Raw genomic sequence first — 57,671 nt, forward strand, 5'->3', positions numbered from 1 at the left:
TTGATACACCATTAGAAATGATGGAAAAACTTTTGTTTAACTCAAAAGTTGCGTTTATTACTTGAATCTAGCATATATAAGGACAAATATTTAACATTTAATACATTCATCCGCTTTATAAGAAAGAGGTTTTACGCTGAAGAAGTAAAATTACATTTTTCTCTAATACTATTTTTATAAGGAGTTTTAGATAAAAAATGTGTGTGGGATGTGATTAGCAAATTGCGTATCTTGCTGCTTAATTGTTTTCTATAAACATAAGTCGCCTAGAATATACTACACGGTATTTTTAGTGTAGTTTTATAGTAAATAAGTAAAAAGATATTTAATCTATGATAGTGTTTTTTCAAACCTATAAGTCAGAGTTATTTTATGGCATAGCCATTATCGTTTCTGTGATACTATTAAGGTTTTTTACCAATCTATTACAACAATGGTTATTAAAACAGAAAAATAAAAAGTATCCAGGAGAGACCCCAAATGCGATTAACTGGGTGAAAAGAATCTTAAATGCCCTTTGGCTTGTTATAGGTTTTATATTATTGAGTTCTCTATTTGTAAGTGAAGAAAAATATGGAGTTCTTCAAAGAAATCTTAAGCTCATTCTTTACTTGGGTGTACTCGCTGTAATTACTATTGTTGCTGCCGCATCTACCAATATGTGGTTTAAGCGAAGTATTTCTAGGAAGGTTTTAAGCGCTGAAGACCCTACCAGTTACAAATTTTTACGCTATGTGGCGGTATTTGGTATTTATTTTACAGGAATTCTTTTTGGATTATTAGCATTTCCTTCTTTAAAAGGGGTTGCACAAACTGCACTAGGTGGTGCTGGAGTTATTGCCCTTATCGCTGGGGTGGCTTCCCAAGAGGCTCTTGCCAATTTGGTGGGAGGTGTTTTTATCATTTCTTTTAAGCCTTTTAGGGTGGGTGATATCATTAAAGTCACCGATACTATGGTTGGTACCGTAACAGATATTACCCTACGACATACCATTATTCGAAATTTTGAAAATAAAATGATTGTGATTCCTAATTCTATTATTAACAAAGAGAAATTGATTAATTATGATCTGGGAGAACTTAAGATATGTGAACGTATTGAATTTCAAATCTCTTATGAGAGCAATTTAGATTTAGCTAAAAAAATTATGCAAGAAGAATGCGAAAAACATCCTTTAATCATTGATAACCGCTCACCAGAAGATATTAAGGAAGGTAAACCCATGGTACGCACAGCCTTAATATCTATTAACGAATCTACCTTAACGGTTAGGGCTTGGACTTGGGCTCGCAATTTTAGCGACGCTTTTAATATGCGTTGCGATTTATTAGAAGCGGTAAAAAAGCGTTTTGATAAAGAAGGAATTGATTTAGCCTACCCTCACCGCACGTTGATTTTTAAAAATAAAGAAGAAGAAATAAAGAGCAGTAAGTACTGAGAGGTGAGAAAAAAAAGGCAATATTCAGTGTTCAGTAACGGAAAAAAAGTGGCTGTTGAGTGAATTCTGGTAAGATTTTGTATCGAAACTATAGCAAATTTTTAAGTAAAAGGCTAAAGGTGAAAATTCAGTGTTCAGTGTTCAGTGTTCAGTGTTCAGTAAGAAAAAAATAATTCTGAATGATAGCAGAAAGAAACAAAAGTTTATAGATTTTATTTAACACGTTCCAAAAGAGTTAAACTGAAATTAAATTAAAAACATACTTCAGCAATTCTTTCTACTTTTAATAGCAGAAGATATATTTCTCATTAAAAAGATAGAATTATGAAAAATTATAAAGTAGGTGACCACGTAAAATGGAATTCTGAAGCGGGCCAGGTTTCAGGTAAAATCATTAAAAAACATACTTCAGATTTTCAGTATAAAGGCTATACGCACCACGCGAGTGAAGATGACCCTCAATATGAAATAAAGAGCGATAAATCTGACCATATTGCATCTCATAAAGGTACAGCACTGTCTAAAGTGTAATTCATTTATTATCTATTTACTCTTTTTTTATTAAAATTTAGGTAGTCTATTTTTTCGACTGTATGTTTGAAATAGCATAAATTTGTAGCTATGAATGAATTTTGGATTTACTTTAAATTAGGACTTACCCACGTTTTAGATTATAATGCCTACGATCATGTATTGTTTTTAACTGTCTTGGTGGCGGCCTATACGTTTGCACAATGGAAAAATGTAATCGGCTTAGTAACCATATTCACTCTTGGGCATACCGTTTCATTGGTTTTGGCTGCTTATGATGTGGTTCATGCTAACAGTGTTACTGTAGAGTTTTTAATTCCTGTTACCATATTAATTACCGCACTTTACAATCTTTTCACCGCTGGTAAAAAAAATTCGAGCAGACTAACCATATTGTATATCGCAACTTTATTTTTTGGAATAATTCACGGTCTAGGTTTCTCATCTTTTTTCTTGAGTACAACCGGCAGTAAAGGCGTGGAGATATTGCGGCTTTTAGAGTTTGCATTAGGGATTGAAGCCGCTCAACTTATCGTTGTTTTAGTGGTTCTTATTCTAGCCTTTATCGTACAAACCATTTTCAAATTCTCTAAAAGAGATTGGATTCTGGTGGTTTCCTCTATCGTCGTAGGCTTAGTGATTCCTATGCTTATGGCCAATTGGATTTTTTAAAGACCTATTACAATTATAATACTCTTTCACTTTGCAAGTTTTAATTATGATCAACAAAAAACAACATAAATTTGATAAAGCATATCTTCGCATTGCTAAAGAATGGGGTAAACTATCGCATTGCAATCGCCGTCAAGTAGGCGCGGTAATTGTTAAAGACCGTATGATAATTTCTGATGGTTACAATGGTACGCCAACCGGTTTTGAAAATCCTTGTGAAGACGAAGAAGGATATACCAAATGGTATGTGCTCCACGCAGAAGCCAATGCGATTTTAAAAGTTGCTGGCTCTACACAATCTTGTAAAGATGCTACTTTATATATTACTATGAGTCCTTGTAAGGAATGCAGCAAACTTATACATCAATCTGGTATTAAACGCGTGGTATATCAGCAAGATTACAAAGACAATGCAGGTCTGCTATTTTTAGAAAAAGCAGGCGTTATTATTGATCACATTACTCAATTAAATGAATAATTATTGAAAACATACGCACAAAAATATTTACCTCTTATCATTGGATCTGCTCTCGCTATTGGCGTCATACTGGGAGGTATGCTCAACTTTGGAGGAGGCACTAAAAATCCTCTTTCGTCTAACGCTAAAAAAGAAAAACTTAACCGGCTTATAGATTATATAGACTATGAGTATGTAGATAGCGTAAATACAGACAGTATTGTAGACGTTACCGTGAATTCCATTTTAACCAATTTAGATCCACATTCAACCTACATTCCCAAAAGAAATTACGAAGATGTGGCGCAGAACATGAAAGGCGACTTTGTAGGAATCGGGATTAATTTTTATAAAATTAATGACACCATTGCCGTAATTAGGCCGTTGAGTGGAAGTCCGAGTGAAAAAGCGGGCATTGAAGCAGGAGACCGAATTTTATACGCAAACAATATCCCTTTATTCAATCAAGAATTAGATAATGATTCGCTTACCCATTTTCTTAAAGGAAAAGTGAACAGCGAGGTGACCTTAAAAGTCTTCCGTAAAGGAGAAAAAGACTTGCTAGAGTTTCAGGTAAAAAGAGACCATATCCCCATTAAAAGTGTGGATGCTGCTTATATGTTAAGCGAAAATCTAGGATATATTAAAGTTAATCGTTTTGCTGAAACTACCTTTGATGAATTTAACGCTTCCGCGGAAGCTTTACTAAGAGAAGGCGCAAAAAATTTGGTGTTAGATCTAAGAGATAATGGTGGAGGTTATGTAGAGCAAGCTACCCAGATCGCGAATGAATTTTTAAAAAAAGATCAACTCATTTTATTTACTAAGAATAAAAATAACTCTGTCAAAGAAACCTTTTCTACCAACGGCGGTAAATTTGAAAACAGCAAAGTCTATGTGCTGATAAACGAAAACACCGCTTCTGCTAGTGAAGTAATCGCAGGCGCTTTGCAAGACAATGATGTAGGAACCATTATTGGGAGACGATCTTTTGGAAAAGGCTTGGTGCAACGCGAGATGGAGCTTGGCGATGGTAGCGCAGTACGATTAACCGTGGCAAGATATTACACGCCTACGGGAAGATCTATACAACGTCCTTACACCAACGGAAGTCAGGATTATTTTAAAGATTATGAAAAACGCTATAGAAATGGAGAATTAGAACATAGAGATAGCATTCACGTAAACGACTCTCTAAAATTTAAAACTCCAAAAGGAAAAATCGTTTATGGTGGCGGCGGAATTATTCCTGACATCTTTGTGCCAAAAGACACCGATTTTAATAAGGAAAATCTTACATATATGCTAAGAAGCGGCGTGATGGATCGCTTTATCTTTTCGGAATTAGAAAAAGATAGATTGTATTACAAATCTTTAAATTTGGAAGAGTTTTCAGAAAATTTTAAAATCTCTGAAGAGATGGTGGAAGCTTATATAGAGTACCTAAGAAGCTTTAATTTTGATTACCATGTCAATAAATACAAAGATTTACTCCAACGCTATCTAAAAGCTACGATTGCACAACAATTATTTGGCTCTAATGCGATGGAAAAAATTATAAACCAAGAAGATCCTATGGTGAATAAAGTACTCGAAATAACTAAAGCGAACTAATTATTGGCTTTCGTATTTTTCTTTGATTGCTCTAGACATCAACAAAATAAGCATTAAGACAATTACACATAAACAAGCAAGTATTCCTGCTAAAGCTATACTGCTGTCTTTGGCAAATAAATCATCTACATTTATTAAAGTAGCGTTATAGCCTAATAAAATGAATGCAGATAAGATCAAAAAGTAAATAAAATATTTCATCTCTAAGAAAATAAATTTTGAATGTTGGTCGCAAAAAGTTTGACCGCGATTGCTAACAAAATTACACCAAAAATTTTACGCACAACGTTAATTCCTTGGGAACCTAGCACCTTTTCAATTTTAGCGGATGACTTTAATACCAAATATACAAAGATCATATTAATTCCTATCGCACAAATAATATTTATGGTTTCATATTCTGCTCGTAAAGAAAGCAAAGTCGTCATGGTTCCCGCACCAGCAATGAGAGGGAAAGCCAGGGGTACAATAGAAGCAGTCTCTGGCGCATCATCTTTATATAATTGAATTCCCAAAATCATTTCTAAGGCTAAAAAAAATAGAATAAAAGCACCTGCTACGGCAAAAGAGTTGACATCTATCCCAATGAGTCCTAAAATTTCTTCTCCTACAAAAAGAAATATGACCATTAAGATGGCAGCAACAATGGATGCCTTTTCACTTTGAATGTGCCCTACTTTTTTTCTCAAGTCAACTATAATGGGAATACTCCCTATAATATCTATCACCGCAAATAAAATTAAGCTTGCGGTAATCATTTGTCTAAAATCAAATTTCATAACAAAATTTCTCTAAATTTAAAAGTGCGCAAAATTATTTCAAAAAGCTTATTCCACAAGCTTTTAAACGTGAATCTTTTCTTAAAAGTTAAATCCTATATTTCGGCTTACTTCCTATAAAAATAAATCTAAATTTGTGTTATGTTTCAAATAGGAAAAACCATCGTTTCAGAAGATATCCTTACTAAGGATTTTGTGTGTAATCTTAGCGCTTGCAAAGGAGCTTGCTGTGTAGAAGGAGAAGCAGGAGCCCCTGTAGAACCCGAAGAAGTAGCTCTTTTAAAAGACGTCTACGCTAAAGTAAAACCTTATTTAAGAGAAGAGGGAATTGTGGCTATAGAAGAACAAGGCACGCATATTGAAAATGGTTTTGGAGAGTTAGAAACTCCTTTAGTAAACGGAGCTGAATGTGCCTATGTCACTTTTGATGATCGAGGAACTGCCCTTTGCGGAATTGAGGCTGCATATAGAGCAGGAGAAACTTCTTGGAAAAAACCTATTTCTTGTGAACTGTATCCCGTAAGAGTTCAACAATATTCCGAATTTTCTGCGGTAAATTACCATCGCTGGCCTATTTGTGATGATGCTTGTACTTTGGGGAAAGAATTGCAAACTCCAATTTATAAATTTGTAAAGGAAGCTCTTATTAAAAAATTTGGCGAAGATTGGTATGAGGAAATAGAAAAGATAGCGCTCAAAATTCAGTAGAAATTATTACTTTTTTTTAAATTTATAAATTAAAGTTCTTAAGAGCCGCTTTTTAAAAGATTGTGGTATCGTTTCTGCCCTTTGGTAAACGAAAATTCAATTTCTGTGCCTCTCGCTTTTCCATAGTTATCTTTTATATCATTGATTTTAAAAGAATAATTAAGGTCTCTTTTTTTATTGAAGTGATTGAGCCTCTCTTGATTAATCTTTAGTCCTACAGATTGTTTTTTAAATAGTTTTTTCCCTACATTTTGTCGTGATTTTTGCCGACCTATACCATTGTCATAAATTTTTAAAACTATTCTTTGTTGTGTTTCAGAAAGATTAAGTTCTATCTGTTTTTCTCCTGCTCTCAACATTAATCCATGCCAAATAGAATTCTCTATAAAAGGTTGCAAAATCATAGGCGGCACCTGTATATTTTTAAGATTAATCTCTTCAGGATTTTTTATCTGTAAATTGATTTTATTCTCAAAACGGATGTTTTCAATATTAACGTAAAGTTTTAAAACCGATAATTCTTCTTCCAAAGTAATACTTTCTACTTTCGTACTTTCCAAGATGACTCTAATAAGTTTTGAAAACTTATTTAAGTAATAAATGGCTTGTTCCTTGTCATTTTCAATCAAGAATACCTTGATAGAATTAAGTGCATTAAAAATAAAATGTGGATTCATCTGGCTTTGTAAAGAAACCAAGTGCAGGTGATGAATTTCATTTTCAAATTTAGATTTAAGTCTTGATATTCGCTCTTCTTCCGCCTTAGCGGTAATAGCTAAGATTTCACTTTCTTTTTCTTTCAACTTTTCTTCTAAAAACCGATTTTGCTTTTCTTTAATTTGCTGATTTTCCAATGACTTTTCTATTAAAGCTGTATTGATCTGTTTTACCTTATAAGCCAAACCATATGCAAACACAAACTGTTCAAAATATATGCCTATGTGAAAAAGTGCATAAGGTTGGATATAAAAAAAACGAAGTCCTAGAATAGGTAAAAAAAGTGCCATCATCGCGAAAACGATAAAGGTACCTCCTCCTAAAATAAAAAAGTATTTCAACTTACCAGGAAGCGCTACAGATTTGACTAAGGTATACACAGCAAAGCAAAAGATAATAGGCACAAAAAGATAAATATAAAAATTGGTGAAAAGAGGAGCATCTTTTGCAAGTATCGCATACACAAAAACCAGCGTTCCTGCGGTAAATAGAACACCCACAACCTTTATTATAAATTTGTAAAATCTATACAGATGAATCTTAAGGTCTAAAAAATAAAGGAAGAATATAAAATAAGCACAATTATATACTATCTGTGCATACCAACGAAGCGCTTTAAAAGATGTGGCATACAGTTTATTTAACCACTCAAAATCATAGGGAGAGGCAAGAATGAAATAAAACAATAAGAAAAAGGTATAAACGCCATAAAAAAAGAAACTTTTCTCCCGGGAGTGAAAACCAATAATAAGGCTTATCATACTAAGTATAGATAAAGCCGTTACCATTAATTGCCAAAAGAAAAAAGTAGAAAAAAACTGCATTGCGATTAGATTTTATCCAAAAAGGCGGACTTTTTATTGCGCGACACAGGTATTTCCTTTCGGTTATCAAGAACTACATAGCCGTCTGCTTTTAGATATTCACTTACTCTTTTAAGATTAATGATATAACTATTGTGTACTCTAAAAAAATCGTCTTCGGGCAAAATAGCTTGCACTTCTTTTAGTTTTTTGGAAATAAATAAAGGTTTTTTGTCACTTACATGTATTCTACAATAATTGCCGTCACTTTCACAATAGATAATGTTTTCTGTATTGATGAAGATCAGTTTTCCTTCCACAGGAATAGCGATGCGTTTATTTGTGTAAGAACGTAGGCGTTCTTCTAAAGCGTCATAGGTACGTCCATTCTTTTTATCGGCTTTAAGTTTCTCTATGGTAAGAATCAAATCATCAGAATCTATAGGTTTTAGCAGATAATCCATCGCGTTTTCCTTGATTGCCTCTATCGCGTATTGATTATATGCCGTCACAAAAACCACACAAAAATTTCTTTTTTTAAAATGGTTTAAAAGTTGAAATCCATCCATTTCTGGCATTTCTACATCTAGAAAGATGCAATCTGGATCATGGTGCTGTAAGTAATTAATGGCCTCCTTTGGCTTAGTAAAAGTGGCCATAATCTCTACTTCTTTGCAGAAATTAGTAATCTCCCATTCTAAACTTTTTATGGCTTTGGGCTCATCGTCTATAAGAACTATTTTGATCATAAATAAAGGTTTTACACGTGAGAGTTTCTTAAAAATACTAAAAATATAGGTCAACCAAATCAAAAATGTATAGCTGGTATAAAAAAGCGTGTATTTGGGTTGGTTACTATGATTATTGGTAAACCTTTATTACTCATAAACCAACAAATACCAATTATCTTCAAAATCCTACCTGTTATAAAGTCTTTAGCCCCAGTCATACATTCTCTCCTTGAATATCAGTTATTTATATAAACATTTGTATAAATAAAAATATTATGAACCCAAAAACAAATACATCAGAAATGCATTCGGAAGATGCTAGCGCACAACATACCAGACATGCAACCACAGCACTTGCAACAGAGGATAAAAACATTGCTATCATCGCTTACATTACTGTTATAGGTTTGATTATAGCCTTTATAATGAATAACGAAAAAAAAGCAGTCTTTCCTACATACCACATCAAACAATCTTTAGGGATAGCCTTAACAGGACTAGCCCTATTCGTGGTTGGGATGATCCCGGTCTTGGGTTGGATCGTTAGTTTCTTAGGATCATTAGGACTGCTTTATTTATGGATTACGGGCTTGATGAATGCTATTAATGGCAGACAAGTGCCCGTACCATGGCTCGGTGAAAAATTTGAAGAATGGTTTAAGAATATTTGAGAAGTTGAAACCTTAAACAATAAAATAGAAAATTAAACTAAAACAATATATTATGAAACTTAAAAATTACTTTACAAGTGAAAAACAAATTCTTAACGGGTTCTCTAAAACGGGTTCCTTTTTGATAGCCTTACTTTTTGCCAACTGCCTTATGGCACAAACTCCTGAACTAGTAAGTCCAGATGCCATAACTCCCACATATTTAACCGAATATAATGGAGAACTATTTTTTGCTGCAGATTTTCAACAAACAGGTAAAAATTGGCTTTGGAGTAGCGATGGTACTACAACTAGTGTACGTTCATACCAATCAACACCCAGTTTTCCAGGGACTCAACCTAAATATCTCACGGTCTTTAACAACCAACTAATTATGAATTCAGTTCTTAATGAAAGTAATACTTACAACAGAGAACTATTTGAATTTGATGGAACAGGACTAGTTCTGCTTAAAAATATACAAAATGGAGGAGAGAGTAATCCATATTCGTTCATAGAGTTTAACGGAAGCCTTTATTTTGCAGCAGACGGTGGCTCTGACGGAATAGAACCTTGGGTAACCGATGGGACAGAAAGTGGAACTACTCAAATAGCCGACATTAATTTTTCTTCTGATGGTAGCAACCCTTTTACCAATGGTGGTATTGCAGTATCTAACGGAAAAATCATCTTGAATGCAAAAGACAATCCGCATGGGACTGAACTATGGGGAATTGATGGAACAACAAACGGAACAAATTTGATTAAAGATATCAAAACAGGCTCTTCTTCTAGTTATCCCACCTCTTTTTATGCAGCTGGTAATAAAGTATATTTTTCAGCAAAAGATAACTCACATGGTAATGAGCCATGGATAACCGATGGTACAAATGCTGGTACATATATGTTAAAAGACATTAATACAAGTAGTTTTTCTAATAGTTTTCCTGGAGATTTTACAGCATATAACAACAAGGTTTATTTTAAAGCTGGCGATGGGAACAATGGAACCGAACTGTGGGTAACTGATGGAACAGAGACTGGAACAGTATTGTTTAAAGATATTAATCCTGGTTCAACTAATAGCGGCCATAGTAATCCTAAAAATTTTATAGAGTATAACGGTCAGCTTTATTTTGGAGCTTATGATGGTAATAGTTATGGATTATGGGTAACTGATGGGACAGCAACTAATACTATTAAAATCATCACGACATCAGATCAACTAAGCAATACATTTACTTATGATGATAGGCTATATTTTACAGCTGACGATGGCTCAAACGGGCGACAGCTTTGGGTAAGTGACGGTACCACATCAGGAACACAAGTCATCGCGCCTACTATTGCACCAAATAGCGATCCTATTCCTAATGCTACTTTTGAACATGCTGTAGTGGCTGGTACACTTTATTATACAGCAGATTATGACGGTAATGGTATTAAACTGTATAAACGAACTACCAATAACCTAAATGTCAATACACCTGGGGAGAGTGACTTTGTAGTCTATCCCAACCCAGTTCAAGATGTTTTACACCTAGAGACCACTGCTCATAACATTCAAAAAGTGGAGCTTCTTTCTATCACGGGACAGCACCTACAAACTTGGGAAGGAGAATCTGAAATTAATATCTCACAATTTACTGCTGGAAGTTATTTTGTAAAAATCACTACAGATAATCATCAAAGCTTGACCAAACAAATTCTAAAAAATTAATTAATTCTGAAAAAAATCCTCGTTGAGACTATAGAAGGAGAAAGCTTCTGTAGTCTTAGCACAGGGAGATCAATTTAAATCTAAACCCTAATTAAACCCAATCTATCATGAAAAAACAAAATTTAATTATCGTCAGTCTAAGCTTATTTCTAATAAGCCTTATTCCCTCAACTACACATGCTCAAGAAATAGAAACGAACATTGGAGGCATGTTGGCTTACGGTACCGAAATTGAAAATATTGGTATTGGAGCTAATGCAGAATTCGGCATTATGGACAAACTAAGTATTTCACCAAGTTTTATATTCTACCTCCCCAAAGAAACCGGTCCAGTTAAAGTGAACTGGTTTGAGGTAAACGCCAATGCCAATTACTACTTTATACAGGAGGAAAAATTTGATGTATATGGTCTTGGAGGACTTAATTATAGCAGTGTTAAAGTAAGCTATGATGGATCTACTTTATTTGGTAATGATTACTCAAGCTCTGATGGCCGTTTTGGTCTCAACCTTGGAGGGGGAGCAAAATTAAATTTAGACAGTAAAATCACACCGTTTGCAGAGCTCAAGTATGTTATTATTGATGGGGGTCAGCTTGTGCTCGCGGCCGGTGTGAAATTTAAAATATAATATTTGTAACCCCCTATTTTTTAAAAAAGTATAACCCAAAAAAACCTAATTATAATGAAAACTATTCAAATTAAATTTAACCCCTTATTCGCTTTGCTTTTAGTAGGCTCTATATTTACTAGCTGTAGCAGCGACGATGATACTTTAGATGATACTGGAACTAATCCTCCGCAAGAGAATAACCAAGCTATACTCTTAGATTGTGATTCTTTTCAGGCTAACAATGCAGATGCTATTCTTTTATTAGAAGACCTAAACGATGAGGTAGATTATATTATTAATTGTGTAACCGTTGTTCAAGTTGACTTAAAAATTGAACCTGGCGTAGTTATTCAGTTTACGGATGGAGCAGGGATGAAAATTAGAGAAAGCGGATCTCTAAATGCCGTAGGTACAGAAAATAAACCTATCGCTTTTAGTTCGGCTGCACAAGTTAAAGGTGCTTGGAAAGGAATTATTTCAGATAGTGAAAAAATAAAAAATCGATTTGATTATGTCACTATTGAATATGCTGGGGCTGGTAATTTGGGAGCAGCTACTCAACTAGGTAGTTTAATTTTTACACCTAATGCCTACTATAGACTAAATAATGTAACTATAAGAAATGGATTAAATTATGGTTTATTTTCTAATAACTATGATTATGATGCTGAGATAAATGACTGTATCATCACTAATTGTGATGTTCCCATGTTTGTAGATACCAATATTCTAAGCACTATTTCTGGAGGTGATTTTACAGGAAACACTACGGATGTGATTAGATTAAATGGTGGCTCAACGGGTACTGTTGATGCTTCTCATACTTGGAAAGATTTAGGGATACCTTATCGAGTAGCTGAAGATATAATTATTAAAGATGGAGCAAAGTTAACACTAGAACCTGGTGTTATTCTTGAATTTGAAGACACCAAAGGAATGACGATTGATAAACTTTTTGATGAAGGCAGCGCTTTAATCGCAGTAGGAACACCAACAAATCCAATTGTTTTTACTGGAGTAACCAAATCACCAGGTGCTTGGAAATCTATTTTCTGCTATAGATCTACTTCCGTTCAAAACAAAATGGAAAATGTTTTGATAGAGTATGCGGGCGGTGCAGGAGCTGATGGTGCTATTGAATTTTGGACAGAACCCGTATTAAATGTTTCTAGTTCAACTTTTAAAGATATTGCAGCTTGCGCAGTATTTAATCATGGTGATGAGGACAATCCAAACTTTTCAGAAAGTAATAATACGACAGATAACGTAAGCGGTGGTTATATATGCCACGATTAATGTATGAGATAATAACTAACACCTTCATCTTGTGAATTGGGTTAAGAGGTTAATTACATACATCTAATTTTCTAAAATAGTAACCACATAAAAGCATTCGGCCTTTTGTTTACTCTTCGCAAAGGAGCATAATACAAAAGGTCGTTTCTTTTTTTAAAACCAACGATGATGAAAAAAACTCATCTACTTACACTAACCACCTTTTTACTATTGCTTTTTGCGGTTCCCGTACAAGCACAACGCGGTTTTATTAGAAACCAAGTAAAGAAAAAAGTGAGAAAAGAAATGAAGGAGAAATATGCCGAACCTCAAAAAGAAAAAGGTCGTAAGGCGATTAGGGATAATGTCTACGAAAATGATACTCGCTATCCTGTTCCTGAAAACCCCGTAACAGCCACTATGGTCATGGAAACTAAGAACTTTAAAAAAAACGGAAAGTTAAAAGAAACCTCTACCATGAAAATGCTTTTTGGTAAAACAGGAGAGTGTATGATTATGAACGAGGGAGAGGAAGAAGAAAGCCGCATTCTCTTTGATTATAAAGGAGCCTCTACCTATATGATCAATACCAAAGAAAAAACGGCAACTAAAATGCCAATGATCAACTTTCAGAAATTAGGTAAAAAATTAGCAGGAGATCAAATGGATTTGGATGACGATAATGGAGAGTGGATACGTACCGAGGATCAAAAAGAAATCAATGGCTATACATGTCGCAAATACGTGTATACCAATATGAAAGAGAAAATGAAGATGTACGCTTGGGTTACGCAAGACATCAGCATTGATTTAACCGGAAATCATCTTTTTGGCGGACAGATTATAGATTTTTCTACCAATTCAGCTAATACTTCTTCCGTAAAGAGAAATAAAAATTATCCTAATGGAATGATGGTACGCAGCGTTTATTTTGAAAAGAATCGCGATACACCAAGCATGCAAATGGATATTACCTCATTTACAGAAAAATCAGATTCTAGATACTTTGACTTGAGCGATTATAAGGTGACTGATGTCTTAGGGGGATTGTAAAATGATGTAACGAAAATTAAAAAATCTTAAAAATGAGACATTCAATAAGAAGAATACTACTGTTCACAATACTAATTAGCATTGCTCTTACAGGTTGCGATAATAAAAAAGAGGCATCTGTTAACAATACAAAAGAGGAGTCAGCAATTGATGAAAAAGGAAAGACAGCAGATGGTAAAAAGATGACTAATGCCAACCACAGTTTTGAGATAACTTTGGTAAAAGAGTCCGAAACTATTGAATATTCAGATGCTGTTCCCAATAATCAAGGAGGTGCCATTTACAACGATCAAAAATCGTTCACCGATGGACAAGAAGATAGAAATCGAACTATTATGATGTTTATAGGAAAGAAATACAACCGTGGTAAAGCAGGTGTTTTTGGCATTATTAGAGTGAACGAAAACTGGAGTCCTTTTACTATTATTAAACGTGGAGATAAAACTGCATCTACATTATACGTAAGACCTAAGGAAAATGGCGATGAGTTTATTGGTATTTCAGGAACGCTAAATTTTTCAAATCTAAAATTTGCCTTGCCCGTGCCAATCACCGGTGCAGCCTCCTTTACACTCGATTTCGAAGGTGATTTCTTAAGAAATGGTAAAAAAGAAGATGTTTTCAAAGGTTCGGGAACTATTGTGATAAGCCCTAATAGGCAAATGGGGACTTATGAAAAAAAGTAGCAGTTTAAAATATTCAAGTCGAAGACTACAACACAAAAATAAATTCATTTAGTCTAAAATGGTTTGGACGCTACTAGTTCAAAAATCTTAATTTCTAAAAATAAATAAAATGAAAACTCTTCAACTTAAATTCAAGACTGTATTATTTATGCTTGTAATTAGCTTCGTTTTTATGAGTTGTGGCGATGACAAGAATGAAGACGAAAAAATCTCTGACGATGATGTAAATGTAGAGCAAATCAATTCGGCACCTATTTCAAATAACAAGAATGACGCAACAAATTTAAATAACTCACAAAATAGCGGAACTGCAATTGCAGAAGGTGATAGCGCTGCCACAAGTCCTAATTTTCCCGATGGCAACAGAGCACCCATATCTTTAGACTGCAACTATTTTAAGCAAAATCCTAATTCGATATTAAGGGATAATCCAGAGGCTCCCGTAGATTATAGTATTGATTGCTTTACACAAATAGATGGAAAATTAACGATTGAGCCGGGTGTTGTGATTAATTTTGAACAAAATGCTGGTATGGAATTTCGGGATAAATCTTCCTTTAATATGAAAGGTACTTCAGAAAAACCTATTATTTTAACTGGGAAAGAAAAGACTCCAGGGTTTTGGCGCGGTATCTATACGGAGAGTCCCAGCTCAAATAATGTCATGAGTTACGTAACGATAGATTATGCGGGTGGTGGTAATTCAAAGTCTGCTCTAGCAATTTATAAGGAAGCCAGCAGTTTATCCATGGAGCATTGCACTATTTCAAATAGTAAATTTACGGGAATGTTGGTTAAGGATGATGTAGCAAGCAATGTAGATAATATCAATATTAAAAACTGCACTTTCACCAAGAACAATATTCCGGTCGTAACCAATATCACCCGTTTAAGAATGTTTAACGGCACTAATAGTTTTTCTGGGAACAAAAACGATTATATCCACATAGATCGCGAGAACCTATATGGAGATGCCACTTGGCCCAAATTGGATGTTCCTTATTTTCTTCAAGGAAATTTTAGATTTCGAGATGGCGTACTTACTGTAGAACCTGGAGTAGAGATTATCATGTCTGCTCAAAACTGGATGCATATTTCCAATAAGTCTTCGTTGGTTATGGTAGGCACGGCACAAGATCCAATCATTATACGTGGCGAACATGATGTTGCTGGGTTTTGGCTACAGTTAAATATAGACTCCAGTAGTCCATTAAATGAAATTGGGCACGTAATTTTTAAAAATTCAGGTAATACCACCAAGAAACCAAATGGTGCTATATTTCTTGGACGTGAAAAATTCTTAAATATTCACGATGTAGTCTTTAGCAATTGTTTTGAGTATGGGCTAAGTATTCAAGATGCATCAAGGTCTCATCTAGAACAGGCTAATTTAAGTTTAGAAAATACCGAGAAATTGTTCTCAGATTATGTTGGAAAAGAGCTTGTCGAGCCAGAAAAACTATAGCGCCAATATGAAAATGGTGAAACCAAAAATGCCACAGCTATAGAAATGCAATCTAGAGAAATCTTATTTGCATCTTATCCATTTTGGTTTCTTGAGAATTTAGAAACTGAAAATCATAAGCGATGCTCACACGTAAGATAAGATGCATTTATATACCTAAACCTAGTCTATTAAGTCTCTTAAAAAGAGTATGAAAACAGGTAGTTAATTTTTTAACTAGCCTATTTTTTTTAAAAATACCGAAGAGCAAAATAATCATGAGTAACTCATAAACAACATTTTAAGGCAATTACCGAACTAAAAATAAATTCTTCGATTACCAATTATACACAAAACCTTACCAGTTACAAAATATCTCCTACCACAGGTAAAATGAGCTGAGGAACTTATACTATTTCTATCTAATTTCCCTCTATAAATCAAGCAATTATGGAGATATTATCAAAATTACATTTCAAAATTAATTACATCGGACTTATTATTTTATTTGGGTTTCTTCCTTTTTCTGTAGCAGCTCAATCTAATTTAAACGCTACAGGCGCAAGTCAGACTTTAGCTATTGGAACCTACGATTATTCTGTTGGGGAAATGATGGTGATTAGCACACAAAGCAATGCCGAAATCACCGTAACTCAAGGTTTGCTTCAAATAGAAGATACTTCTTTAGGAGTGTCAGAGACAACATTTTCTAACCAAAACCTTAAAATCTATCCCAACCCTGTAGATAATATACTAAACATAAAACCAGATATGCAGGGAGCCGGAGAACTTTCGGTACAGCTTTTTGATATTCATGGAAGACGTATTTTACAAAAGAAATTCTCCTTACAAACCGGTTTAGAAAAACAACAACTCGACCTTTCTTCTTTACAGCAAGCCACCTATATGCTTAACGTGCAGTTTAATCGCGGAAAACAAAGCTATAGACAATCCTATAAAATCATTAAATCTAGTAAACCATAATTCTTATAGAACACTCACTAGGAATTAAACCCTCCAGGAGGGACCTCACAACTTTTAAATCTAATATTATGAAAAACTTTATATTTCTATTTCTTAGCCTCTTATTTATAGGCTTCAGCGCTCAGGCGCAAACACCCGAAAAATTTAATTACCAAGGTATCGCTAGAAACACTCAAGGTGAGCCTATGGCGTCCCAAGATTTGGGCTTAAAAATTAGTATTATCAATGGCAGTACCGCAATTTATTCTGAAGTACATCAAGTAACCACCAATAATTTTGGCCTTTATACTTTAGCGATTGGAGACGGTACACCGGTTTCTGGTGCGATGGCAAGCGTAGGTTGGAGTACTACCAAACTACTAAAAGTAGAGATTGATCCCTATGGAGGAACCAATTATACAGACTTAGGCACTACAGAGCTTTTAAGTGTGCCATATGCCATGTATGCCGTAACCAGTGGAGGGATTGGAAGTCCTACCGGAGCTGCGGGTGGTGATTTAACAGGAACTTACCCTAACCCAAATATTGCAAACGATGTTGTAAATACAGCACAACTTTCAAACAATGCCGTGAAAACACTAAAAATTTTCGATGGCGCAATAACTGCTTCCAAATTGGATGACATGGGAGCCATTAGCGGACAGTTTCTAAAATTTGATGGAACCAACTGGGTTCCAGACAACGTGACTGGTGGTGGAACTGCCGACGATTGGGGAGCGCAAGTGATTGAAAACACAAACCGCCTTAGCGGAAACGGAACGGCTGCAAACCCATTAGATATTGCGCAACAAGGAGCTTCTAGTGGACAAGTTTTAAAATGGAATGGAACCAACTGGGTACCTGCCAATGATGAAACAGGAACAGGTAGCGGAAGTGGCGACGATTGGGGAGCTCAAGTTGCAGCAACTGACGCTACTATTGATGGAGAGGGAACTACTGCAGCGCCACTTGGTTTAGCTGATGCTTCCGTAACGGGCGAGAAAATAAACCAGATGAGCGCCACCAACGGACAAATTTTGAAATGGAATGGAACTACTTGGGAACCTGCAGATGATGAAACGGGAACGAGTGGCGGAAGCGGCGGCGACTGGGGAGCGCAAGTTGTTGAAGCCGACTCTACGCTTGATGGCGACGGAACAGCTGCCAATCCTTTAGGAATTGCTGATGGTGCAATAACCTCTGCGAAAATTAACGATATGAGTGCCACTAGTGGACAAGTTTTAAAGTTTGATGGGACTAACTGGGTACCGGGAACAGATGATGGAGGAACAGCTGGAGCCACCTATACCGCAGGGGATGGAATCGCTATCTCTGGAAGTAATGAAATTACAGCCGACTTAGGTACCGACATTGAAACCAGCGAATTACAAGATGCGGCCGTAACCACATTAAAAATTGAGGATGCAGCCGTAAATGGCGATAAAATAAACCAGATGAGTGCCGCCAACGGACAAGTTTTAAAATGGAACGGAACTACTTGGGAACCTGCCGATGATGAAACAGGAACTGGGGGAGGAACTGCTGACGACTGGGGAGCGCAAGTTGCAGAAACCAATGCCACTCTTGATGGCGACGGAACAGCTGCCAACCCTTTAGCAGTTGCAGACGATGCCATAACCTCCGCAAAAATTAACGATATGAGTGCAACCAGCGGGCAGGTGCTTACTTTTGATGGAACTAGCTGGGTGCCTGATAATGCAACGGCTGCTAATGCTGGCTGGGCATTAGACGGTAACGCAGCCACCCCTACTGATTTTATTGGGACGACTAATGATGAAGCATTGCGCTTTAAGATGAATGGCTTCAGAGCTGGATTCATCAAAGGTAATATTGCTTATGGGCTTAATTCTTTATCTGAAAGCAGTTCTGGGATAAGAAATACTGCAATAGGTAATTCATCTCTCAATACCAACACTACGGGAGAGCGAAATACAGCAGTTGGGTCTGGATCCCTTAGCGACAATACTACGGGTAGTAGTAATATTGCAGTTGGAGATGGAGCTCTTAGTAATAATGAGAATGGTAACAGGAATACTGCAATCGGCGGTAGTTCACTTCTATCAAATGTTTCAGGAACAAACAATACGGCGACTGGAGCATTCTCACTGAATAATAACACTAGCGGATTCGGAAATACTGCGATGGGACGAGGGGCGCTCTCACTGAACGATACAGGTAGATATAACACTGCAATCGGGTTAAGTGCTTTTAACTCAAATACGATAGGAGAATATAATAGTGGTTTCGGGTATAATACAGATGTTGCAGGAGATTTAACCAACGCCACGGCAATAGGGGCAAATGCATTAGTAGCACAAGACAATTCTCTTGTCTTAGGAAGTATTAATGGGGTAAATAATGCCACAGCAGATACCAAAGTGGGTATTGGAACTACTACTCCAGATGTGCAACTGGATATATCAGGCGGAAAGTGGGATCTAACAAATACGGAAGGAGATTTAAGAATAGGGAATGATACCCACAGACTTAAAATGAGTATTTCCACGGGTGGTGCTGGTGCCGGAAACGGAAGAATTCGCGCAGTTGGTGGCACAGATAAATTGTTGTTGGGTGCAGGAACTGAGGATGTACTATCTGTAGTTGGCAATGGCCGCGTAGGCATTAACAATGAAAACCCAGATGAAGAACTTGTCATTGGTAGTAACTTAGGTGCTGGCTGGACTATACCCGCAGCTACCATTGGGGATACAGACGGAGGGGCTATTGAAGTGGGTAATACCACTACAACTTTTTCTGTAAGTGCCGGTTCTACATTCAATAGATCTCGCTTGATTGCCAGCGATGCCAATGGTTTTGGTGAAGGCAATATTGAAATGCGAACCAGACAATTGAGTGTTGGTATAGATGCAGGTGTTGATGAAACAAATGCTTATCCGCTTAGGATCATTCAAAGTGGAGGCTTTGGAATGTATTTAGAACATTCCAGTAACTCTATAAGTAATTGGGAACTTTGGACGGATATTAGTGGTAATTTAAATTTAATTGCTAATGGTAGTTTTGTTGGTAATTTTGATGAAACTAGTGGTAATTATACGTCTATTTCAGATAGAAGGTTAAAGACCAATATTGTCGCAATGCCTTCAGTCTCTGAAAAATTGTTGCAATTGGATGCGAAAAATTATAACTACAAAAGCAATCTTAGTAAGAAATATAATGGTTTCTTAGCACAGGATATTCAAAAGTTATTTCCCGAAATTATAACAGAAATTGAAGGAAGAAATCCAGATGAAATCTCAGTATTAACGGTAGACTATGTACAACTTACAGTGCTATCTATCAAAGCGATTCAGGAACAACAAGAAATTATTGAGACACAAACAAAAGAGCTTAAAGATGTATGTAAGAAATTAGACAATTTGGAAGCACGTCTTTTAAAATTGGAAAAACAGTAAATAGATAGTAACTTAAATTAACAGCAAAAATGGGTTTTAAAACTAATTAATGAGTTCTATAGGGTTTCAAGGAGAAGTCTAAAAAAATTATTGGGGGTAGTTAGAAAAGCTTGTTCATTCATTTGGACGAGCTTTTCGTTTTATGAGGCTTTGATACAGTTTAAATTTATAAAAGCGTATAAACCAGAAAAGAATATTACCTACTATACAAGAAAATGCTCCAACTATAAAGCAGTTCCTACCATAAGTACAATAGCTTGTTATTCTTAAACACATAGCCTGTATCTTTATGCTATTAAACAAAATTAATCTCATGAAAATTCTAAGAAAAGTACCTTATTTTCTCCTATTCGCATGTCTCAGTATGATGATTGGCTGCGGTAGTGATGATGATCAAAGCAACTCCCCCAATGCTCCAGAAAGTCCAAGCGGCCAACAAGGAGAGGCCCATACTTATAACATAACTATAAACGATGGCAGCACAGATGAACGAAATATATCTGGTGAAATTCCAAATGTTTTTGGAAATGATAATACGGGCTCAGATTTTTCGGCCTATTCCAGTACAGAAAATGCCAAACTTATGGTGTTGCATCTCAGCAATTCTGAAATAGTAATCAATGGTCTTTTTTACCATAACAATAATGGCAATACAGCAGATTTGGGAGAGAATACAGACAATCAATCCAATATTATCCTTACCTTTTCTCCACCGTCTTCAGATATTTATCAAAGTGTTTCGGGTTCTGTAGAGTTGACCAATATTGAATATGGATTAGTTCAGGCAGAAAGTGGAATTGTAGGATATACCTTAACGTTTAATGGTAACTTTCAAGATATTAATGATAACCTTTCTCAAGTTTCAGGAACATTTGTTATCAATCTGCCCAACCTTCTTTAAAACTAAATGGAATATACACTAAAATAAATTCCGTAGAAATAAAATTTATTTTGAAATAATACTAAGCTTACTTCGAATAATTAAGTGGTGATTGTTGATCAAAATCACTTCTACTAAAAATTTCCACTAACTTTTTAACCTGCACCAATGTCATTCAGATTTGGTACAGGTTTTTTTTGCTTGAAATAATTCGTTAACCCATAAAAAATACTATTTTCCCATTTTACTACAACTGTATAAATCTATCACATGAATTGGGAACAATTACTTTCTCTTAAGAAATTTGGAGACACTCAAAAACGTTTACGTTTAGACCAAGATGATACCCGCCTGGGGTTTGAAGTAGATTATGATCGCATCATTTTTTCTTCGGCATTTAGAAGTTTGCAAGATAAAACCCAAGTAATTCCTCTTTCTAAAACAGATTTTGCCCATACCAGACTTACGCACAGTTTAGAGGTTTCTGTTGTGGGAAGATCCTTGGGAAGAATTGCTGGTAAGAAAGTTATAGAAAAACATCCACATCTTGCGGCTACACATGGATATCACTTTAATGATTTTGGCGCTATTGTGGCCGCGGCTGCTTTGGCACATGATATTGGGAATCCACCTTTTGGTCATTCTGGAGAAAAAGCAATAGGAGAATATTTTCTTACCGGAAGAGGACTTCGCTTTAAAGAGCAACTCAACGAAAAACAATACCATGATTTAACCCATTTTGAAGGAAATGCCAATGGTTTTAAATTGGTTACCCAAACGAAAAGCGGTAATAAGGATGGTTTAAGACTTTCTTATGCTACCTTAGGCGCCTTTATGAAATACCCAAAAGAATCTTTACCCCATAAACCCTCCAAAGCCATTAATGATAAGAAATTTGGTTATTTTCAAAGTGAAAAGGAAATTTTTAAAGATGTAGCTGAAGATTTAGGATTGCTAAAAACAGGAAATGAAAATGATATTCATTACAAGCGTCATCCTCTAAGTTTCTTGGTAGAAGCTGCAGATGATATTTGCTATACGATTATCGATTTTGAAGACGGAATCAATCTAGGACTTATCGAAGAAGAAAAAGCACTAGAATTGTTGATTAAACTCGTAGAAAAAAACATTCGTCCCGAAAATTATTCTCAACTTACTTCCACACAAAGCCGTTTAAGTTATTTGAGATCTTTAGCGATTAGCACCTTGATTCAAGAAGCTGCAACTATTTTTATAGAGAATGAGGAAAAAATTTTAAGTGGAGAATTTGATACTTCATTATTAGAGAAATCAAAATATAGAGTACAAATAGAGGATATCATTCATATTTCTATTGAAAATATTTACCAAAGTCAAGATGTAACCGAAAAAGAAATTACAGGTTATCAAATTCTCAATACCTTATTAGAGAAATTTTGTAAAAGCATTGAAAGAAAATCAAACCAAACTGCCACTAATTACGATATATTAATAAGTCAAACGTATTTAAAAGATATAGATGATAATCTAGATACGCATATATGGCTTATAAATATCTGTAGCTATGTGGCTTCTTTAAGCGACGGAAATGCATTAAGAATTTATCAAAAAATCAATGGCTTTCATCTGTAGAATTTAATTGGAAGTATCAAGAACAAGTATTTTAACGATTGTTGATGTTCTATAAGGATAAAATTATATATTTTTGCAATTATTTAACACTTTAAACCCTAAATTTAATGGTAAGAAATTTCTACTCTATACTACTAATCGTAGTATTATTTATAGGTAATTCTGTTCAGGCGCAAGATGAATATATGCCTTTAATTAAAAATTATTTATCTAAAAATATCAAAGGTTTTTCTGCTTCAGATATAGCAGAACTTGAAATTACAGATTCTTATTTTTCCAAAAGTACCAGTACACAACACGTTTATGTAAACCAAATGCACGATGGTATTAAAATTTTCAATGCTCAAGGAAACTTTGCAATAAAGAATAATAAAGTAGTTTACTTTTCAAATAATTTTCAGTCAAATATAAATCAACGTACGAATAGCTCTAGCCCTAGTTTAGATCCTATTACTGCTGTTAATCAACTAGCAGCGAAATTAAATTTAAATCCTTCTGGATTAGAAATTATCTCTTCTAATCATCCAGAGTTTGTCTTAACAAACGGAGCCATTTCTCAAAATGAAATTCTAGTAAAATTGATGTATCAACCTATTGGAGAGCGAATTCAATTGGTATACAATATCAATTTAAATACCTTAAACCAAAAACACTGGTGGGATATTTCTATAGATGCAAACGACGCTAAAATCCTATTTAAGAATGATTGGGTGGTTTCTTGTACTTACGGAGGTGAAGATCATTCTCACACTGCTTTTGAGGCTGTAGATCATGCGATTCAGTCGAAAAAAAGTAATTTCGGCTTTTTAAACACTACAACTTTAGTCGATAATGCTAGCTATAAAGTATTTCCTATTCCTTCGGTTTCCCCTGCTGATGGAATGCGACAATTAGTAAATGAGCCTGCCAATTTAAATGCTTCTCCAAACGGATGGCACGATAACAATGGTTCTCCAGGCGTGGAATTTACAATCACAAGAGGAAATAATGTTTTTGCGTATGAGAATAGAAATAATTCTCCAGGAACTGCACCAGATGGTGGATCATCATTAGATTTTGATTTCCCCTTAGACTTAAATCAAAATCCTGACGGGTATACATTTGCTTCAGTGACAAATCTATTTTATCTTAATAATATGATGCATGATGTTTGGTATGAGTATGGTTTTGATGAAGTGAGTGGTAATTTTCAAAATATGAATTACTCTAACGGAGGAAACCAATTTGATCCTGTATTTGCTAGAGGACAAGATGGAGCAGATTTTGGACCGGGAAACAATGCTACCTTTGGGACTCCTCCAGATGGTCAAAGTCCTGTGATGAGAATGTTTACTTGGGCGCCATCTGGTGAACCTCAACTAATAACTATAAATACAGTAGGTGCAATAGCCGGTACTTATTCCGCATCTACAGCCAGTTTTGGTCCTATAATTCCTAACTCTGGTATAACTGCAGATTTAGCTCTCGCATCAGATTCTTCTGAGGATCCTTTGGAAGCTTGCGATGAATTAACAAATGCAACAGAATTAAATAATAAAATAGCAATTATTAAAAGAGGTGGATGTAATTATCCTACTAAAGTGGAAAATGCTCAAAATGCCGGAGCACTTGCGGTAATTGTAGTGAATACCCTATCAACTCCTCCTATAAATATGGGAGGTACTCCAGCAAATCCTATTACTATTCCTTCCATTATGGTTTCCAAAACTTTGGGAGATCAAATAATAGCGCTTTTAGGAAGTGGAGAAACACTAAATGCTACACTTATAGAATCCGGTCCTTTTGTGAAAGATGGTTCTTTAGATGCAGGTATTGTATCTCACGAATACGGTCACGGAATATCGAATAGGTTAACTGGAGGACCTGGTAACGCAAGTTGTTTATATCCTTGCCAACAAACAGATGCTAACGGAAACTGTATTCAAGCTACCGAGCAAATGGGCGAAGGATGGAGTGATTATTTTGCGCTTATGATGACTTTAAAAGCTGGGGACAATGCAACAGATAGAAAAACTATTGCTAATTATGTTCTTGGCCAAGATGAAAGTGGAGGCGGACTAAGACCTGCTCCTTATACGACTAATACTGGGATTAATCCCGCTACGTATGACCTAACAAATAATGGAGGTATTCTTGCTCCGCACGGAGTTGGATTTGTATGGGCAACTATGCTTTGGGATATGACTTGGGCTCTTATTGACAGATACGGGTATGATGAAGATTTGTTAAATGGAACTGGAGGAAACAATATTTCTATGCAATTGGTGATAGACGGTTTAAAATTACAACCTTGTAATCCTGGATTCGTAGACGGTAGAGATGCTATTTTAGAAGCAGATTTGTTAAATAACAATGGAGATAACCAATGCTTAATTTGGACTGCTTTTGCAGAAAGAGGCTTAGGTTATAACGCAGATCAAGGGAGTTCTTTAGATCGGTTTGATCAAGTAGAGAGTTTTGATATGCCTCCAACAAGTGTGCTTGATTGTACAATGGGTACAAACTCTTCTTCTTTAGAAAAAGCCTTTAATATTTATCCAAACCCCGCTTCGGGATACGTAAATGTAAAATCAAAGCTTGCTCAAAACGATGCAACGCTTGCAATTTATGACCTTAACGGAAGAATGGTAGTAAACCAAAAACTTGCAAGTGACAGCACTCAAATCAACATCAATAATTTGGCTACTGGAGTTTATGTAATGAAAATAGATGCTAAAGGTAAAACTCAAACTGAAAAATTAATCGTTCAGTAATAAAGCATTCTAATAGTTAAAAAGCCCTCTTGATGATTTGTCAAGAGGGCTTTTTTTGTCCTTATCAGAAAGTATACGATGCTTATTTATGCAAAGCTTTACTTGTGCAAGTCGCTGCTTTTAAACATCTAAAGTAATAAACCTTTTAAGCTTTACTGAAGCTTAGCAACACTTAATACCAAATTAACCATATAATTTCGCATTTAAACTCATTCATTTCCTGTATGCCATTATAAAATTAAAGTGGTATAATTCCGTAAAGTAATTAGTTGTACTTATATCTACCAAAATTTTATTTTGCATAAGATAATGGGAATGTCCAGATGCATTATGAGATTTGTTTAATGCCTTGAAAGCTTCACTAAATAGTAAGCATATTAAAGAAAAAAGTTGCTCCTAGTCTACATTCTTTTCATAGATAAATCAACAAAAACAAAATAGGTAAGCCCTTTGGAGATAAACGAAGAATTTCGCCGCAAGTTTCGATCCCTTAGAATCTATAAAAAAAATTAAAGTGGTTTAGCCAGGATGCCTCCAGCGCATTTAATTTCTGATTAAGATGTAAAAACACATTCTACATTTTATAAATCCATAAAGCTGGATCTAATAAAGTAGTATCTTCAAAAAGAGAAAGGCTTAAGGTGGGACGTCCTGTCGAAGTCGCATTCCCTACCCTACCTAAAATTTGACCAGTACTAATTTGATCTCCTGTTTGCACGTTTACAGTCTCTAGATTGTTGTAAACAGAGATATAATTACCGTGTCTCACCATTACCGCTTTATTCGCGCCCTTAATCGCTTGTATTTTCATGACTTCACCCTTAAAAATAGCTTTTACAGGTTCTTTGGTATTGGTTTCTATTCTCACTCCAATACTTTTTACCTTAACCGAAGGAACAGTTTTATGAGGATGCACTCCAAATCGCATAGAAATTACACCAGATTTTACTGGCCAAGGCAATTTTCCTTTATTAGAGGTAAAATCGGCTGCTAGAGCTTTTGCCTCGGGTGTAAGCTTAAAGGCACTTGTAGAAGTATTCCCTTTTTTCTTATTTTCAGCAGCGATGGCTTCTCGTATTAATTTTTCTATTTGATCATCAATCCTTGAGATTTGTCTTTGTCGCACTTTTAACTGACTTTCAAAAGTGCCTTCTTTCTCTTGAATGGAAGCCATGAGAACCTGTTGTTGCTTCTTATCTTCTTTCAGTTTCTTTTGCGTAACTCTGTTTTCAGCTAAAAGATTTTCTTTTGTTTTACGCTGTTCAATTAGCTCTGCATTTAAGTCTTGAAGAAGTTGAGCTTGCTCCTTAATTTTGTCACCCTGTTGCTTTCTATAATTTGCGTACTGCTTCATATATTGCAGTCTTTTATAGGCCTGTAAAAAGTTTTCCGAAGAAAATAAAAACATAATCCTACTTTGGTTAGAACTACTTTGATAGGATTTGCGAATCATTTTTGCATAATCTTCCTTTAAAGCCTCTAAATCTTTTCTAAGTTTTGTAATTTTGTCGAGGTTTTCATTAACTTCTCTAGTAAGCAAGTTTGCTTGTTGATTAGTAACCTTAATTAAGTTTTGTGTTGCATTAATTCGTTTGTCTAAATCTTCTACTTGAACCAATACCGATTGTTTTTTCTTCTTATTAACCGTTAATAAGCTATTGATCTTCTTAATCTCTTCCTTAAGATCCAAACGACGCTTTTCTAACTCCTTTCTTTCTTTGCTCTGACTAAAGCCTTGCAAAAAACAAAAGCAAACGAATAGAATACTTAAAATATAGGTTCTCTTACGCATCATTCTACTGTAATTTCTTTATACCCTGAAGGAATGCTAAACGGAAAACTAACCGAGGCATTAAGGTCTATTTGACGATAATCTACTTCAATTTGTGTACTTTTTCCTTCTTGAGTGGCTATAATTTTTATTTTCTTTGGAAACCATTCTCCCCTTACTTCCTCATAAGAATCATAGGCGATGACAACCGATTCCTGTTTGGATTCTCTCGCCAAACGCTGTCCTTTTAACCGAAAATTGGAAGATTGAATGGCAAACATGGTTTCCAGTAAGGACTTGCCCTCAGATTTTAGGATATAATCGGTTTCTGTAAAGCTCATTTCCAACTCACTTTTCTCTAAAGGATAAATAGCTTGTCCTAATAACAAATTCTGCACTTTATCAAAATCTAATTCCATTCCTAACCAATCGCTTAACAAACTAAAATCGCCGTCAAAATAAGTACCATCAATTTTTTCGTAATATTGAACGCGTTTAGGCGTAATATACACTTTCGCTAACGGAATAATCCCCGCAAGTTTGGCACTCAACCAAATCGTTTTATCTTTCTCCATTCGCATACTTATAGAGATGGATTGATCTTCCTTTTCGGTTTTGTAAGATCCTTTAATTCTTGCTTGTAAAGTGGTGAACGATGCTTCGGAATTGTTATGCGCTTTAATGATATTCTTTACACTTGCGTTTTCTGAAACGCTACCGGTTACTACTTTTTTTGTTCCGCAGGAAACGAAAAGAAGAACAAGAATTAAAGAAAATATGGATTTTAAATGATTCATTAAGATTTCTTATTTTTTAAAGCTTCTATTTTTTGCTGGTATTCTTTTACTTTCATAGGATTATTTAAAACCCTATAACTTTCTTGCATTCCTTGATAGAAATACAATTCTAACTCCTTGTTTTCTATTAAATATTCCAAGCCTTCTTGAAAACTATCTACCGCTAAATTCGGCTTATTTAAATTTCTTAAGGCTACACCTTTGTAATAATAGAAAAAAGGTTGGCTTGGGAAAAATCCTAGCGCATTCTCTGCTCGCTTCAAAGCAATTTCAAATTTTTGTTGCTTGATTTCTAAATGAAGCACTTTCTTTAAAAGATCAAAATTATTGGGATCGTTTTTCAACCGATTCAAATAATGATTGTAAGCTTCACTTTCAACATTCTTTGCCAAATATTCGCCCAATAATTCATTAGATTCTCCTTTGGGAGCTAATTCGTCTTCTAAAATTTTAATAAGCTCAGGTTCATATTGAGGTTTTTCCTTTACCAGCTGAACCAAATCTTGAATAATAGTCTTCTTTAATGTCTCATTTTTTGTGTTTTCAAGAACAATCCGCATCGAAGCAATAGCTTTATCATCTTCATAAGCGGTTAAATACTTTTTATATAAAGCGAAATGTGCCGCACTAGAATTAGGATTTCTTCGTTCGAGATCTTCCGCGATTTGATAGGCTTTTTCTATTTTCTCTTGCGTAGCATAAAAATGCATCAGCTCTAAATAATGCTCTTCTATATCAGGAAATTTTTCTATCTCTTTCTTAAGATAGGCTTCCAAAAGCTTAGGATCTTTAGCTTCAGAGAAAATCTTATTCCGTAAAGCTTCTCTGTAATCGCTGTAACCTTCTCGATCATCTATCGCATCAATCGCATTCAAAGCTTTTTCATATTGCTGCGTAAGTCCGTAAAGATTAGCTAAATCCTCATAATAATTCACACTGTGTTGTGCTAAAGATTCTGCTATGGGAATTGCCTTTTGGTAATCTTGCGTAAGATAATACACCTCATAAATTTCGGCTAAAACATCTTTATCATTAGGACGTTCTTTTAGCACTTTCTTAAAACTTTCTTCGGCTTTTCTATATTCTTTTAAAGCTTTATAGTTTTTACCCAATTCAAAATCTACAATGGTTTTTTCTGAAGAGATTTTCTTACACTGCAATAAAGCGGTAATGGCTTTTTCGTGATTTTCTATGGCTTTTTGCGCTAATGCTTCAAAAAAATACTGCTGAAATTGATCCTCTACATTTCCTAAATTATCTTGAACAAGGGTATCTTTTAGTGGTTCACGAACCTGCGCAAAAATGCTCTTCGGAATAGAAACAATTCCGAAAAGCATTAAAAAAGTATAATATGTGTAAAGCTTTATTTTCAAATTTTATTCTAAAACGGAATAATCTCCGATACTTATTTCGGTAAAATTACCATCAAATTTAGCGTGATTACCTACCATTGCGTTGTTCAAATTGGCATTCTTAATTTCGCTATGCGTTTGAATCAAACTGTTTTTTATGGTAGAATCACTTACGCTACAATTGTCTCCAATAGACACATTGGGCCCTATGGTTGCATTTTCTAAAACTACATTCTCCCCAATATAACAGGGTTCAATAATCTTTGAGTTAATTAATTTAACCGATTCTGCCACTAATTTTTCCTTATCGGAATGAAGAAAATTAAGCATTCTGGTATTGGTTTCTACGGTTACTTTTTTGTTTCCGCAGTCCATCCATTCATCAACCGTTCCTGTCTTAAATATTTTACCGTCGGCCATCATCTTCTTAATCCCATCATTAATTTGATATTCGCCGCCGTGCATGATATTTTCTTCTAAAACTTCCTGCAGCTTACCCTTTAAAACTGAAATATCCTTAAAATAGTATATCCCAATCACAGCTTGGTCACTTACAAAGCTGCTTGGCTTCTCTACCAATTCGATAATTTCGTCTTTTTCGTTTAGATTCACCACGCCGTAAGCTTCAGGATTGTCGACTTTTTTAGTCCAGATCACAGCGTCTGCAGCTTTATCCAATTTAAAATCGGCTTTGATTAAAGTATCCGCGTAAGCGACAACAGCAGGACCAGAAAGAGATTCTTTAGCGCTCATAATGGCGTGTCCTGTTCCCAGAGGCTTATCTTGGCGGTAAATAGAAGCCTTGGCATTTAAACTTTTGGCCAAATTTTTTAAACTCTCTTCTACCTCATCTCCAAAGAAAGCAGGATCACCCAAAATAAAAGCGATCTCGTCTATAGGTTGGTTAAGTACTTTGGCGATATCTTTTACCAAACGATGCACAATAGGTTCGCCCGCCACCGGAATTAAAGGTTTGGGAACAGTTAAACTATGTGGTCTTAAGCGAGATCCTCTTCCCGCCATGGGTACGATTATTTTCATAATAATAGATATGTGATATGAGTCTTTAGATTATTTTTTTTCTTAAATTAATTGATGATATTTTCTTACTTTAAATCTATTAGTAATTTAGAGACCTTATGATTCCTGCCTGCGCAGAAATTTTAGACTCCAGTGCTACCAAAACCACCTTCTCCACGCTTGGTTTCTCCTAAAACTTCTACTTTTTCCCATTCGGCTCTTTCATGCTTGGCAATCACCATTTGGGCAATGCGTTCGCCATCATTAATGGTAAAAGATTCTTTAGACAGATTCACTAAAATCACGCCAATTTCTCCGCGATAATCGGCATCTATGGTTCCTGGAGCATTCAATACGGTAATTCCTTTTTTAGCCGCTAAGCCACTTCTAGGACGTACTTGGGCTTCATAACCTACGGGCAATTCTATGAATAAGCCTGTTTTTACGATGATGCGATCTAACGGACTTAGGATTACTTTATCTTCCAGATTAGCTCTTAGATCCATTCCTGCCGAAGCTTCGGTTTCGTAATGAGGTAAAACGTGATTGGACTTATTGATGATTTTTATAGTCATAATGAATTAACGTTGTAAAAATTGAGAAAGGTATTTTCTTTCTTTAAAATAGATGATTCCCAAAAATAAGAAAACTAATAAGCTTCCTATGATTAAATTGTTATCAAAAACATAAAATGAACTAAAAGCGAAGCCAATACCCAATCCCAAATAAATTCCAATGTTTTTTAAATCGTATGGAATGTTATAATGTTTCCTTCCGAAAAGGTAAGAAATCACCACCATAAGTGTGTAAGCAATTAAGGTGGTGTAAGCCGCGCCCATAAAACCAATCACAGGAATTAAAGCATAATTAAGCGCTATGGTTACTACAGCGCCTAGGATAGAAAAATACATTCCATAACGGGTTTTATCTGTAAGTTTATACCAATACGCTAAATTAAAGTAGATTCCCAGCATTAAATTCGCCAAGAGCACAATAGGAACAATGTCTATCGCAATCCAATAGGAAGGATCTGTCACGATCAATTTCTTGAATACGTGCAAGTAAGCCACAATAAATACCAGCATTAAACTCCCAAGAACCACAAAATATTTCATGATAAGCGCATAGGTATTCTTTGCGTTTTTCTCTTGTGCGTGGTTAAAGAAAAAAGGCTCTGCTCCCAACCGAAAGCCTTGGATAAATACGGTCATAAAAACGGCAATTTTATAACACGCTGCATAGGCGCCATTAATATCTTTTCCTAATAATTGCGGTATTAGCCATTTATCAAAATTTTCATTGATCACATAGGCGAGTCCAGCCACCATAATGGGCCAACCGTAATTGAGAAATTGCTTTAAAATGCTCCAGTCAAACACAAGTTTGGTTTTGAAAAAATACGGAGAAAGCAGAATAAAAGTAAATAGGCTGGCTATTAAATTGGCAATAAAAACATAAGTAACCAAATCATTGCTATAATCTAAGAAGCCCAATGAAATATTGAACTTGGGAACCATCCACAAAAAGAAATAATTTAACGCCACATACATCCCAATATTAAGCACTTTAATAATGGAAAATTTAATAGGTTTTCCTGTAGCGCGCAACAATGCAAAAGGAATTACCACAAGGGTATCTAAAGCAATAACGCTAATAAGCAGATTAAAATACCGTAATTTTAGATCTACATATTTTGCCAACTCTACATTATACGTCCATACCACAGCAAAAAAAAGAATGGTGGTAATGGTTAGGCTGATAAATGCAGTAGAGAAGATTTTGTTTTTTTCTTTATGCCGACTAAAATACCTAAAAAAGGAAGTCTCCATGCCGTAGGTAAGCAAAACGTTAAAAAAAGCAGCATAAATATAAAAGGTGGTATTGTCTGAATAATCGGCATTTTCTAGCGAACCTGTTAATAAAGGCACGAGCAAGAAATTCATCAAGCGCGGTAAAACCGTCGCCAATCCGTAGATAAAAGTATCTTGAAAAAATCGTTTTAAAGTACTCAAATGCGTTTATGAATCAAGAACCTTGGGATTAGTCCACAAGGTATGAATTGAAAATATTTATTAGAATCGAGGTCAGCCTCCTAAATTTAAACCCTCAAGAGGGTTAAGGGAATAAAAGTATAGAATTAATACCACTTCAACAATAAATTGTAGTATTCAAATCGTTTCCTTTATACTTACTTTTGATCAGAATTGCATAATAAGAAAAGCCCTGAAGAAATCAGGGCTTTTAAAAATCTTATCGTATTCTAAGAAAACTTCTAGAGACTCACTCAAAAAATTGGCCTAATTGTTCGCCGCTTCTGCTCCGCCAACAATTTCTAAAATTTCGTTGGTGATGGATGCTTGACGTGCTTTGTTGTAAGACAGCTTTAAATTATCTCTTAACTCCGTTGCGTTGTCTGTTGCTTTATGCATCGCTGTCATACGTGCTCCATGCTCTGAGGCAAAAGAATCTCTTAAGGCTTTAAATAATTGCATTTTAAGCGACTTAGGAATTAATTCTTCTATAATATCTTCCTTATTAGGTTCAAAAACATAGTCTAAAGTCACCTCTTCTTCGGTTTCCATAGGAACGATTGGTAAAAATTGTTCGCTCATTACGATTTGAGTCGCCGCGTTTTTAAATTTATTATATACCAAAACCACTTTGTCGTACTTCCCTTCAACAAATTCCGCCATAATGCTCTCCGCGATATCTGCTACAGGCTCAAATTCTAGATGGTCAAAAATGGTATTGTTATTTTTATCTACCGTAAAGGTTTTCTTTAAAATATCATCGGCTTTTTTGCCTATGGTAAACAAATGAATATTTTTATCTGCAAATTGTTCCGAAGAAATTCTTTTAACTCCTTTAATAATATTGGTGTTAAAAGCACCTGCTAGCCCTCTATTAGAAGAAATAGGAACAATAAGTACCTTTTGAACTTCGCGCTCCTCTGCAAATTTACTGTTAGCCCCTTCATCTAATGTAGCACTTAAGCCTTGTAAAAGTTCTGTAAGTTTATCTGCGTAAGGACGCATAGCTGTAATAGCATCTTGCGCTTTACTTAACTTCGCAGCAGATACCATTTTCATGGCACTGGTAATCTGCATGGTTGAAGAAACCGAGGTAATCCTACTACGTAATTCTTTTAAATTTGCCATTTATTTTTTAGTATTGAGTATTGAGTATTTAGATAAAAGACAAAATACTCAATACTTGTAATTTATATGGTACTACTATTCTTTGGCCTGATTTTTTTTTCAACTCAAACCTCAGTACTCAATACTTTATTTTTTATACTTTGCTGAAATTTCTTTAGCTGCACTTCTTAAAACATCTAAAGCTTCATCAGTTAGTTTACCTGATTTTAAAGTATCTAATGTATCTCTATGCTTAGCATCTAAGAAAGCAAGATAATCTGCTTCAAATTCTTTTACTTTATCCACCGGCACATCTTTCAACAAGTTTTTAGAACCTGCATATACAATAGCGATTTGATTCTCTACTGGATACGGGTCATTTTGAGCTTGTTTTAAGATCTCTACGTTACGCTTTCCTTTTTCGATAGTACTTAAAGTAGAAGCATCTAAATCTGATCCAAACTTAGCAAAAGCCTCTAATTCTCTATATTGGGCTTGGTCTAATTTTAAGGTACCAGAAACTTTTTTCATCGATTTAATTTGTGCGTTACCTCCTACACGTGATACCGAAATACCAACGTTAATCGCGGGACGAACTCCAGAGTTAAATAAATCTGATGTTAAGAAAATCTGACCATCGGTAATCGAAATTACGTTGGTTGGAATATATGCGGAAACGTCACCTGCTTGCGTTTCAATAATAGGTAAGGCCGTTAAAGAACCTCCTCCTTTTACTCTATCTTTTAAAGAATCTGGAAGGTCGTTCATATCTTTCGCAATATTGTCATCATTGATCACTTTTGCAGAACGCTCTAATAATCTAGAGTGTAAGTAAAATACATCTCCAGGATATGCTTCACGTCCCGGTGGACGACGTAATAAAAGAGAAATCTCACGATAAGCTACCGCTTGCTTAGATAAATCATCATAGATAATTAACGCGGGTCTACCTGTATCTCTAAAATATTCTCCAATCGCTGCTCCAGCAAACGGTGCATATACCTGCATGGTAGCAGGATCTGATGCATTTGCAGCAACGATAGTAGTATAGGCTAATGCGCCTTTATCTTCTAAGGTTTGTGCAATTCCGGCAACGGTAGAAGCTTTTTGTCCTATCGCTACATAAATACAATAAACTGGTTCGCCAGCATCATAAAATTCTTTTTGGTTAAGAATGGTATCAATACAAACGGTAGTTTTACCGGTTTGACGGTCACCAATCACTAACTCTCTTTGCCCTCTTCCTACGGGAACAAGTGCATCAATAGATTTAATTCCTGTTTGCAGAGGCTCGGTTACTGGCTCACGATAAATTACACCAGGAGCTTTTCTTTCTAATGGCATTTGAATGGTTTCTCCTGCAATAGGTCCTTTGCCATCAATGGGTTTCCCTAAAGTATCTACCACACGACCTACAATTCCTTCTCCCACATTGATAGAAGCAATTTTTCGAGTTCGTTTTACCGTATCCCCTTCACTAATTTCTTGAGAAGGTCCAAGTAATACTACCCCAACATTATCTTCTGCTAGGTTAAGTACCATTCCTTGCAGTCCACTGTCAAACTCTACAAGTTCTCCATACTCTGCATTTTCAAGACCGTATACATTTGCAATACCATCTCCTACGGTTAATACTGTACCTACCTCGTCTAAAGAAGCGCTTGCCTCAAAACCAGATAGTTGTTCTTTTAAAATTGCTGAAACTTCAGCAGGATTTACTTCTGCCATAATTATTTATGATAAATGGGATACAAAATTGTATCGTTTTTATTATTATTTTTTATGCGTATGCTTGATTATTGAACGTTTTTCTAAGCGCATTTAATTTACCAGATATACTTGCGTCATACTGTAAATCTCCAACCCTTAAAACAAAACCTCCAATAATGGAAGCATCAATAGTATTAGTTAACGTAACTTCACTTCCTGTAAGTTCTTTTACCTTCTTTAAAACGCTCTGCTCCATTTCTGGAGTTAAAGGTTCTACCGTGGTTACTTTAGCCACTTTAATATTATTTGCCTCATCATATAGATAAATAAACCTATCTATTACAAAAGACAATAAATTGATTCTATTGTTTTGTAACAACATTTTAAAAGCATTAGAACTAACTTCATTCACTTCTTTAAAAATAGCTTTTAGAATGTTTTGCTTTACGGAAGCTTGCACTACCGGGCTTTGTAACACATCTCTAAGCTCTTTGTTTTGCTCTAATGTTTTTGCGATGAGACGCATATCACTATTTACCTCAGCAACTACAGATTTTTCCTTAGAAAGATCTAAAATTGCCTTTGCGTAACGTTGAGCTGCTCTTGTATTAGCCATTTTTTAACTAATTTGATTAGTTTAACTTCACATCATCTAGCATAGAAGCTACCAATTTCATATGGTCTTCTTTACTAGTTAATTCTTTACTTACTACTTTCTCTGCAATTTCTATGGAAAGCGTAGCCACCTGAGTTTTGATCTCATTTAGAGCCGTTTGTTTTTCCATTTTGATAGCGTCTTGTGCGGCACTTATCATTTGATTTGATTTTACCTGTGCCTCATCTGCGGCATCCGCAATCATTTTTTCTTTAATTTGACGCGCCTCCTTAATCATGATATCGCGTTCTTCTCGTGCTTCCTTTAAAAGCTTCTCATTGTTAGCCTTTAAATTCGTCATCTCAAGACGTGCACTTTCAGCAGATGCTAATGCATCATTAATAGAGTCTTCACGCTTTCTTATGGAAGATAAAATAGGTCGCCACGCAAACTTAGCTAATATAAAAATTAAGATAAGCATGACTACAGTTTGCCATACAAACAAGCCAATTTCTGGTTTAATTAAATCCATAGGTATAAGTAATATCTGATTTTAATTTAATTTTTTAGAAACACTTCTTTTTAACCAACCGTTAAAAAGAAGTGTTTTGTAAATAATTTTACTTTAGCACACCTAATAAAGCTGCTACTACACCAAATAACGCCACCCCTTCTACAAGAGCTGCCGCAATAATCATAGCGGTTTGGATCTTTCCTGCTGCTTCAGGTTGACGCGCTATAGCCTCCATAGCGGCTGCACCAATCTTACCAACACCAAATGCTGCTCCAAAAACTGCTAAACCAGCTCCCAAAGCTGCCAATCCTACATATAATAATTCCATAGTAAAAAAAAATTAAAAATTAAAAATTAAAAAAATTAAAGTTAATGATGTTCATGTTCTTGTACTGCTGCCCCTATAAACAGAGCAGATAGCATTGTAAATATAAAAGCTTGAAGAAAGGCTACAAGCAATTCTAAAACCATAATGAATAGTGCAAAAGGAACAGAGATACCTGCTACTCCAGCATGTTCCAAAATAAATATAAGGCCTAATAAACTTAAAATAATAATGTGACCCGCTGTGATGTTAGCAAATAAACGAATCATCAAAGCAATAGGCTTAATGATAAGTCCAATTAATTCTATAGGTGCTAAAAGTAATTTTACTGGCAAGGGAACACCTGGCATCCAAAAGATATGTTTCCAGTAGTCTTTATTACCGTTAAAAATAATTAAAATTAAGGTAAACAAACCTAATGCTACCGTTACAGATATATTACCCGTCACATTCGCGGCACCTGGCAATAAGCCCAATAAATTTGTTATCCAGATAAAAAAGAAGACCGTTAACAAAAACGGCATAAATTTCATATATTTTTTCTTTCCAATCTGAGGGATCGCAATATCATCTCTAACAAAAAGAACCAAACTCTCTAATGCATTATTCAATCCTTTAGGTGCTTTTTCATTTTTCTTATGGTGTCTTGCCAAACTAAAAAAGAATACAATCATAACTATAACGGTAAGGAACATTGCCGCAACGTTCTTAGTTATTGAAAAATCTATAGGCTTGTTAGCATTTAATGCATTTTGCTCCTCATCCAACTCGATTTTTTCAACACCCGCATCTAGTTGATATATTTTCTCATGGTAGTTCACAAAACGCATTCCGTCCTTCTCAACTATATACTCTCCTTCTGTATCATGATGAAATTCACTAGACATAAAGGTCACCAAACCATTATCTGTATATAAAATAACCGGTAAAGGAAGTGTGTAAGAACTATCGCCGCTCCCAAAAAAATGCCAACCATGAGAATCACCAATATGGTGCATAATCATTTCTGTCGGATTAAATTCCGCTTCAGCTTCAGCGATATCTCCCTTAGCAAATGACAAGAATGGCATCATAGCAAAAGCTATTGTTAATGTCACGATCATCTTCAAAGATTGGTGTGCTTTCATAGTACCCGAATTGTGCTCTCTAAATTTTGCTGCAAAGATATACTTTTAATCTCTATTTAAAAGCCTTGCTTAAAAAAAAATACGCTTCCCAGTAAAAAGTTCATATTTTTATGAGTATCAACTACTTATCTTGCAGTAATCTTACCGCAAAAATAGTTTCAAAAAGCAAGTATAAAAAGTAAGGAATAAAGAAAGTAAAAATATCTAGAAGTAGATTTCCCTGTTCATCTTCATAAAGAATAACGGGTAGAAGAAATAGCACAGATAAGAACATTTTAAATAAACTAAGTCCCATAAAAGCAAAGCCTGTATTTTCTTTAAAGCTTTTATGTATAAATAGTAGAGCTGCATAAATCCCCAGTGTCACTACAAATAAGAATCCATAAATTATAAAGGTGGAATAATAAGGCTGTTCTTTTAAAATCTGCTCTACCAAAAGATACTGAAGCAAACAGAAAACTAAAGAAAAGGAAACCAAATACTTGGAGAATTGTATAATGGAAAGTTTATTTGTTATCATTATCTAAATCTTTAACCGTTTTATAGACTTGATAGAGCGCTATAAAGACTCCTAATAAGGAACAAGAAATGGTAAAAGCAGAATATTTGTTTTCAAACTTTGTATCTAACCAAATTCCTAAAAGTACACCTCCCGTAATGACGACTGCCATTTGAAAAGCAATACCCGTAAACACCGCCCAATTGTTAAGCGGTTTTTCCTTGTTTTTCTTTGGTCCTTCTATCATCATTTAGATTTTTAACCGAACTTTTCATAGCACAAGTAGCATTAAAATCGGCTCCTGGCTCTATAGATAATTTGCCTGTAACAACCTCTCCGTCTATTTGAGCGGTAGATTTTAACAATAGTACATTATTAACTTTTAGTTTACCTGAAAACTCTCCTTCTACATCAGCGTTTTCACATTTCATCTCCCCTTTAATAGAACCAGATTTACCAATCACCACTTTTCCTGTAGTGATTAAGGTACCTTCTAAAGTCCCCTCTATCCTAAAACCTCCTTGCGCTTCTATATCTCCTTTAAACGTTGTGCCCTGAGAAATTTTATTTTGTTCTTTACTTGGATTCGAAGTTTCCTTTCTCGATCTTTTATTTTCTGAAAACATATCTTGATTTGTTTATTTGGATGCTTGGGAAATGTAGGCGGCTAAGTTCTTATGTACTTGCACCGTCTTATAATCTTGGGAAGAAATCCCAATATTTTGATGTTTTATTTTATAATCTTTCTCTTTTAAAAGTTTCTCTCCAAAACCTTCTGCTCCCAACTTACTCTTAAGCCCATGAACGATCAATAAGGTTTTATTGGGCGTATAAATATCTACGGAAGTAGACAAATCTGTAAAACCAAACTCGGTTATGGCTTTATCAATTTTTTCTTTTAGTGCAATCACATCCTGCATTGTAGGCTGATTTCTATTATCGAAGTTATTTTTCTCCTTATCGGAAGTGATCCTACTCGTGTCTACTTTTTTTGCTCTTAATTCAAAAGGATAAATCAATTTGTATTCTTTTTCATTTGTAGAGAAAGCAAATTCAGTATCTTTTAATACAGGTAATGACTTAGAGACAATCTCTTCGGCTCGTTTTCCTTCCTCGCTCTGCGGATAGTTTAACGCCACATAATTAAGACCTTTTTTGTACTCTTCAAACCCGTAATACCTTCCAGAAGCAGTCGCTTTTAGCAATTCAAATTTGGGAACGATATCATTTCCGGTGAAGACCTCTATATTTTTATTAGATTCTTCAATCACCTCTTCATATTCTTGGTTTTCGAACTTGCGATAAACCGTGGCGTAAACAGCCTCCGGACTGTTTTGATCATCCAACAAACCTCTTGGATTTTTCAAAATAGTAGCGTAGCGTGAATCTGGGTGATTGGTCAAGATGTTTTGTTTCCAAGTATTTGCTTTGGTATCATCGCCCATCGCTTCATAAATTTTAAACAAATTGTATTTAGACGGCAAAATTAAGCGCTCTTCTGGATCATTTTCTAATAAATCTTCCAGTTTATTGGAGGCTAGTCCGTATTCTTTAAATTTCTCTTTATAAATAATTCCTAATTGATAATAGGCAAAATTTCTTTCCTTAGCCAAACTATCAATCACTTTTTCATCTTTAGGAATGCTTTCTAAATAGGTTTCTGGCTGAAACTGTGGTTCACTTTCAATCGCGGCAAGCATTTCCTCTTCTGGATCAATGGCATCTTGCTCGTTGGTATTCTTGCCACCCTTCTCGTAGCGCCAGTTATCGGCTAAAGCGCGATCTCCCCAAGTTCTATTAAACTTTAGCACGCCTTTGGCCACCTGTTTGCTGTCATAAAAGTAAAAATCTCCCTTGCTGCTTGCTCCTCCCGCAGTACTTTGCTGCTTTCCAAATAAATTCCCCGAAGGTTTATTTTTATTTTTTGCAGCCTCTTTAGCTTCGGCAAGTGCTTCTTCTTTTAAACCATTGGTATATTCCGTAAAGAAAGCCAATCGCTCTGCTTTAGGCATATTTATCAAATTAAGAATACTGTCATTTTTCACCGCAATATCTTCATAAAGAATCACGTCTTCCAAATTAACGCGCTTCTTTTTAATGGCTCTAAATTCTCTGGTATTTTCGGGCAAGTTAGTAAGCGTACTGTCATAATAAGCACCAGCTTCTTTATATAAGGCATCATCAAAATTGATGTTACCCAACGTAAGGTAGTTTCTAGACTTTAAATATTTGTCTTGGGTATTCGTGCGTAAAGATTTATTGTAAAAACTTACCGATCCTGGGATGGTATCATTATCACGATAATATTCGGCAATTTGATAGTAGATTTTATCTAAGTAAGGTCGATTTTCTCTGTCTTCTTCTAACTCTTGAAGCAATGCTAATAAAGCCAAACGATCTTCTTTGTCGAAGTCATAATTTCTTGCTTTCTCCATATACGCATTAATCATATAGATGCGAGGAGATTTTCTATTCAACGCTATTACCTCATCAAAAGCAGCATTGGCACTGTCTATTTGCTCTAATCTATCGTACAACTGACCTTTAATATATAAGTATCTTCCTTTTTTCTCGTTAGATGGAGTTACCCGAATCGCTTCTGCTAAGGGAGCAATTGCACTGTCTTTTTGTTCTAAATTGATATAGGCTTGCGCTAAAGTTGCCGAAGCATCAGCTAAATCTTCTTCCTCAAATTCTAAATCTTGAGCTAATAATTCTTTTAAATTTTTAAGCGCAGTTTCGTTATTTCCCATACGCATATTGGTCTTCTCACGCCAAACTTTAGCGGTTACCAAACGGTCACTTTCGGGATAATCTGTAATGATATAATTAAAAGCTTCTAAGGCTGGGAAGAAACGTTGATCGTAATACCTGGCTTTTCCTAAAAGTAAAAAGGCTTCATCAATCTGCGGATTGTACTCTGTACCGCCAATATTGATATTGTGTTTTTGTATGGCTTTTGCCGCTTTATCTTCAGCTTTAGAAAAGCTCTCATTTCTACTGTCGTCTGCCAAACGAGATTCTTCTACCACCTGCATGCGTTCTATGGGCAAAATTTCCCAATAGTTATCGATGTAGGTTTGCTCTAACTCTTTTTTACCTTGCTCTAAAGCCAAGTTACCGTTATAAATAACATTATAATAAGCACCCATGGCGTGGAAATTTCTATTCAGCCATTTGTTCTTTTTTCTAGAGCATGAAACCAATGAAACCGCAGCCAGCAGTAATATTATATATCGTGTATAAGTAGGTAGGTAATTACGTTTCATTAAGTTAAAATAGGTGTCATACCAATTAAACATTCTAACGCCGTACAAAATTAGTTACTTTTTAGCCAATTCTTCTTCATAAAAAAGAACCGTCGCTATGGCTATGCTTAGTTTTTATTCCTCGACTTCACTAAAAATAAATCAAATTTTTATTACGGCTTTTAAAAATTTAATTGGTATTAAGAATAACTTATTCTTCCTGCATTTAGTATGAGAAAACGTAAAAATACATTTCTTTTAAGAAAAACAAGCTTTTCTAAAAGATTTTAAGACTTCAGTAGCTATCAGTTTTAGCCAGCAAAATAAGTTTCTAACTCCTGAAGCGTGGCTTCACTCGTCATCATATCTCTTACCACTTCGCCTTTATCTAGTAAAACGATGCGTTCGCAAACTTCGGTGACGTGAATAAGGTCGTGACTAGAAACCAATACGGTGACGCCTTTAGTTTCGGCTAGATCTTTAATAATTTGCTTGAGTCTTATTTGTGTGGTGGGATCTAAATTGGCAAAAGGTTCATCTAAAATAACCACTTCTGGATTACCAATAAAAGAACCTACGATTCCCGCTTTTTTCTGATTCCCTTTAGATAAATCTCTTAAATATTTTTTCTGCTGAAGTATTTCTCCGTGAAAGAAATCTTCAAACCCACTAAGGAGTTCATCTACATCGGCTTTGGTTTGCTTGCGTAAATCTCCAATAAAATAGAAATATTCTTCCGCAGTAAGGTAACCTATGAGAAAACTTTCATCAATAAAAGAAGAGGTAAAAGGTTTCCAGGCTTCATTCTCACTCACAACCACACCGTTGTTTGTAATGTTTCCAGTAGTTGGCTGAATCAAATCTAACAACAAACTAAAAAAGGTAGTTTTTCCAGCTCCGTTGTTTCCTACCAAGCCAAAACTTTGTCCTTTAGGAATTTCTAAAGAGGCGATATGCAACACCTGTGTATTGTTATAGGATTTGCTTAAATTTTGTACGTCTATCATAACTGTAAAATAAGAGTCTTCATTATTTTTTTTCGTCGAATGCGGCGATGGTTTTATATTTTCCTTTTTGGTAGACTTTTTCAATCTGATTAAAGAAGAATTTTTTGAATACCAAGCCTAAAATTCCGCTTAAAGCGAGCGCCAAAATCCCAGCTTCAAAATTGATCAATTTATACGGAATATAAAAAATGAGCATCGGTCCCGCCATTTTAGGCAAGGCGATTAATAATTGCGTAGGATTAAAACCTTGGGTATTGCTAAAGGCTTTGGCTTTTACATTAAGCTCTACAGGCACGCGATTAAGAACGCCGCCATACAAGGTAATAAACGAATTGAGGCCAATATTAAATAAAGCTCCAGCGGCAATCATACTGTAAATCTTATAACCAAAATACAAATAAGGCGTGCTTAAAATAAACGAAACCACTACAGCTACTACCATCAAATACCATTTGGACTCCAAATACTTTCGATAAGGAATATTCTGACTCATCAACAATTTATAGTATTCGCTATCCCAAGAAGGCACCAATTGCCCAAAAGAGAGCAAGAAACCACCAGTTACAAAGATAGACGCAAACGCTAAAAATGCTGGGGAGTCTTTGTAGGTGTCTACAGTGTAAAAAATGAGACCGTAAAACAAAAAGAGAAAAGACATGAGCATTACTTGCTTAGGTCTGGCATTACGCATAATGAGTTTTACATCGTTTTTTAAGAACGGAGCAATATCTCCAAACCTATTTAAAAAGCCTAAATTGGAAGAACTTACTTCTTGGCTTTCTTTACGGATGGCATCGTCTAAATAAAAACTTTCTCGAATAAATTTATAGTTTCTTCGGTACAACAAAATCATCAATAACATCGGAATACTTACCGCATACCACTTTTGGTAAATCGTATAAAAAAAGATTCCGGCAGATTCAGAAATAGGATACACTTCAAAATATTCTAGCAAAACTAAGCCCGCTAAAATACTTAGAATCACATAAAAAAACTTGTTGTTTTTATTCAGTAAAAAGTTAAGGTAGTTGAGAGAGATGGTAAAAAACAGCATTGAAAAGAACCAGCAAATCACAAGCAAGGGCTCATAACCCTGCACCAACAAGACCACGCTAAACGGAAGAAAAAAGAACATCGGTAAAATATTGAAGAAAGAGAAAGTGGTTTTCCCCAACAAATAATGAATGACCGTTTCTCGCTTAATAGGAATAATCATATAGGGTTTAATATTCATGATCGGCAGTTGTTGCATAAAAAACCGAAAAGCCAGATCGGCCATAAACCAGAAAATCAAGAAATTGCTTACCACCACCAAAGGGTCTTGGTTAGGAAAACCATCTTCAATCATAAAGAAAGCCATCACTCCTAGTACGGTAAAACAAGCTATAAAATAAAGCGCTGCTAAAATCAATAAGATTTTTATGGCCAACCCCTTTTCAAAATAGGAAGAACGCGAAAACTGCTTCCATTCTAAAGATAAAAAACGTTTAAACATATAGTTGGATGTTATAGTCTGAAATTGAAGATGTCTTGAGCTTCAATCGATTATCAAAAATACATGATATAAAGTTGCATGCAAGCTTTTTTTATTAGTGTGCTTTTTAAAAAGAATGTTACACCTGTTCCATTTTTAATTCGGGGTAAGCTTCTTGAAGTATTTCGTCTCGCTTCCGCGGAAGCAAAACCAAAGTGATGTAAAATACTAAACAAAATATAGTGAGGAATAGTCCATAGATTAAGCCTGTCCAAAAGTGATTTATCGTCAGATTTGGAATAAATATAAGTATCTGAATGGGGAGGTTCATATAAATTCCCGCTTGGCCCATATTGTTCAATAATGTTTCGAGCAAGTAAGGTTTGCGATTGGTGTTTTTTACCAAAATCTTGGCTTTTTTTATGTTCTTATACCATTTTAGCCCAAAAACAATACCCACCAATACTAATAATCCTATGAGTAATTGGACTCCGTTCGGAATCTGAGTAATCAAAGTGAAACTTACTAAAAATGCGGCGGTAAGAATAAGCACTTTAGGCAGTTTTAAAAATTCTTTCGCTTCTTTCCACATGAGTTGATGATAGCGTTTTTGCATTGCTACTTGCCTAGATTCAACTACTTCTAAAAAGCCAAAAACTCCGAATTTTTTAAATTCCTCTTGTAAAGCGGTTTCAAAATCTTTTTCTGGGTTTTCTTGCCATTGCTCTTCTATGGCATTGGCGAGATGATCTACCAATTCTAGTTGCACATCGTAATAATCTACAAAATGCTGATCGGTAAATTGATAGAGACGATTAATTTGTTGCGGACTTACTTTTTTCATCCTATTAAAACCTGTTTTTGATAGTTTTTGATACTTTGATTAGCAGAAAATACCACACTTAAATGCAGCCATAAAACGATCAAAACCACATAAAAATTAACCGGATTACCCTCTATACTGTGAATAATAAATTGATAGGATAAAGAACTTGTTATACTCCCATAAAGTCCAAACCGCTGTAAAAACGAATATTTAAATTTTCTATATTGTATCGCAGCTATAATTAGATAAACTAAGGGTGAAGCCATCACAATCGCATACAGCCAAGAAATATCTTTGATACTGCTGTAATAGATAAAGGCTATTAACATAGCAAAACTGCCAAGCACATAAAGGTTGAATAAATTCTTGAAAACCAATTTCAGTAATTTCTTATCTATACTCCAACGGTATTGCATCCCAGATGCTATTAATTCTTTCTTATGTACCCACATATAAGCTTTAAACGTGTCATAAAAATTCTGTTGGTCTTCCTCCATTTTAATTTCTACCGCACTCGCTACGTGGTCTAACATTTCTAAACGCACATCTATATATTCTACACCAGAATTTTTGAGGTAATTGTCTATAAATTGTATTTGCTCCTGAGTTACTTTTTTCATCCTAAACTCGGTTTGGGGTTGATGAGTCCGTTCATGGTTTGCATAAAACGCTCTAATTCTTCTAGTTTAGAAACGCTCTCTGTAGCTCCCTTTTGGGTAAGTTTGTAGTATTTACGCAGACGGTTATCCACTTTTTTCATTTCCACTTCTAATAAATTATCGGCTTCTAATTTATGCAACGCAGGATATAGAGCACCTTCGGTAATATTTAATTCTCCTTTGGTCAATTCTTTTACGCGCTGCGTCATCTCGTACCCATACATTTTGTCTTCTTTAGAAAGCAATTGTAAAATGATGGTAGAAAGACTTCCTTTATATAACTTTGAATTAGACATGTTTTTCGTTTCAACTAGATTTCAAATATACATAACTATCTTAGGTATGAAAAGCTTAGGTATTACTTTTTAAAAAAATCATCAACTAAATGCAAAAAAAAAGATTGAGTGCTTTTTCGTAAATTTCTTCTTACCTTTAAGTAACTGACTAAAACCATCTATCAAGAAAACAATTACTCACATTCCTTTAATAACTTTTTTATAATGTATTTCTACTCCCTGAAACTCCAATTTTTATCACTACTCCTACTAATAATCAGTTCATCTATTTTTGCACAAACCTCGCTTTTAGAAAAAGAGATGGGAAGTTATGCTTCACGTAAAAATTTTACACTTGATCCTAGCGGAAATCTCTATAATTTTGGAGGTGTAACTGCCTCTGAAGCCTCCAATATCAATATATTTCCTAACGCAATACAGCAAAACTATAGTGGAGGAGAAAATGATTGCTATATCGAAAAACGCTCTCCAGAAGGAGAGCTTCTTTGGAACACTTTTATAGGTGGCGAAGGTAGAGAAGGAATAGCCGGCGCCCTAGTAAGGGGGTTTGTTTATGTAGTTGGTAGCACTACCAGCACTTCCAATATCTCTACTTCAGGCGCATTTATGGAAGATTTTTTACCTAACACTAGCGGCGGTAACCCTAGTAATAGGTTCATTATGAAATTAAATGAAAATGGTACGAAAGAATGGGCCACCTATTACCGTACTACGGTTGGAGATGCAACAGAACAAATTGTTAATTATACTACAGACAATCTTGGTAACTTCTATATCGTAGGCTTTACCCAAAGCGACGAAAATGTAGCTACCGTAGGGGCCTTTGATGAAAGTTTAGGACAAGCTTCCCAAAAAGGATTTATCACAAAATTTGATGCTAATGGCAATCGCGTTTGGGGTACCTATTATGGTACATCGGGATCTCAAAATGTGACTGGCTTAGATAATATTGCTATAGACCAAGACGGAAATATTATAGTTGGAGGTAATTATTTAGGAAATATGCCAGAAAATTATTTTACCACCTCAGGCACCTATACAGATGGTCAAAATTTGCCCGCAGATGTATTTTTGGCAAAATTTGATCCTCAAGGAAACAGGCTCTGGGGTCTTATGTACGGTGGTGTTGATTTTGAGCAATCGATAGACGTGGCCGTTGACTCCCAAAATAATTATGTTTGGTTTGGTTCTACCCAAAGCCAAGAAGATATCGCCTCTCAGGGAGCCTACCAGGAAACACTTGGCTCTAGCAATCCTATTAATTCTACCAATGATGCTTTTCTAGCCAAATTCGACGAAGATGGAAATCGAATCTGGTCCACCTACTATGGCGGTCAACTTACTGATTCGTATGGAAATGGTTCGGGAACTCTTATTTCTGGTCTTAATAGAAATGTAATTAACTTTGATGAAGACGACAATATTTATTTTGCCAGCCTTACTAAAAGCACCAATCAAATTGCAACGCCAAACACCTTTCAAGACGAACTTGCCGCTGTTGATAGTTTTGATAGTTACGTAGTGAAATTTAACTCACAGGGAGAACGCCTTTGGGGAACGTATTTTGGTGGTTTGGGCGATGATAAAACAAGAGGTTTACTCTATGCAGGCAACGATGAATTTTACCTCTTTGGAGAAACCTCTAGTACCGAGGGGATTGCTACCTCAAATGCTTGGTACGATCAAGAGTTGGAAAGTGATGTTTCTGGGTTTATAGTTAAATTTATACCTAATACTTTAGGAATTACAGAAAAGACAAATACGGCTTTTTCTGTCTGGCCCAACCCTACCAAAGGGGCATTTACTATTTCTGGGAAAGCCAATCAGCTTTTACAAGTCTCTATATATGACGTGCACGGAAGAAAAGTACGTGACATTGCCCATGTTAAAGCCAATAGTCCCGTGGTTCTACAACGTAAACTTTCTACAGGGATTTATTTCTTAAACATTAATGCGGAAGAAGACCAAGCTCAAAACCTGAAATTAATCGTCAATTAAAAGCTTTTTATTATTTCACACTCTTCCTGTTTTAAAAGCGATATACTTTGTATTTTTGTTGAAAATTTTGAAAAATGAAAAATTTTCATCCGTTAACGGTAAAAGAAATCATCAGGGAAACCCCTAAAGCCATTAGCATTGTATTTGATATTCCTTCCAACTTAAATGAAGTGTTTCACTTTGATGCTGGGCAATATATTACCATCAAGAAAAAATTTGAGGGGGAAGAAGTAAGACGCTCATATTCTATCTCTTCTACTCCTGGAAGCAGCGAGTTAAAGGTAAGTGTAAAACAAGTGGAGGGCGGTTTATTCTCCTCTTATGCAAATAACACCTTAAAAGAAGGAGATGTGTTAGATGTTTTTCCGCCAGAGGGAAAGTTTATGTATCAACCTTCCAACGACGGGAAATCTCATGATTATGCAGCTTTTGCAGCAGGTAGCGGAATAACTCCTATACTTTCTATCTTAAAAAGTGTTTTAAAGAAAGAACAACACAGCAGGTTTGTCTTGGTTTACGGAAATAAGACTCCGCAAGAAACCATCTACTTTAAAGAGTTGTTAGAAATTCAGCAAGAGTTTCCAGACCGTGTATTTATAGAGTTTGTATACAGTCAAGCAAAAGATAAAGATTCTTTCTTTGGCAGAATTGAACGCAGCACCGTGAATTTTGTGCTTAAAAATAAGTTTAAAGGACACCATTTTGAAGCTTTTTACCTTTGCGGACCAGAACCTATGATCGATTTAGTGTCTGAAGTATTAAAGGAAAACGAGATAGAAAAAGAAAAAATTCACTTTGAGTTGTTTACCTCCACCGAAACGGGGGAAGTAGAAGCCAAGCTTGAAGGAAAAACTACGATTACCGTGATGGTAGACGATGAGGAAACCGTTTTTGAAATGGATCAAAAAGACTCCATTTTAGATGCGGTGTTGGATAAAGACCTGGACGCTCCTTATTCTTGCCAAGGCGGCATTTGCAGTAGCTGTATCGCCCGCATCACCGAAGGAAAAGCCGAAATGATGAAAAACCAAATCTTAACCGATGCTGAAGTTGAAGAAGGCCTTACCCTTACCTGCCAAGCGCATCCTACTACCTCAACGATTAAGATAGATTATGATGATGTGTAATTAGTATTGAGAGGTGAGACGTTAAGAATTGCCTCATTATTATCTCGACCTGTCATGCTGAACCAGTTTCAGCATCTCGTCCATATGGAAAATGATTAAGCCTCTCTTTAAACGAGAGGTTTTTTTGACTTCAAGAAATAAGATTTATAAGCATAAACTCCTAACCAAAGCCAACCTGCAATAAACAGAAATAAGAATGCGGAAGAAGAATTTTCAGAAAAAAGATAAAAGTAACCTCCAAAAAGAATTAAAATAATTCCGTTAAAAAGACATCTTCGTTTACTTGGGTTGAGAAAATCAATTCTCTTTTTCATAAACTAAAATACCATTTTAACTATCTAATATCGCATTCAAATTCTTTAGGAATGACTCAATACGGGGCTTTGCTTTTGTTTGTTCAATAAATAATTAACATAATATACCGCAGAACCTACCATAAGAAAAACCAAGACTATTAAAATCCAAAGCACTTTAGTTAGATTGTCTTTTTCGTTTTTAAGGATTAAAAACAAGCTTCCTACAATAAAAACCAAAGCAACAATTAAAGCGGCTATCAAAAAAATAGGATTCACTAAATTCATAAAATTTTCTTTTTAAAAATCGAAAGATACATATTTTAAGAATATTAGAAAACTATTCATAAGACATCCGCCAAACTTTGGCGATTACATACAACACAAAAATTCCGATAAGGATATATAATTTTACTCGCTTATTTTTGTCGAGTTCTTTAAAACGAAATAAGCTCACCGAAATATATAAAATACATATGCCTACAATGAGATAGGTGAAAATTGGGGTATTAAAATCCATAATTTAGTAGATTAGTTCTTCTTTTTTTAATAGTTGATACAATTCTTTTCTGTAGGTATGCACCTCTTCTTTGTTGTTGGTGTAGACTTTTAAATCGTATTTCATAAAGGGAACACTTTCTACCCAAGGCTCTTCTTCTTCTGGTAAGGCAGAAGTTTTTAAGAGTAAACGACTTGCTTTGTTCAAACGCATATTAGAGACATATAAAGTATCTTTTGTATCTTTTCTTGTAAAACTACTCTTGTTGCTTTTAGTATAAGGAACCTCTTTGTATTCTAGGGTTAGATGCTCACTTTCTACCGTATGCTTTTCTGGAGAAGGATATTCTAAAGCCATAAAAAGTATGATTATTAATAATCCGTTGTAAAAAGCATGAAACAACATAGCTTTAATAAGTCCAAAATTGATGGTAATCCACAACAAAATAAGTCCCATGCCAAATTGAGCCAAAATAGACACCACGCCAAGCGAAGTGATAAAATCATTGGCGGTATAATGAATGCCTGCAAATAACACTGCATTCATAACCAATAAGAGGTTGATTCGCTTCTTACCGCTTCTATCATTCAGGTAAACACTAAGAATATAAAGCAAAAGCAACGCCAGACTAAAGTAACTAAATGACAAACCAACAAAGACGAGCAACACGATAAAAGAAGTGATTCTTAGCCAGCGTTGGGCGGTAAAAAATCCGCGAAAAGCAACTTCTTCAAAAAGCGGAGCGATAATCACTCCCAAAATTACAAAAAAGCCAAAAGACAAGCCTTCCCCCAACATATCTCTAGAAATAGGCGGATAGTCTATTCCTAAGCTTGCAAACAGAATTTGTAAAGCAATAAGCAAAGCAAAACTGGCAATACCTAGCTGTAGCAACCAGTTTTTAAGGGTCTTTTTAGGCATTTAAATGAACGATTTTATTTTATCTATAATTTCCCTTGGCGGAATTGTTCTCATTACATCTTCATAACCGCTTACTTTTTTGTTGCCATAGATAGAAGTGGGTACAAACGGAAATCGCGCCAAATCTGGAAGTATTTGTTGGTTTGAAGTCTGCTGAAAAGGAGCAAAGCCTGCATACGGATGCGTATTTCCCCAAATGCTTATCACAGGCACTTGATACATCGCAGCCAGATGTCCGTTGCCGCTATCCATAGAAACCATCAAATCTAAATTGGCGATGATATGCAACTCTTCCGCGAAAGCAAAAATCCCTACTAGACTGCTTACATGTTCATATTTTTCGGCTAGAGCTTCTAATAACTGCTTCTCTTTATCTCCGCCGCCAAATAAAAAGATATGCAGGTTGTTTTCTTTATTTAATGCAGCCATTACTTTTTCCATGAATACTAACGGATACATTTTTGATTCGTGAGCGGCAAACGGGGCTATCCCTATCCATTTTTTGGTATTTGGTTGTAGCTGCTGCTGAAATTGCTTAGGTAAATTTGGTTTTTTAAACTTAACCTCTTGCGATAGATCCACAGGAAAACCTAATTGTGTCAACACCTTTTCATAACGCTCGTGAGTCGTTTTTAACGGGCGAATGCTTTTGAGTTTTAAAGCTGTAAGTTGTTTTTTCTCTGCTCTACCTTTGTCTATCGCAGCAGATTTAATTCCGTAAAGGAAAAAGAAAAACCGAAGAATCTTAGAACGCAAGACGTTATGAACATCGGCTACCGCGTCTACTTCCAAGCTTTTTATCTCTTTCGCTAATTTCCACAGACCTAAAATACCTTTGTGCTTTGTTTTCACTTCTGCAGCAAGCACATTGACTTCTGGTAAATCTTTAAAAAGCTTACCAAAAAAAGGTTTGGTCACCACCGTCACTTTTACGTGTGGATGCTGCTTTAAAAATCTTCTTAATATGGGAACCAACATCGCCACATCGCCCAAGGCTGAGAGTCTTATAATGGCGATGTGTTGAACTGTTGTTTTCACTTGGCGTGAATTATTTTTGACCTCTTAAGACAGGATTAAGCTCGTCATCATTGTACATTTTCATTTGCTTGTACACTTTCATGTACTTATCACCATTTTCAATATCGGTAAGCAATTGATTAATCGCTGTAGATAAATCTACACGTTGCTCTAACAACACATCTAATTTTGCTTGGCAAGTCATTTGGTGTTCTTGAGAAGCATCTTTACGTGTTGCTTCTTCATGCATATGATAAATTTTTAAAGCTAAAATCGATAAACGATCTACCCCCCAAGCCGGACTCTCGGTATTAATGGTAGCATCTGCCTTTGGAGTTGCATCTTTATACTTCTCTAAGAAATAAGAATCGATATACTCTACCATATCGGTACGATCTTGGTTAGAAGCATCAATTTTACGTTTTAATTTTAAAGCCGAAACTGGATCAATTTCTGGATCGCGAATAATGTCTTCGTAATGCCATTGCACCGTATCTATCCAAGATTTACGGTAAAGCAAATGCGCTAATAAATCTTCATTTTCTCCATAAGGATTGCTAAAATTTTGCTCTACCGTATTGATGACGTGATATTTTTCTATTACTTCTTGAAATATTTTATTCGCTTTATCTGAAAACATAATTTCTTTTTTTATTTCTTTAAAATATGTAAATATTCTTGTGTGGCATTCGCCTTGTGATTTCTATTTTCGGTTTTATCTGCTTTAAAACGTTGGTAATCTTTTACTTCTAGACTATAATCTCCGTATTTTTCCATGATGCTTTTTATCATCTCGGGAGGCATCAAACCTTCATTATTGTAACTTAAAAATACGGTTGAAAATTGAGCATCTTTGATCAAGTTTTCAAATTGCTTGGCGACTTCTCCTTTTTTACAATAAGCAGATTTATAGTAATCGCGCAAACCGGTTTTACCTTTAGGTACAAAGGTATCATATTTTGCGATAGTAGTAAGTAAATGATAGTTTGCACCGTATTGCCTTGCATTATAAGGCGGATCTAAATATAAAATATCTCCGCTAATTTCTTTTATCAACACGTTTCCATCTTTTTGAGAAACCTTGTGTGAAGAATTGGTAAGATCAAATTCGGCTCCGATAATTTTTATAGGTTTTGCTGCCGATTTTTTTATCTTTTTTAAATAAGCGCCGTATACCGAAGCAGTATTTGCCACCTTATCGGCGCTCTCTAATAAGGAAGCCAGCAAGAAATAATAGAGTGAATTATCTATTTCTCCCTCTGTTTTCCAGAGTTCTATTTGTTGGCGAACCGCATCAATTTTTTGTGCATTGTATTGAGAAAAAAACAAGCGATTAGCTGCTCCATTTTCGCCGTATTCTTGAGCGATAAATCCTTCTTTAGGAGCTAGATTTTCTAATCTTTCTATATAATTACGCTTCCGCGGAAGCGATATATGGTTCCCTATATAATTTTGCAACAATACATAGCTATAAAACTCCACATCATTGGCGATGACCTGATTTACCAATGGCTTGAAGGTTCTTCCCACTCTTCCAGTTCCTGCAAATAAATCGCAAAAAACAGCATCACTTAATGGAGTAGAAACCTGTTGAGATACCACATCCAAAATCCAAGCCGAAAGTTTATTTTTAGAACCGATGTAATTCATTTCACTGCCCAAATAATATCGGATAAAGCCGATTTTTCACTCCAATTTAATGGCGTTAATAAAGAAGCATCAAAGGTACGTACATAGTTTTGAATGATAGATTGTAACCAGGTGATTTCTGCTTTTAGTTTCCAATGTTCGCCATCTTGGGTATACACCATTAAAAACAGTCGGTTTTCTAGATGTTTTCGCTGCTGCTGACTTTGATTTTTATACAACCAGTACAGTAATTCTTCTTTATGGTTTTGTGCATAATAGAGCGTTTGCTTAAATCCTTTAGGGAAAATCGATGTTTTATGGTCAAAATCAATTCCGTTAAGGTTAAAATCAACTAATCTATCTTTGTTGTTTACTGCAGGAGTTACTCCTTCGATTTGGGTGAAAATTTTCTCCACCGCCATAGCGCTCCAGAAATTATACCAGCGATTCGCAGCATATTGAAACAGTTCTTTTTTATCTAGATCATACGCATCAATTGTGGCTTTCATCACTTCCACCACGGGTTCCCAATATGGAGTTTTATAAATAAAATTGGTATAATTATCCCAAAGATCATTTTGTTTTCTTCCCCACGCATACGAATACGCATGTCGCTTCTTTAATTCTTGTTCTATGCCTAAAAGGGAAAGATCTACCATAACATAAAAGGGATTATGAGTACGGCTAGAATTAGAGTCGCTAAAACGATTTCCTTAATCAATTTTAAGCCTTTTTGTTCTAAGAAAATGACGCCCATCATACTAATTGCGAGTATAGGAAAAAGCAGCTCTGCACCGGTTTTATGCGGCGATAAAACGACTATAAGCAACCCAATGATAAAAAATAGAAGAATTAAAAACAGCATGGCTCTTCGTTTTCTAATTGTGTTTTGCATCTCTCTTAAAAAGAAAAAGAGACTTATAAGTGTAAATAAAGTACTAATTATGAGAGGAATAAGCACGTAGGCTTCTTTGTAAATCCCAATGCTAAGATCGGGAATGATCAAAAAATGACTTAACGGAAAAATGACATTAAACACCAAAAGATAGCCAGTGGTTACTAAAAGATACGTGCAAATAACGGCAACAAAAGGAATTAGAAAGTTTTTAAAATCTTGAGTGGCATAATAGAAAATCCCAACAAAAGGAAGGATTAGAAAAAATATACTTAGCGGGTAAAATAAACTCGCGACGGCAATCCACAAAGAAGCATCAAAAATTTTCTTTTTAATCTCTAGTCCAGAACTTAAACTAATTATTTTTCGCAATGCTAGTAATACAAAAAAACCGGCAATAAGAATTTCACTGGCTTTTAAAATAGGTAATAGTAAGCTGGTAAAAAGTGCAAAAAGTAAAATAGCAAAGCTGTTCTTCTTACTGATTTCATTGCGTTTAACAATAAAATTTAAGATAAACATTATTAAAATATATAGAAGCAAATAGCCTGCTTTTTTTGCCATAAATTGCCAAGAAAAAGCCTGCTCTAACTTATAAAAATTGGCCACGGCAAAATAAACCGTCATAAAAACACTTACAATTAAAAAATTGATAGGTTTAGATTTCTTAAAAAAGCTTGCTAACATAGAGTAATTTCTTACTTTTGTAGAAACTTATAACAAAGTTCCCAACAATGAAAGATTTTTTTGAACTTATTGCATCTCTATTTGAAGACGTCTTGTTTTTACCTTTTGATGCTCTTCGAGAGCTGGAATTAGCTAGCTGGTTTGCTGCAAACGGCTTAAACTTTATTTTTATACTTATTGGAATAGTGGCTTTTACCTATTGGATGATACAGCTGAAAAAATTCAATGATAATGATGAAGAAGATCGTTCTGTAAAAGCGCACGTATTTTTAGGAAAAAATGCTAAGTATTAATTTACACCAAGTTAAACCACTAATGCCATCAAGAAACTGGTTTTAGGTCTTTTCCTAAATCCTTTCTATAATACATCTTATCAAAATGTAATTTTTCTACATTTTGATAAGATTTTTTTAGCGCTTCTTGGTAATCTTTTCCAAAGGAAGTCACCGCCATTACTCTACCTCCGTTTGTTACTACCTTTCCATTTTCTTCTTTCGTTCCGGCATGGAAAACAATAGCATCATCTATATTTTCTAATCCTTTGATTTCTTTTCCTTTTTCATAAGCTTCTGGATATCCTCCCGAAACACACATTACTGTAGTCGCTGCTCTTTCATCTATTTCTAAATTCGCAGTTGCCAATTCTTGCTGTCCCACTTTTTGTAATAGCTCTACCAAATCTGTTTTTATTCTAGGCAAAACAACTTCGGTTTCTGGATCTCCCATTCGCACGTTGTATTCTATCACGTAAGGATCATCTCCTACTTTAATTAAACCTATAAAAATAAAGCCTTTGTAATCTATCTCTTCTTTTTGGAGTCCGTTTACGGTTGGTTTAACAATGCGATCTTCGATTTTTTGCATCAAAGCTTCATCTGCAAATGGTACAGGAGAAATCGCTCCCATTCCGCCTGTGTTTAAACCGGTATCCCCTTCGCCAATACGCTTGTAATCTTTTGCTGTTGGTAAGATTTTATAGTCTTTACCATCGGTTAAGACAAAAACACTCAGTTCTATTCCGTCTAAAAATTCTTCAATCACGACCGTATGACTCGCATTTCCAAATTTTCCGATAAGCATTTGTTCCAATTCCGCTTTAGCTTCTTCTAAGTCTTCTAAAATCAAAACTCCTTTTCCGCCAGCCAAGCCATCGGCTTTAAGAACATAAGGTGCTTTTAAAGTTTCTAGAAATTTCTTTCCTGCCTCCAAGCTCTCTTTGGTAAAACTCTGGTAAGCTGCCGTAGGAACGTTGTGCATCGCCATAAATTCTTTGGCTCTTTCTTTACTTCCTTCTAATAAGGCGCCGCGTTTAGACGGACCTATTAACATCACGTTTTTTAGCGTTTCTTCTTCCGTAAAGAAATCATAAATCCCGTTCACCAAAGGATCTTCGGGCCCTACCACCACCATCTGAATCTCTTTTTCATTAACTGTTGCTTTTATCGCTTCAAAATCGTTCACATTTAACGCAATACTAGTCGCTATTTTTGCGGTACCCGCGTTTCCTGGAGCTACATATAATTGATTGCAAAGCTTGCTTTTAGCCATTTGGTAAGCAAAAGTATGTTCTCTCCCGCCAGAACCTAGAATAAGAATGTTCATTTTGTATGGTTTTGTTTGTGTCTTCAAAAATAATTGTTTGTAAATTCACGCCCTAATGTTTTACTAAAAAATAGTGTTGTGAATTGGTTTGATTTTACTTTAAAACTGAAAAAATTTCCGTTAACGGAAGCAAAACAGCAATTAAAACAAATACAGGAAATTCCCGAGGAAGAATATGCAGCATTTTTAGAGAATAAAAAACAAGAGATTCTAGCTTACCACAAAGAAAATAACCCATTTTACCAAGCACTATTAAAAGACAAAAAAGTTACAAAATGGCAAGAGCTTCCTATATTAACCAAAAAAGATTTACAGCAGCCTTTAGAAAAGCGCTTAAGTGAAGAGTATTCCATTTCCAATGTTTACATCAATAAAACATCTGGCTCTAGCGGACATCCTTTTGTTTTTGCCAAAGATAAATTTTCACACGCTCTCACTTGGGCGGTAATTATGAATAGGTTTGGTTGGTTTGGCATTGATTTTAACAGCTCCTATCAAGCTCGATTTTATGGAATTCCTTTAGATAAACTTGGCTATTATAAAGAACGCCTCAAAGATTGGCTTGCCACCAGATACCGCTTTGCTATTTTTAACTTAAATGATGAAAAGCTAGAAGGTTTCTTAACTCTTTTTAAAAAGAAAAAATTTGACTACTTAAATGGTTATACCAGTTCTATCGTGCTTTTTGCCAAATACCTACAAAGAAAGAATCTGATTTTAAAAGATATTTGTCCCAGCTTAAAAGTATGTATGGTGACCAGCGAAATGCTTTTTGAAAAAGACAAACAGCTGCTCGAAAAACATATTGGAGTTCCTGTCGTGAACGAATATGGCGCAAGCGAATTAGATCTCATCGCTTTTCAAAATCCAGCGGGAGAATGGACGCTCAACCACGATACACTTTTTATAGAAGTAGTAGATGAAGACGGAAAGACTCTACCTAACGGAATAGAAGGAAGGCTAATTATTACTTCTCTTTACAACAAAGCTCATCCCTTTATTCGTTACGAAATTGGAGATGTAGGTGTTCTTGATGAAAAAAGTACTGCTAAAAAACCAATTTTAAAGAGTTTGATAGGAAGAACGAGTGATGTAGCGCATCTACCGAGCGGAAA

At 35.3% G+C, this 57,671-nt stretch carries 56 protein-coding genes (1 of these 56 running past the window's edge); 22 read left to right on the forward strand and 34 right to left on the reverse strand.

Translation table 11 applies throughout. The features are described from left to right. Window positions 1-332: 332 nt before the first annotated feature. The 5 genes from RLT85_RS08085 (at window position 333) to RLT85_RS08105 (ending at window position 4,713) form a co-directional block, all read left to right on the forward strand. Complete coding sequence (locus tag RLT85_RS08085; protein WP_311401523.1) at window positions 333-1,439, forward strand: mechanosensitive ion channel family protein; 1,107 nt, start codon at window positions 333-335, stop codon at window positions 1,437-1,439. A 324-nt stretch (window positions 1,440-1,763) separates the two neighbouring features. Then, a complete protein-coding gene (locus tag RLT85_RS08090) occupies window positions 1,764-1,970 on the forward strand; it encodes a hypervirulence associated TUDOR domain-containing protein (protein ID WP_311401524.1) in 207 nt (68 codons plus the stop codon). Window positions 1,971-2,060: 90 nt separating this feature from the next. After that, window positions 2,061-2,642: a HupE/UreJ family protein gene (locus tag RLT85_RS08095; RefSeq protein WP_311401525.1), complete on the forward strand. Its 582-nt coding sequence runs from the start codon at window positions 2,061-2,063 to the stop codon at window positions 2,640-2,642. 46 nt (window positions 2,643-2,688) lie between these two features. Further along, the gene (locus RLT85_RS08100) at window positions 2,689-3,120 is read left to right on the forward strand and encodes a deoxycytidylate deaminase (protein ID WP_311401526.1); all 432 of its coding nucleotides are present in this window, start codon (window positions 2,689-2,691) and stop codon (window positions 3,118-3,120) included. Window positions 3,121-3,123: 3 nt separating this feature from the next. After that, on the forward strand, window positions 3,124-4,713 hold the full coding sequence (locus tag RLT85_RS08105; RefSeq protein ID WP_311401527.1) for a S41 family peptidase: 1,590 nt from the start codon (window positions 3,124-3,126) through the stop codon (window positions 4,711-4,713). Here RLT85_RS08105 and RLT85_RS08110 read toward each other — a convergent pair whose 3' ends face one another. Both RLT85_RS08110 and RLT85_RS08115 read right to left on the reverse strand, forming a co-directional pair. Continuing rightward, window positions 4,714-4,914: a hypothetical protein gene (locus RLT85_RS08110; RefSeq protein WP_311401528.1), complete on the reverse strand. Its 201-nt coding sequence runs from the start codon at window positions 4,912-4,914 to the stop codon at window positions 4,714-4,716. It abuts the gene before it with no gap. Between the two features lie 2 nt (window positions 4,915-4,916). Continuing rightward, entirely contained in the window at window positions 4,917-5,492 is a 576-nt protein-coding gene (locus RLT85_RS08115; RefSeq protein WP_311401529.1) for a MarC family protein, read from the reverse strand. Between the two features lie 141 nt (window positions 5,493-5,633). Between RLT85_RS08115 and RLT85_RS08120 the strand changes: the two genes are divergently transcribed. Further along, window positions 5,634-6,200: a DUF3109 family protein gene (locus RLT85_RS08120; protein WP_311401530.1), complete on the forward strand. Its 567-nt coding sequence runs from the start codon at window positions 5,634-5,636 to the stop codon at window positions 6,198-6,200. A gap of 38 nt (window positions 6,201-6,238) precedes the next feature. Here the strand turns inward: RLT85_RS08120 and RLT85_RS08125 are convergent, their stop codons facing one another. Then, window positions 6,239-7,741 carry a histidine kinase gene (locus RLT85_RS08125; protein WP_311401531.1) on the reverse strand — a complete coding sequence of 501 codons (1,503 nt, stop codon included), beginning with the start codon at window positions 7,739-7,741 and terminating at the stop codon, window positions 6,239-6,241. Between the two features lie 5 nt (window positions 7,742-7,746). Next, entirely contained in the window at window positions 7,747-8,469 is a 723-nt protein-coding gene (locus RLT85_RS08130) for a LytR/AlgR family response regulator transcription factor (protein WP_311401532.1), read from the reverse strand. Window positions 8,470-8,726: 257 nt separating this feature from the next. Between RLT85_RS08130 and RLT85_RS08135 the strand changes: the two genes are divergently transcribed. From RLT85_RS08135 to RLT85_RS08190, 12 genes are all read left to right on the forward strand, one after another. Continuing rightward, entirely contained in the window at window positions 8,727-9,122 is a 396-nt protein-coding gene (locus tag RLT85_RS08135) for a DUF4870 domain-containing protein (RefSeq protein ID WP_311401533.1), read from the forward strand. A gap of 52 nt (window positions 9,123-9,174) precedes the next feature. Further along, complete coding sequence (locus tag RLT85_RS08140; protein ID WP_311401534.1) at window positions 9,175-10,821, forward strand: ELWxxDGT repeat protein; 1,647 nt, start codon at window positions 9,175-9,177, stop codon at window positions 10,819-10,821. Between the two features lie 107 nt (window positions 10,822-10,928). Next, window positions 10,929-11,450 (forward strand): outer membrane protein, encoded by a 522-nt coding sequence (locus tag RLT85_RS08145; protein ID WP_311401535.1) that lies wholly within the window; start codon window positions 10,929-10,931, stop codon window positions 11,448-11,450. Between the two features lie 54 nt (window positions 11,451-11,504). Then, window positions 11,505-12,728 carry a beta-helix domain-containing protein gene (locus RLT85_RS08150; RefSeq protein WP_311401536.1) on the forward strand — a complete coding sequence of 408 codons (1,224 nt, stop codon included), beginning with the start codon at window positions 11,505-11,507 and terminating at the stop codon, window positions 12,726-12,728. Window positions 12,729-12,896: 168 nt separating this feature from the next. Next, the gene (locus tag RLT85_RS08155) at window positions 12,897-13,760 is read left to right on the forward strand and encodes a DUF4412 domain-containing protein (protein WP_311401537.1); all 864 of its coding nucleotides are present in this window, start codon (window positions 12,897-12,899) and stop codon (window positions 13,758-13,760) included. Window positions 13,761-13,792: 32 nt separating this feature from the next. After that, the gene (locus tag RLT85_RS08160; RefSeq protein WP_311401538.1) at window positions 13,793-14,446 is read left to right on the forward strand and encodes a hypothetical protein; all 654 of its coding nucleotides are present in this window, start codon (window positions 13,793-13,795) and stop codon (window positions 14,444-14,446) included. 109 nt (window positions 14,447-14,555) lie between these two features. Next, window positions 14,556-15,911, forward strand: a complete 1,356-nt coding sequence (locus RLT85_RS08165) for a hypothetical protein (protein WP_311401539.1) — start codon at window positions 14,556-14,558, stop codon at window positions 15,909-15,911. Window positions 15,912-16,340: 429 nt separating this feature from the next. Further along, window positions 16,341-16,874: a T9SS type A sorting domain-containing protein gene (locus RLT85_RS08170; protein WP_311401540.1), complete on the forward strand. Its 534-nt coding sequence runs from the start codon at window positions 16,341-16,343 to the stop codon at window positions 16,872-16,874. A gap of 68 nt (window positions 16,875-16,942) precedes the next feature. Next, window positions 16,943-20,287 (forward strand): tail fiber domain-containing protein, encoded by a 3,345-nt coding sequence (locus RLT85_RS08175; RefSeq protein ID WP_311401541.1) that lies wholly within the window; start codon window positions 16,943-16,945, stop codon window positions 20,285-20,287. Between the two features lie 313 nt (window positions 20,288-20,600). Beyond that, on the forward strand, window positions 20,601-21,188 hold the full coding sequence (locus RLT85_RS08180) for a hypothetical protein (protein WP_311401542.1): 588 nt from the start codon (window positions 20,601-20,603) through the stop codon (window positions 21,186-21,188). Between the two features lie 249 nt (window positions 21,189-21,437). After that, a complete protein-coding gene (dgt, locus tag RLT85_RS08185) occupies window positions 21,438-22,778 on the forward strand; it encodes a dGTP triphosphohydrolase (protein WP_311401543.1) in 1,341 nt (446 codons plus the stop codon). Window positions 22,779-22,885: 107 nt separating this feature from the next. Next, window positions 22,886-25,531, forward strand: a complete 2,646-nt coding sequence (locus RLT85_RS08190; RefSeq protein WP_311401544.1) for a T9SS-dependent M36 family metallopeptidase — start codon at window positions 22,886-22,888, stop codon at window positions 25,529-25,531. Between the two features lie 574 nt (window positions 25,532-26,105). Here the strand turns inward: RLT85_RS08190 and RLT85_RS08195 are convergent. The 21 genes from RLT85_RS08195 to RLT85_RS08295 all read right to left on the reverse strand — a co-directional run bounded on the left by RLT85_RS08195 (window position 26,106) and on the right by RLT85_RS08295 (window position 45,888). Next, entirely contained in the window at window positions 26,106-27,326 is a 1,221-nt protein-coding gene (locus tag RLT85_RS08195; RefSeq protein WP_311401545.1) for a murein hydrolase activator EnvC family protein, read from the reverse strand. After that, window positions 27,323-28,099 carry a lipoprotein insertase outer membrane protein LolB1 gene (gene lolB1 / locus RLT85_RS08200; RefSeq protein WP_311401546.1) on the reverse strand — a complete coding sequence of 259 codons (777 nt, stop codon included), beginning with the start codon at window positions 28,097-28,099 and terminating at the stop codon, window positions 27,323-27,325. Before lolB1 ends, RLT85_RS08195 begins: the two co-directional genes overlap by 4 nt. Next, complete coding sequence (locus RLT85_RS08205) at window positions 28,099-29,472, reverse strand: tetratricopeptide repeat protein (RefSeq protein WP_311401547.1); 1,374 nt, start codon at window positions 29,470-29,472, stop codon at window positions 28,099-28,101. The genes lolB1 and RLT85_RS08205 overlap by 1 nt, the downstream gene beginning before the upstream one ends. Before the next feature lie 3 nt (window positions 29,473-29,475). After that, complete coding sequence (locus tag RLT85_RS08210) at window positions 29,476-30,492, reverse strand: sugar phosphate nucleotidyltransferase (protein ID WP_311401548.1); 1,017 nt, start codon at window positions 30,490-30,492, stop codon at window positions 29,476-29,478. A gap of 122 nt (window positions 30,493-30,614) precedes the next feature. Continuing rightward, on the reverse strand, window positions 30,615-31,046 hold the full coding sequence (gene dut / locus RLT85_RS08215; protein WP_311401549.1) for a dUTP diphosphatase: 432 nt from the start codon (window positions 31,044-31,046) through the stop codon (window positions 30,615-30,617). A gap of 6 nt (window positions 31,047-31,052) precedes the next feature. Continuing rightward, window positions 31,053-32,483 carry a lipopolysaccharide biosynthesis protein gene (locus RLT85_RS08220; protein ID WP_311401550.1) on the reverse strand — a complete coding sequence of 477 codons (1,431 nt, stop codon included), beginning with the start codon at window positions 32,481-32,483 and terminating at the stop codon, window positions 31,053-31,055. 285 nt (window positions 32,484-32,768) lie between these two features. Continuing rightward, entirely contained in the window at window positions 32,769-33,629 is an 861-nt protein-coding gene (gene atpG / locus RLT85_RS08225; RefSeq protein WP_311401551.1) for an ATP synthase F1 subunit gamma, read from the reverse strand. Window positions 33,630-33,755: 126 nt separating this feature from the next. Beyond that, a complete protein-coding gene (gene atpA, locus RLT85_RS08230; protein ID WP_311401552.1) occupies window positions 33,756-35,336 on the reverse strand; it encodes a F0F1 ATP synthase subunit alpha in 1,581 nt (526 codons plus the stop codon). Between the two features lie 52 nt (window positions 35,337-35,388). Beyond that, window positions 35,389-35,934: an ATP synthase F1 subunit delta gene (gene atpH / locus RLT85_RS08235; protein ID WP_311401553.1), complete on the reverse strand. Its 546-nt coding sequence runs from the start codon at window positions 35,932-35,934 to the stop codon at window positions 35,389-35,391. Window positions 35,935-35,950: 16 nt separating this feature from the next. Next, window positions 35,951-36,445: a F0F1 ATP synthase subunit B gene (locus RLT85_RS08240; RefSeq protein WP_311401554.1), complete on the reverse strand. Its 495-nt coding sequence runs from the start codon at window positions 36,443-36,445 to the stop codon at window positions 35,951-35,953. Between the two features lie 88 nt (window positions 36,446-36,533). Beyond that, window positions 36,534-36,755 carry an ATP synthase F0 subunit C gene (gene atpE / locus RLT85_RS08245; RefSeq protein ID WP_311401555.1) on the reverse strand — a complete coding sequence of 74 codons (222 nt, stop codon included), beginning with the start codon at window positions 36,753-36,755 and terminating at the stop codon, window positions 36,534-36,536. Window positions 36,756-36,796: 41 nt separating this feature from the next. Continuing rightward, window positions 36,797-37,879, reverse strand: a complete 1,083-nt coding sequence (gene atpB / locus RLT85_RS08250) for a F0F1 ATP synthase subunit A (protein WP_311401556.1) — start codon at window positions 37,877-37,879, stop codon at window positions 36,797-36,799. Between the two features lie 121 nt (window positions 37,880-38,000). Further along, window positions 38,001-38,399: a hypothetical protein gene (locus RLT85_RS08255; RefSeq protein ID WP_311401557.1), complete on the reverse strand. Its 399-nt coding sequence runs from the start codon at window positions 38,397-38,399 to the stop codon at window positions 38,001-38,003. Then, window positions 38,386-38,625 (reverse strand): AtpZ/AtpI family protein, encoded by a 240-nt coding sequence (locus tag RLT85_RS08260; RefSeq protein ID WP_311401558.1) that lies wholly within the window; start codon window positions 38,623-38,625, stop codon window positions 38,386-38,388. The genes RLT85_RS08255 and RLT85_RS08260 overlap by 14 nt, the downstream gene beginning before the upstream one ends. After that, window positions 38,585-39,004 carry a bactofilin family protein gene (locus tag RLT85_RS08265; RefSeq protein ID WP_311401559.1) on the reverse strand — a complete coding sequence of 140 codons (420 nt, stop codon included), beginning with the start codon at window positions 39,002-39,004 and terminating at the stop codon, window positions 38,585-38,587. The genes RLT85_RS08260 and RLT85_RS08265 overlap by 41 nt, the downstream gene beginning before the upstream one ends. A 12-nt stretch (window positions 39,005-39,016) precedes the next feature. Then, entirely contained in the window at window positions 39,017-41,647 is a 2,631-nt protein-coding gene (gene porW, locus RLT85_RS08270) for a type IX secretion system periplasmic lipoprotein PorW/SprE (RefSeq protein WP_311401560.1), read from the reverse strand. Between the two features lie 290 nt (window positions 41,648-41,937). Next, window positions 41,938-42,633 carry an ABC transporter ATP-binding protein gene (locus RLT85_RS08275; RefSeq protein ID WP_311401561.1) on the reverse strand — a complete coding sequence of 232 codons (696 nt, stop codon included), beginning with the start codon at window positions 42,631-42,633 and terminating at the stop codon, window positions 41,938-41,940. Between the two features lie 22 nt (window positions 42,634-42,655). Beyond that, the gene (locus tag RLT85_RS08280) at window positions 42,656-44,128 is read right to left on the reverse strand and encodes a DUF5687 family protein (protein ID WP_311401562.1); all 1,473 of its coding nucleotides are present in this window, start codon (window positions 44,126-44,128) and stop codon (window positions 42,656-42,658) included. Between the two features lie 118 nt (window positions 44,129-44,246). Beyond that, window positions 44,247-44,951 carry a hypothetical protein gene (locus RLT85_RS08285; RefSeq protein WP_311401563.1) on the reverse strand — a complete coding sequence of 235 codons (705 nt, stop codon included), beginning with the start codon at window positions 44,949-44,951 and terminating at the stop codon, window positions 44,247-44,249. Continuing rightward, window positions 44,948-45,553: a hypothetical protein gene (locus RLT85_RS08290; RefSeq protein WP_311401564.1), complete on the reverse strand. Its 606-nt coding sequence runs from the start codon at window positions 45,551-45,553 to the stop codon at window positions 44,948-44,950. Before RLT85_RS08290 ends, RLT85_RS08285 begins: the two co-directional genes overlap by 4 nt. Further along, entirely contained in the window at window positions 45,550-45,888 is a 339-nt protein-coding gene (locus RLT85_RS08295) for a PadR family transcriptional regulator (protein WP_311401565.1), read from the reverse strand. Before RLT85_RS08295 ends, RLT85_RS08290 begins: the two co-directional genes overlap by 4 nt. 300 nt (window positions 45,889-46,188) lie before the next feature. On the opposite strand from RLT85_RS08295, the gene RLT85_RS08300 reads away from it, so the two are divergent. Continuing rightward, window positions 46,189-47,886: a T9SS type A sorting domain-containing protein gene (locus RLT85_RS08300; RefSeq protein WP_311401566.1), complete on the forward strand. Its 1,698-nt coding sequence runs from the start codon at window positions 46,189-46,191 to the stop codon at window positions 47,884-47,886. Between the two features lie 74 nt (window positions 47,887-47,960). Further along, window positions 47,961-49,013 carry a 2Fe-2S iron-sulfur cluster-binding protein gene (locus RLT85_RS08305; RefSeq protein WP_311401567.1) on the forward strand — a complete coding sequence of 351 codons (1,053 nt, stop codon included), beginning with the start codon at window positions 47,961-47,963 and terminating at the stop codon, window positions 49,011-49,013. Window positions 49,014-49,120: 107 nt separating this feature from the next. Here RLT85_RS08305 and RLT85_RS08310 read toward each other — a convergent pair whose 3' ends face one another. From RLT85_RS08310 to RLT85_RS08345, 8 genes are all read right to left on the reverse strand, one after another. Next, window positions 49,121-49,327 carry a hypothetical protein gene (locus tag RLT85_RS08310; protein WP_311401568.1) on the reverse strand — a complete coding sequence of 69 codons (207 nt, stop codon included), beginning with the start codon at window positions 49,325-49,327 and terminating at the stop codon, window positions 49,121-49,123. 45 nt (window positions 49,328-49,372) lie between these two features. Beyond that, a complete protein-coding gene (locus RLT85_RS08315) occupies window positions 49,373-49,594 on the reverse strand; it encodes a hypothetical protein (protein ID WP_311401569.1) in 222 nt (73 codons plus the stop codon). A gap of 235 nt (window positions 49,595-49,829) precedes the next feature. After that, window positions 49,830-50,726 carry a CPBP family intramembrane glutamic endopeptidase gene (locus RLT85_RS08320; RefSeq protein ID WP_311401570.1) on the reverse strand — a complete coding sequence of 299 codons (897 nt, stop codon included), beginning with the start codon at window positions 50,724-50,726 and terminating at the stop codon, window positions 49,830-49,832. Continuing rightward, a complete protein-coding gene (locus tag RLT85_RS08325) occupies window positions 50,727-51,764 on the reverse strand; it encodes a glycosyltransferase family 9 protein (RefSeq protein WP_311401571.1) in 1,038 nt (345 codons plus the stop codon). A 10-nt stretch (window positions 51,765-51,774) separates the two neighbouring features. Next, the gene (locus RLT85_RS08330) at window positions 51,775-52,383 is read right to left on the reverse strand and encodes a DUF4254 domain-containing protein (RefSeq protein WP_311401572.1); all 609 of its coding nucleotides are present in this window, start codon (window positions 52,381-52,383) and stop codon (window positions 51,775-51,777) included. Window positions 52,384-52,394: 11 nt separating this feature from the next. Then, complete coding sequence (locus RLT85_RS08335) at window positions 52,395-53,393, reverse strand: DNA adenine methylase (protein ID WP_311401573.1); 999 nt, start codon at window positions 53,391-53,393, stop codon at window positions 52,395-52,397. Further along, a complete protein-coding gene (locus RLT85_RS08340) occupies window positions 53,390-54,031 on the reverse strand; it encodes a hypothetical protein (RefSeq protein WP_311401574.1) in 642 nt (213 codons plus the stop codon). Before RLT85_RS08340 ends, RLT85_RS08335 begins: the two co-directional genes overlap by 4 nt. Continuing rightward, window positions 54,025-54,954, reverse strand: a complete 930-nt coding sequence (locus RLT85_RS08345; RefSeq protein WP_311401575.1) for a DUF6427 family protein — start codon at window positions 54,952-54,954, stop codon at window positions 54,025-54,027. Before RLT85_RS08345 ends, RLT85_RS08340 begins: the two co-directional genes overlap by 7 nt. A gap of 47 nt (window positions 54,955-55,001) precedes the next feature. Between RLT85_RS08345 and RLT85_RS08350 the strand changes: the two genes are divergently transcribed. Beyond that, the gene (locus tag RLT85_RS08350; RefSeq protein WP_311401576.1) at window positions 55,002-55,247 is read left to right on the forward strand and encodes a DUF6341 family protein; all 246 of its coding nucleotides are present in this window, start codon (window positions 55,002-55,004) and stop codon (window positions 55,245-55,247) included. 28 nt (window positions 55,248-55,275) lie between these two features. On the opposite strand, the gene purD is transcribed toward RLT85_RS08350, so the two are convergent. Next, window positions 55,276-56,556 (reverse strand): phosphoribosylamine--glycine ligase, encoded by a 1,281-nt coding sequence (purD, locus tag RLT85_RS08355; RefSeq protein ID WP_311401577.1) that lies wholly within the window; start codon window positions 56,554-56,556, stop codon window positions 55,276-55,278. A 78-nt stretch (window positions 56,557-56,634) separates the two neighbouring features. Between purD and RLT85_RS08360 the strand changes: the two genes are divergently transcribed. Next, window positions 56,635-57,671 carry the 5' portion of a phenylacetate--CoA ligase family protein gene (locus tag RLT85_RS08360; protein ID WP_311401578.1) on the forward strand. Its footprint extends 271 nt past the window's final position, so the window shows 1,037 of its 1,308 coding nt (coding positions 1-1,037); it begins with the start codon at window positions 56,635-56,637; its stop codon lies beyond the right edge, outside the window.

Source organism: Mesonia ostreae (assembly GCF_031845265.1).
In the GTDB taxonomy this organism is placed as follows: domain Bacteria; phylum Bacteroidota; class Bacteroidia; order Flavobacteriales; family Flavobacteriaceae; genus Mesonia; species Mesonia ostreae.

Bases quoted from the DNA above. Each gene is read 5' to 3' on its own strand.
- RLT85_RS08345 (WP_311401575.1), bottom strand. From the start codon at position 54,954: ATGTTAGCAAGCTTTTTTAAGAAATCTAAACCTATCAATTTTTTAATT.
- RLT85_RS08275 (WP_311401561.1), bottom strand. From the start codon at position 42,633: ATGATAGACGTACAAAATTTAAGCAAATCCTATAACAATACACAGGTG.
- RLT85_RS08135 (WP_311401533.1), top strand. From the start codon at position 8,727: ATGAACCCAAAAACAAATACATCAGAAATGCATTCGGAAGATGCTAGC.
- RLT85_RS08180 (WP_311401542.1), top strand. From the start codon at position 20,601: ATGAAAATTCTAAGAAAAGTACCTTATTTTCTCCTATTCGCATGTCTC.
- dut (WP_311401549.1), bottom strand. From the start codon at position 31,046: ATGACTATAAAAATCATCAATAAGTCCAATCACGTTTTACCTCATTAC.
- RLT85_RS08280 (WP_311401562.1), bottom strand. From the start codon at position 44,128: ATGTTTAAACGTTTTTTATCTTTAGAATGGAAGCAGTTTTCGCGTTCT.
- RLT85_RS08155 (WP_311401537.1), top strand. From the start codon at position 12,897: ATGAAAAAAACTCATCTACTTACACTAACCACCTTTTTACTATTGCTT.
- RLT85_RS08195 (WP_311401545.1), bottom strand. From the start codon at position 27,326: ATGATGCGTAAGAGAACCTATATTTTAAGTATTCTATTCGTTTGCTTT.
- atpA (WP_311401552.1), bottom strand. From the start codon at position 35,336: ATGGCAGAAGTAAATCCTGCTGAAGTTTCAGCAATTTTAAAAGAACAA.
- RLT85_RS08260 (WP_311401558.1), bottom strand. From the start codon at position 38,625: ATGATAGAAGGACCAAAGAAAAACAAGGAAAAACCGCTTAACAATTGG.
- dgt (WP_311401543.1), top strand. From the start codon at position 21,438: ATGAATTGGGAACAATTACTTTCTCTTAAGAAATTTGGAGACACTCAA.
- RLT85_RS08125 (WP_311401531.1), bottom strand. From the start codon at position 7,741: ATGCAGTTTTTTTCTACTTTTTTCTTTTGGCAATTAATGGTAACGGCT.
- RLT85_RS08300 (WP_311401566.1), top strand. From the start codon at position 46,189: ATGGGAAGTTATGCTTCACGTAAAAATTTTACACTTGATCCTAGCGGA.
- RLT85_RS08265 (WP_311401559.1), bottom strand. From the start codon at position 39,004: ATGTTTTCAGAAAATAAAAGATCGAGAAAGGAAACTTCGAATCCAAGT.
- RLT85_RS08255 (WP_311401557.1), bottom strand. From the start codon at position 38,399: ATGATAACAAATAAACTTTCCATTATACAATTCTCCAAGTATTTGGTT.
- RLT85_RS08100 (WP_311401526.1), top strand. From the start codon at position 2,689: ATGATCAACAAAAAACAACATAAATTTGATAAAGCATATCTTCGCATT.
- atpE (WP_311401555.1), bottom strand. From the start codon at position 36,755: ATGGAATTATTATATGTAGGATTGGCAGCTTTGGGAGCTGGTTTAGCA.
- atpH (WP_311401553.1), bottom strand. From the start codon at position 35,934: ATGGCTAATACAAGAGCAGCTCAACGTTACGCAAAGGCAATTTTAGAT.
- RLT85_RS08315 (WP_311401569.1), bottom strand. From the start codon at position 49,594: ATGAATTTAGTGAATCCTATTTTTTTGATAGCCGCTTTAATTGTTGCT.
- RLT85_RS08130 (WP_311401532.1), bottom strand. From the start codon at position 8,469: ATGATCAAAATAGTTCTTATAGACGATGAGCCCAAAGCCATAAAAAGT.
- RLT85_RS08110 (WP_311401528.1), bottom strand. From the start codon at position 4,914: ATGAAATATTTTATTTACTTTTTGATCTTATCTGCATTCATTTTATTA.
- RLT85_RS08160 (WP_311401538.1), top strand. From the start codon at position 13,793: ATGAGACATTCAATAAGAAGAATACTACTGTTCACAATACTAATTAGC.
- RLT85_RS08340 (WP_311401574.1), bottom strand. From the start codon at position 54,031: ATGGTAGATCTTTCCCTTTTAGGCATAGAACAAGAATTAAAGAAGCGA.
- RLT85_RS08210 (WP_311401548.1), bottom strand. From the start codon at position 30,492: ATGAAAATAATCGTACCCATGGCGGGAAGAGGATCTCGCTTAAGACCA.
- RLT85_RS08240 (WP_311401554.1), bottom strand. From the start codon at position 36,445: ATGGATTTAATTAAACCAGAAATTGGCTTGTTTGTATGGCAAACTGTA.
- RLT85_RS08295 (WP_311401565.1), bottom strand. From the start codon at position 45,888: ATGTCTAATTCAAAGTTATATAAAGGAAGTCTTTCTACCATCATTTTA.
- RLT85_RS08290 (WP_311401564.1), bottom strand. From the start codon at position 45,553: ATGAAAAAAGTAACTCAGGAGCAAATACAATTTATAGACAATTACCTC.
- RLT85_RS08310 (WP_311401568.1), bottom strand. From the start codon at position 49,327: ATGAAAAAGAGAATTGATTTTCTCAACCCAAGTAAACGAAGATGTCTT.
- RLT85_RS08175 (WP_311401541.1), top strand. From the start codon at position 16,943: ATGAAAAACTTTATATTTCTATTTCTTAGCCTCTTATTTATAGGCTTC.
- RLT85_RS08115 (WP_311401529.1), bottom strand. From the start codon at position 5,492: ATGAAATTTGATTTTAGACAAATGATTACCGCAAGCTTAATTTTATTT.
- porW (WP_311401560.1), bottom strand. From the start codon at position 41,647: ATGAAACGTAATTACCTACCTACTTATACACGATATATAATATTACTG.
- RLT85_RS08190 (WP_311401544.1), top strand. From the start codon at position 22,886: ATGGTAAGAAATTTCTACTCTATACTACTAATCGTAGTATTATTTATA.
- RLT85_RS08145 (WP_311401535.1), top strand. From the start codon at position 10,929: ATGAAAAAACAAAATTTAATTATCGTCAGTCTAAGCTTATTTCTAATA.
- RLT85_RS08165 (WP_311401539.1), top strand. From the start codon at position 14,556: ATGAAAACTCTTCAACTTAAATTCAAGACTGTATTATTTATGCTTGTA.
- RLT85_RS08095 (WP_311401525.1), top strand. From the start codon at position 2,061: ATGAATGAATTTTGGATTTACTTTAAATTAGGACTTACCCACGTTTTA.
- purD (WP_311401577.1), bottom strand. From the start codon at position 56,556: ATGAACATTCTTATTCTAGGTTCTGGCGGGAGAGAACATACTTTTGCT.
- RLT85_RS08320 (WP_311401570.1), bottom strand. From the start codon at position 50,726: ATGCCTAAAAAGACCCTTAAAAACTGGTTGCTACAGCTAGGTATTGCC.
- RLT85_RS08335 (WP_311401573.1), bottom strand. From the start codon at position 53,393: ATGAATTACATCGGTTCTAAAAATAAACTTTCGGCTTGGATTTTGGAT.
- atpB (WP_311401556.1), bottom strand. From the start codon at position 37,879: ATGAAAGCACACCAATCTTTGAAGATGATCGTGACATTAACAATAGCT.
- RLT85_RS08285 (WP_311401563.1), bottom strand. From the start codon at position 44,951: ATGAAAAAAGTAAGTCCGCAACAAATTAATCGTCTCTATCAATTTACC.
- RLT85_RS08330 (WP_311401572.1), bottom strand. From the start codon at position 52,383: ATGTTTTCAGATAAAGCGAATAAAATATTTCAAGAAGTAATAGAAAAA.
- RLT85_RS08305 (WP_311401567.1), top strand. From the start codon at position 47,961: ATGAAAAATTTTCATCCGTTAACGGTAAAAGAAATCATCAGGGAAACC.
- RLT85_RS08120 (WP_311401530.1), top strand. From the start codon at position 5,634: ATGTTTCAAATAGGAAAAACCATCGTTTCAGAAGATATCCTTACTAAG.
- RLT85_RS08170 (WP_311401540.1), top strand. From the start codon at position 16,341: ATGGAGATATTATCAAAATTACATTTCAAAATTAATTACATCGGACTT.
- RLT85_RS08150 (WP_311401536.1), top strand. From the start codon at position 11,505: ATGAAAACTATTCAAATTAAATTTAACCCCTTATTCGCTTTGCTTTTA.
- lolB1 (WP_311401546.1), bottom strand. From the start codon at position 28,099: ATGAATCATTTAAAATCCATATTTTCTTTAATTCTTGTTCTTCTTTTC.
- RLT85_RS08085 (WP_311401523.1), top strand. From the start codon at position 333: ATGATAGTGTTTTTTCAAACCTATAAGTCAGAGTTATTTTATGGCATA.
- RLT85_RS08140 (WP_311401534.1), top strand. From the start codon at position 9,175: ATGAAACTTAAAAATTACTTTACAAGTGAAAAACAAATTCTTAACGGG.
- atpG (WP_311401551.1), bottom strand. From the start codon at position 33,629: ATGGCAAATTTAAAAGAATTACGTAGTAGGATTACCTCGGTTTCTTCA.
- RLT85_RS08090 (WP_311401524.1), top strand. From the start codon at position 1,764: ATGAAAAATTATAAAGTAGGTGACCACGTAAAATGGAATTCTGAAGCG.
- RLT85_RS08350 (WP_311401576.1), top strand. From the start codon at position 55,002: ATGAAAGATTTTTTTGAACTTATTGCATCTCTATTTGAAGACGTCTTG.